General features: G+C 68.6%; 36 protein-coding genes and 8 pseudogenes. 18 read left to right on the top strand and 26 right to left on the bottom strand.

Going from position 1 to position 49,974, the window contains the following annotated elements; genetic code table 11:
- Window positions 1–712: 712 nt before the first annotated feature.
- The 7 genes and pseudogenes from ACFV2X_RS07865 to ACFV2X_RS07895 form a co-directional block, all read right to left on the bottom strand.
- Window positions 713–1,615, bottom strand: a pseudogene (locus tag ACFV2X_RS07865) (non-reducing end alpha-L-arabinofuranosidase family hydrolase); the annotation flags it as partial.
- A gap of 529 nt (window positions 1,616–2,144) precedes the next feature.
- A pseudogene (locus tag ACFV2X_RS07870) lies at window positions 2,145–2,492 on the bottom strand (xylosidase); the annotation flags it as partial.
- Window positions 2,493–2,932: 440 nt separating this feature from the next.
- The gene (locus ACFV2X_RS07875; protein WP_385612823.1) at window positions 2,933–3,166 is read right to left on the bottom strand and encodes a hypothetical protein; all 234 of its coding nucleotides are present in this window, start codon (window positions 3,164–3,166) and stop codon (window positions 2,933–2,935) included.
- Between the two features lie 73 nt (window positions 3,167–3,239).
- Window positions 3,240–4,844, bottom strand: coding sequence for an MFS transporter (locus ACFV2X_RS07880; protein ID WP_385612825.1), 1,605 nt, complete (start codon window positions 4,842–4,844; stop codon window positions 3,240–3,242).
- Between the two features lie 15 nt (window positions 4,845–4,859).
- Window positions 4,860–6,251, bottom strand: coding sequence for an alpha/beta hydrolase (locus ACFV2X_RS07885; protein WP_385612827.1), 1,392 nt, complete (start codon window positions 6,249–6,251; stop codon window positions 4,860–4,862).
- Between the two features lie 167 nt (window positions 6,252–6,418).
- Window positions 6,419–7,243: a PaaX family transcriptional regulator C-terminal domain-containing protein gene (locus tag ACFV2X_RS07890; RefSeq protein WP_385612830.1), complete on the bottom strand. Its 825-nt coding sequence runs from the start codon at window positions 7,241–7,243 to the stop codon at window positions 6,419–6,421.
- 97 nt (window positions 7,244–7,340) lie between these two features.
- A complete protein-coding gene (locus ACFV2X_RS07895; protein ID WP_385612833.1) occupies window positions 7,341–7,883 on the bottom strand; it encodes a MarR family winged helix-turn-helix transcriptional regulator in 543 nt (180 codons plus the stop codon).
- 130 nt (window positions 7,884–8,013) lie between these two features.
- Here ACFV2X_RS07895 and ACFV2X_RS07900 point away from each other — a divergent pair, with 130 nt between their 5' ends.
- From ACFV2X_RS07900 to ACFV2X_RS07915, 4 genes are read left to right on the top strand one after another with little or no spacing between them, the layout of a single operon-like run.
- Entirely contained in the window at window positions 8,014–8,931 is a 918-nt protein-coding gene (locus ACFV2X_RS07900) for an SDR family NAD(P)-dependent oxidoreductase (RefSeq protein WP_385612836.1), read from the top strand.
- Window positions 8,931–9,806 carry an amidohydrolase family protein gene (locus ACFV2X_RS07905; protein WP_385612839.1) on the top strand — a complete coding sequence of 292 codons (876 nt, stop codon included), beginning with the start codon at window positions 8,931–8,933 and terminating at the stop codon, window positions 9,804–9,806. Before ACFV2X_RS07900 ends, ACFV2X_RS07905 begins: the two co-directional genes overlap by 1 nt.
- 11 nt (window positions 9,807–9,817) lie before the next feature.
- The gene (locus ACFV2X_RS07910) at window positions 9,818–11,344 is read left to right on the top strand and encodes a long-chain fatty acid--CoA ligase (RefSeq protein ID WP_385612842.1); all 1,527 of its coding nucleotides are present in this window, start codon (window positions 9,818–9,820) and stop codon (window positions 11,342–11,344) included.
- Window positions 11,341–11,796, top strand: coding sequence for a MaoC family dehydratase (locus ACFV2X_RS07915; protein WP_385612845.1), 456 nt, complete (start codon window positions 11,341–11,343; stop codon window positions 11,794–11,796). Before ACFV2X_RS07910 ends, ACFV2X_RS07915 begins: the two co-directional genes overlap by 4 nt.
- Window positions 11,797–12,151: 355 nt before the next feature.
- On the opposite strand, the gene ACFV2X_RS07920 is transcribed toward ACFV2X_RS07915, so the two are convergent.
- The 5 genes and pseudogenes from ACFV2X_RS07920 to ACFV2X_RS07940 form a co-directional block, all read right to left on the bottom strand.
- The gene (locus ACFV2X_RS07920; protein ID WP_385612847.1) at window positions 12,152–13,180 is read right to left on the bottom strand and encodes an alpha/beta hydrolase; all 1,029 of its coding nucleotides are present in this window, start codon (window positions 13,178–13,180) and stop codon (window positions 12,152–12,154) included.
- A 14-nt stretch (window positions 13,181–13,194) separates the two neighbouring features.
- Window positions 13,195–13,545, bottom strand: a complete 351-nt coding sequence (locus ACFV2X_RS07925) for a hypothetical protein (protein WP_385612850.1) — start codon at window positions 13,543–13,545, stop codon at window positions 13,195–13,197.
- A gap of 14 nt (window positions 13,546–13,559) precedes the next feature.
- Window positions 13,560–14,060, bottom strand: coding sequence for a TetR/AcrR family transcriptional regulator (locus ACFV2X_RS07930; RefSeq protein WP_385612852.1), 501 nt, complete (start codon window positions 14,058–14,060; stop codon window positions 13,560–13,562).
- Window positions 14,061–14,093: 33 nt separating this feature from the next.
- Window positions 14,094–14,648 carry a hypothetical protein gene (locus ACFV2X_RS07935; RefSeq protein WP_385612854.1) on the bottom strand — a complete coding sequence of 185 codons (555 nt, stop codon included), beginning with the start codon at window positions 14,646–14,648 and terminating at the stop codon, window positions 14,094–14,096.
- A gap of 90 nt (window positions 14,649–14,738) precedes the next feature.
- Window positions 14,739–14,967 (bottom strand): annotated as a pseudogene (locus tag ACFV2X_RS07940) (hypothetical protein); the annotation flags it as partial.
- 125 nt (window positions 14,968–15,092) lie between these two features.
- Here ACFV2X_RS07940 and ACFV2X_RS07945 point away from each other — a divergent pair.
- Window positions 15,093–15,698: an SMI1/KNR4 family protein gene (locus tag ACFV2X_RS07945; RefSeq protein ID WP_385612857.1), complete on the top strand. Its 606-nt coding sequence runs from the start codon at window positions 15,093–15,095 to the stop codon at window positions 15,696–15,698.
- A gap of 62 nt (window positions 15,699–15,760) precedes the next feature.
- Here ACFV2X_RS07945 and ACFV2X_RS07950 read toward each other — a convergent pair whose 3' ends face one another.
- The 3 genes and pseudogenes from ACFV2X_RS07950 to ACFV2X_RS07960 form a co-directional block, all read right to left on the bottom strand.
- Complete coding sequence (locus ACFV2X_RS07950) at window positions 15,761–16,285, bottom strand: hypothetical protein (protein WP_385612859.1); 525 nt, start codon at window positions 16,283–16,285, stop codon at window positions 15,761–15,763.
- A gap of 78 nt (window positions 16,286–16,363) precedes the next feature.
- Window positions 16,364–16,667 (bottom strand): annotated as a pseudogene (locus ACFV2X_RS07955) (transposase); the annotation flags it as partial.
- 273 nt (window positions 16,668–16,940) lie between these two features.
- Complete coding sequence (locus ACFV2X_RS07960; protein ID WP_385612938.1) at window positions 16,941–17,474, bottom strand: hypothetical protein; 534 nt, start codon at window positions 17,472–17,474, stop codon at window positions 16,941–16,943.
- On the opposite strand from ACFV2X_RS07960, the gene ACFV2X_RS07965 reads away from it, so the two are divergent.
- Complete coding sequence (locus tag ACFV2X_RS07965) at window positions 17,406–17,786, top strand: integrase core domain-containing protein (RefSeq protein WP_385612935.1); 381 nt, start codon at window positions 17,406–17,408, stop codon at window positions 17,784–17,786. The two genes, ACFV2X_RS07960 and ACFV2X_RS07965, sit on opposite strands and share 69 nt — an antisense overlap.
- Before the next feature lie 218 nt (window positions 17,787–18,004).
- Window positions 18,005–18,532 carry an NUDIX hydrolase family protein gene (locus tag ACFV2X_RS07970; RefSeq protein WP_358647682.1) on the top strand — a complete coding sequence of 176 codons (528 nt, stop codon included), beginning with the start codon at window positions 18,005–18,007 and terminating at the stop codon, window positions 18,530–18,532.
- Between the two features lie 543 nt (window positions 18,533–19,075).
- Here the strand turns inward: ACFV2X_RS07970 and ACFV2X_RS07975 are convergent.
- From ACFV2X_RS07975 to ACFV2X_RS08010, 8 genes and pseudogenes are all read right to left on the bottom strand, one after another.
- Window positions 19,076–19,694, bottom strand: a pseudogene (locus ACFV2X_RS07975) (integrase); the annotation flags it as partial.
- A 135-nt stretch (window positions 19,695–19,829) separates the two neighbouring features.
- Entirely contained in the window at window positions 19,830–22,199 is a 2,370-nt protein-coding gene (locus tag ACFV2X_RS07980) for a glycoside hydrolase N-terminal domain-containing protein (protein WP_385612862.1), read from the bottom strand.
- A 110-nt stretch (window positions 22,200–22,309) separates the two neighbouring features.
- Entirely contained in the window at window positions 22,310–23,188 is an 879-nt protein-coding gene (locus tag ACFV2X_RS07985) for a carbohydrate ABC transporter permease (RefSeq protein WP_385612864.1), read from the bottom strand.
- 1 nt (window position 23,189) lies between these two features.
- Window positions 23,190–24,194 (bottom strand): carbohydrate ABC transporter permease, encoded by a 1,005-nt coding sequence (locus ACFV2X_RS07990; protein WP_385612866.1) that lies wholly within the window; start codon window positions 24,192–24,194, stop codon window positions 23,190–23,192.
- Window positions 24,191–25,426 carry an extracellular solute-binding protein gene (locus ACFV2X_RS07995; protein ID WP_385612869.1) on the bottom strand — a complete coding sequence of 412 codons (1,236 nt, stop codon included), beginning with the start codon at window positions 25,424–25,426 and terminating at the stop codon, window positions 24,191–24,193. The genes ACFV2X_RS07990 and ACFV2X_RS07995 overlap by 4 nt, the downstream gene beginning before the upstream one ends.
- 70 nt (window positions 25,427–25,496) lie before the next feature.
- Complete coding sequence (locus ACFV2X_RS08000; protein WP_385612871.1) at window positions 25,497–27,980, bottom strand: glycoside hydrolase family 2 TIM barrel-domain containing protein; 2,484 nt, start codon at window positions 27,978–27,980, stop codon at window positions 25,497–25,499.
- Between the two features lie 327 nt (window positions 27,981–28,307).
- Window positions 28,308–29,303, bottom strand: a complete 996-nt coding sequence (locus tag ACFV2X_RS08005; protein ID WP_385612874.1) for a LacI family DNA-binding transcriptional regulator — start codon at window positions 29,301–29,303, stop codon at window positions 28,308–28,310.
- Window positions 29,304–29,402: 99 nt separating this feature from the next.
- Window positions 29,403–32,175, bottom strand: a pseudogene (locus ACFV2X_RS08010) (glycoside hydrolase family 3 C-terminal domain-containing protein).
- Window positions 32,176–32,399: 224 nt separating this feature from the next.
- On the opposite strand from ACFV2X_RS08010, the gene ACFV2X_RS08015 reads away from it, so the two are divergent.
- From ACFV2X_RS08015 to ACFV2X_RS08025, 3 genes and pseudogenes are all read left to right on the top strand, one after another.
- A complete protein-coding gene (locus ACFV2X_RS08015; RefSeq protein ID WP_385612876.1) occupies window positions 32,400–34,385 on the top strand; it encodes a beta-galactosidase in 1,986 nt (661 codons plus the stop codon).
- Window positions 34,386–34,551: 166 nt separating this feature from the next.
- Window positions 34,552–36,051: a glycoside hydrolase family 43 protein gene (locus ACFV2X_RS08020; protein WP_385612879.1), complete on the top strand. Its 1,500-nt coding sequence runs from the start codon at window positions 34,552–34,554 to the stop codon at window positions 36,049–36,051.
- 105 nt (window positions 36,052–36,156) lie between these two features.
- Window positions 36,157–37,912, top strand: a pseudogene (locus ACFV2X_RS08025) (cellulase family glycosylhydrolase).
- Window positions 37,913–37,981: 69 nt separating this feature from the next.
- On the opposite strand, the gene ACFV2X_RS08030 reads toward ACFV2X_RS08025, so the two are convergent.
- The 3 genes and pseudogenes from ACFV2X_RS08030 to ACFV2X_RS08040 form a co-directional block, all read right to left on the bottom strand.
- Window positions 37,982–38,959, bottom strand: a complete 978-nt coding sequence (locus ACFV2X_RS08030; protein WP_385612882.1) for a LacI family DNA-binding transcriptional regulator — start codon at window positions 38,957–38,959, stop codon at window positions 37,982–37,984.
- A gap of 211 nt (window positions 38,960–39,170) precedes the next feature.
- The gene (locus ACFV2X_RS08035; protein WP_385612885.1) at window positions 39,171–39,863 is read right to left on the bottom strand and encodes a FadR/GntR family transcriptional regulator; all 693 of its coding nucleotides are present in this window, start codon (window positions 39,861–39,863) and stop codon (window positions 39,171–39,173) included.
- A 280-nt stretch (window positions 39,864–40,143) separates the two neighbouring features.
- Window positions 40,144–41,382 (bottom strand): annotated as a pseudogene (locus ACFV2X_RS08040) (alpha-L-fucosidase); the annotation flags it as partial.
- 666 nt (window positions 41,383–42,048) lie between these two features.
- Between ACFV2X_RS08040 and ACFV2X_RS08045 the strand changes: the two are divergent.
- The 8 genes from ACFV2X_RS08045 to ACFV2X_RS08080 form a co-directional block, all read left to right on the top strand.
- On the top strand, window positions 42,049–43,383 hold the full coding sequence (locus tag ACFV2X_RS08045) for an L-fuconate dehydratase (RefSeq protein WP_385612888.1): 1,335 nt from the start codon (window positions 42,049–42,051) through the stop codon (window positions 43,381–43,383).
- Entirely contained in the window at window positions 43,376–44,278 is a 903-nt protein-coding gene (locus tag ACFV2X_RS08050; protein ID WP_385612891.1) for an amidohydrolase family protein, read from the top strand. The genes ACFV2X_RS08045 and ACFV2X_RS08050 overlap by 8 nt, the downstream gene beginning before the upstream one ends.
- Window positions 44,269–44,706 (top strand): RbsD/FucU domain-containing protein, encoded by a 438-nt coding sequence (locus ACFV2X_RS08055; RefSeq protein ID WP_385612894.1) that lies wholly within the window; start codon window positions 44,269–44,271, stop codon window positions 44,704–44,706. The genes ACFV2X_RS08050 and ACFV2X_RS08055 overlap by 10 nt, the downstream gene beginning before the upstream one ends.
- Entirely contained in the window at window positions 44,703–45,746 is a 1,044-nt protein-coding gene (locus tag ACFV2X_RS08060; protein ID WP_385612896.1) for a zinc-binding dehydrogenase, read from the top strand. The genes ACFV2X_RS08055 and ACFV2X_RS08060 overlap by 4 nt, the downstream gene beginning before the upstream one ends.
- Entirely contained in the window at window positions 45,743–46,504 is a 762-nt protein-coding gene (locus ACFV2X_RS08065; protein ID WP_385612899.1) for an SDR family oxidoreductase, read from the top strand. The genes ACFV2X_RS08060 and ACFV2X_RS08065 overlap by 4 nt, the downstream gene beginning before the upstream one ends.
- 54 nt (window positions 46,505–46,558) lie before the next feature.
- On the top strand, window positions 46,559–47,545 hold the full coding sequence (locus ACFV2X_RS08070) for an aldo/keto reductase (protein ID WP_385612901.1): 987 nt from the start codon (window positions 46,559–46,561) through the stop codon (window positions 47,543–47,545).
- 404 nt (window positions 47,546–47,949) lie between these two features.
- A complete protein-coding gene (locus ACFV2X_RS08075; protein WP_385612903.1) occupies window positions 47,950–48,996 on the top strand; it encodes a LacI family DNA-binding transcriptional regulator in 1,047 nt (348 codons plus the stop codon).
- A 460-nt stretch (window positions 48,997–49,456) separates the two neighbouring features.
- On the top strand, window positions 49,457–49,974 hold a 518-nt coding region (locus tag ACFV2X_RS08080), incomplete at its 3' end, for an endo-1,4-beta-xylanase (protein ID WP_385612906.1).

The following is a 49,974-nucleotide window of genomic DNA, read 5'->3' on the forward strand; positions in this document are numbered from 1 at the left end:
TGGCCACACTCCGTGAGAGGTCATCTCGAAACCGAGTGTGGGGTTGGGGGTTCCGTACGGGTGTGCTGTTCAGGTGATTGTGGCCGCGCGAAGGCATGAGGACAGGGCCTCTCGGTAGCACAGAGGGTGTCTACGCCACTGCTCACCGGGAGGCCCTGTTGCCGCGGTTGTATCGGTCTGCCGTGAAAGAGTCCATTCCGGACACGCGGACGTGCGACCGCTTCGCCCACACGTACGGCAACGCAGGCGCAGCATGGCGAACGCATTCGCCACGCCCAAGTAGGCCAGTCGCAGCAGCACGGTCGATCCTCTTGCCGCAGTGAGCTCCACCCTCACGAGAGCGCCCGCTCGGGCGACTTCTCCGGTCGACCTCCCGTACACCGCGCGCACCACCTCCCACCAGGACGGATGACATTTCGGCAAGCACAGCGCCGAGGAGGGCGAGGGCGACACGGACCGGCGACCCGGATGACACTTACGGAACTCACGGCACATCACGGCCGGCAAGCGGTATCCCCGGTGGCGTCGCAGTGCTTCGGTCCGTACCCACGATGAAAGTTCACAAAGGAGAGGAACCCCAGCCGGCGCAGGCTTGGGGTTCCTCGAGGCGGTGAGTATCGGGCGGTCAGCAGGTGGAAGTTGCCCACGCCGTAAACCGCTCGTCTACGCGCCGGGAGACCGCACACATCGCGGTCACAGCGGATCAGGCAGGTTAGCGCTGCAGGGTAAGGACACCCGGCCGCCAGGGCAGTTGGTCGTAGGGACCGCCCGCGGAGGGGGACTTGCCCTGGTAGAGGAACTGCAGGTTGCAGGGGTCGACGGTCATGGTCTGGTCGGAGTTGTTGCGGACCAGGTCACCGTGGCTGATGTCGTTGGTCCAGGTGGCACCGCTGTTGGCCTTGCCCGCGAAGGGGTTGCTTTCGCTGCTGGCCTGCGGGGTCCACGAACCGCTCAGGCTGGAGGCCGTGAACGAGCGGAAGTAGCGCCCATTCGCACCCATCGCCTCAACGATCATGAGGTACTGGTTCTGGTCCTGAAGCTTGTAGACCTGCACGCCCTCGAACAGGTTGTTCGTCGAGTCGCTCATGATCGTCGTGTACGACGAGCCGAAGTTGCCCGGGAAGTTCCCGATCGGCATGCTCGCTCGGTAGATCTTGCCGTTGTCACCAGCGAAGAACAGGTACATGTTCTGGCCGTCACCGATCAGGGTCTGGTCGATCGGGCCGGTGCCGGAGCCGGAGATGCTACCGGTGAACAGCGGCTGCGGCGAGGACCAGCCGTTGGGGTTGGTGGGGTCGCTCGACGTCCGGTAGATGAAGGGCCACGCACCCCACTGGTACGCCAACACCCAGATGTTCTTAGGCGCGAAGTAGAACAGCGTGGGCGCCACCGCGGCCTGGCTCATCCCGGTCTGGCCGGCCGACCCCATGTCCGACCAGTTCGTGAAGGGACTGAACCTCATCGAGCCGTAAGACGATCCCGACACGTTCGACGCGTAGACCAGGTGCTTGCCGTTGTACACCACGTTGGTGAAGTCCTTCAGCGAGACCCACCCGTTCGCCGGCTGCGCCAACACGCCCGTCGACGTCCACCGGTACGTCGAGGGAAGAGAACAGGCGCTGGTAGCTGCCTGAGCCGGGTTGGCGACGAGCGTCGCCGCCAACGAGGCCAGGGCCGCAACCGCGGCTGCGAGCACCGCAGGCAGACGTTTGCGGCTGACATTTCCTCTGCGCATGAGGACCTCTTGATTTTTGAGTAAGCGGTTCCGGTTGGCCCCGTCAGAGGCTGTCCGGACTGTCGATGTGGTTGCGGTTCGTAGCGGTCGGTGGGCACCGGACCGACTCCTTGCGGCTTCCCGGTGCTGCAGGACCTTCTGACACACCGGTGGCGCCCTGCGCCTTCGGGCCGCTGCGAAACGCACCGGCCCGTGTCGGACGCTGATCGTCGTGGTGCAAGCCCGCCACGCGGTGACCCTCACGTACTCCGCGAGCCGTTCGAGGGCTGATCGAGACCGGGGCCCGCGCGGGACCGCATGGATTGCATCGTTCATGACATTCCTTGAGCGAGACGGAGCTGAGGAGTAGAACGGCTCAACGGCATGCCGTGCCCCACCTGAAGAGGGCATCGATGGAGGCTTGGACAGCGTCGGGTGAGCCCGTCGCGGTCCCGGGCGCCATCAGGACGGTCGCGTCCCGCCGTGCCGCGCCGGGGCGGATGTCCGCGCTGACGCTCAGCCAGATGCAGCTGCCCGGAACGGTCCGCGCTCGTGAGCTCGTGGCCAGTGCCGGTGGTGTTCCAGTCGCTGGCCACGGTCAGCCCGCTGACCATCACCACCCGCATGGCTCCGCCCCGGCGTTTGACACCGATCCACGCGGAGGAGTCACGCAGCGGCGCGAGTCCGGCCCGGTCACCTCCCGCATCGCGGAGTGGTCGAGCTGGACCGTGACGGTGGAGGCGAGGCCCTGGATGCGGCCGGTGGCGGCCCCCAGCGCACGACGATGGGAGAGTTGATGAAGCCATGACATCTGCATGAGCGGCATGCTCCTTGCGGCTCGGCCGTTTCGGTGGGCGTGACGGAGGTGCCCTGCTGTGCGGGTGGAGCGGCTCTGCATGTTCGCGATATCGAACAAGGGTCGAAGTGTCGAGCACTCTGGATGGTAGGAGACCGGTGAGCGGCGTCAATACCTCTCGCAAGATTCGCGAGCAACGCCGAAATATTTCGCAGGACTTTATGGATGAACGCCGCAGGTCAAGCCAACCGAATGGCCGGGCTGGGCGGATGGACAGCCCTTTGGTGCCAGAGCGAAGCCGGCCTCGTGGATAGTGTTGACATGGCCGGTCGCCTCCCCAGTCCCGCACTGCGCGGGTCGTTGATTCGTATGGTGTGATCGGCGCGGGGGGTGTGCGGGTGCCGATAAATTATCCGTGCAGGTCATGCCGCTGCTGGTACTCGACTGCCGGCCCGCAGCAGCCCCCGCTTGTTGCACTGCGCGAGGATGGCGTCCAGGACCTGCCTGTTCCAGGCTGTGTGCTTGCCGAGAATGTCATCCGCCCTGGTCGGAGTCCTGTACCGGGACCGGCGGTCGTCGGCCTCGCCGCTCGGGTAGGCGCTCTCGCGTAGTCGGTGGTTCACGCAGAAGCGCAGGGTCTCGATGCGTATGCCCAAGGCCCGCTCCAACGCGGGGAAGACACCGTCGAGTCCCGGCCGCCGAGCGGTCTCGGGACTCGGGGAACAGGTCTCATCCCGTGGTGAGTATGGTCTGTTGCGTACCGCCCTCCGCTTGCGGCGCGCTCTTCTGTGTCGTGCGCCCCCGCAGTGCCGCCACCACCAGCAGAGCCGAGAACAGGGCGGCCGAGCCGCACACCACGAATCCGATCGCGTAGCCGTGGCCGAGGGCATCGAGGGCGTACGCGCGGGCCGCGCCCGGCGGGGAGGTGGCGGGGACAGAGTTCAGAGCGAGGGGACCGCCTTCCGTCAGCACGTCGTGCGCCGCCGCCTTCGACTCCGCGCTCAGAGACGAGGAGGTGGCCAGTGACGAGGTCACCCGGGACGCCGCCTGGCTCAGGGCGACCGCGCCGATGACCGCGGGTCCGAGGGTGAAGCCGAAGTCGCGCAGCAGGTTGGTGGACGCGCTGGCCATGCCCGCGAGCGGCAGTGGCACCGTGTTGACGGCGGTCGCGGTGATGGACGACACCGTGAAGGCGAAGCCGATGCCGACCAGGCCGAGTGGCAGAATCAGCGAGGTCAGGTGCCGGTCGCCGACATCGAGCCCGGCGGCCAGGAAGTCGCCCACGGCGATCAGCGCCAGACCGGAGGTGAGCAGCGCCCGTGCGGGCAGCCGGTGCAGCAGCCGCGAGGTCAGCGGGGTGAGCACCGGGGTAATGCCGTTGAGCAGCAGGAACGCGAAGGCGGTGCGCATGGGGCTCTGGTGCTGGATGGGGCCGAGCCGGATGCTCGCCGCGTAGGCGGTGCCCAGGAAACTGAACATGCCCACCACCGCGACGACCGACGCGACCGCGAAGGAACGGTTACGGAACAGGTCGAGGCGCAGGAGGGGCGAGCGGGCCCGGCTCTCGGCGGCCACGAACAGGCCAAGGAACACCACGGCGATCACGAATGCCACGACCACGGGAGTCGATCCCCAGCCGTCGGTCGGCCCCTGGATGACGGCGTACAGCAGGGCGAACAGACCGACGCCGATAATGATCTGGCCGGCGATGTCCAGCGAACGGCCCTGTGAGGCACGGGAGTTCACGGCGAGCCACAGGCTCACCGCAGCGCTGACCGCGGCGAGCGCGGCCACCACGACGAACGCCGAGCGCCACGAGCCGTAGGTGCCGGTGATACCGCCGAGCAGCGGCGCGAGGAAGCCGCCCGCGGACAGGCTGGAGGCCCAGAGGGCGATGACGCGGGCGCGCTGGGCACCGGTGTGTGTGCCGGCCGCGATCATGGCGAGCGAGGTGGGGAAGAGCGCGGCGGCGCCGAGACCGGCCAGCGCCTGCCCCGCCCACAGTTGATGGATGCCGGAGGCGCTCGCGGCGACGACCTCGCCCGCGCACAGCAGTCCGGCGCCGCCGACGAGGAGCTGTTTGCGGCCGAAGAGGTCGCCCAGCACGCCGAAGGAGAGTTCGAGGACGGCCACGGGCAGCAGGAACGCGTCCGAGATCCAGGTGAGTTGGGCGCCGACAGGGTGGAGGTGTTCCTGGAACAGGCCGTTGAGGGTGGCCGGTATCGCGAGGCCGATCTGGGCGAGGCAGACGGCGAGACAGCCGGCGACGAGCGTGCCGAGCGCAAGACGGGGGGCAGAGGATGCGGAGGGAGAAGAGGCGGGTGCGTCGGACATGAGAGGGTCCCAACGTCAGTGGCGGGCGGTGTTCTCCGGGCGGTCGCGGCCTACCGTCAGATGTGCCGGGCGGTACGGGACGTACGCCGCCCCGTCCAGACCGAGCGCGGTGGCGGACCGCTGGAGCGCGGCCGCGGTCGCGGCGTCACCCCAGTGGCCGGTGGTCACGCGGTGTTCGAGCGCGTGCAGGGCGGCCACCGTCTCGGCCGTGGTGAACGTGCAGTGGCCCTGCCGTTCGACGTAGGCCTGACGCAGCATCGCGCCGTTCCGGGCCCTGCGCACTCGGTCGCCGAACTGCCGTTCCTGCTCGACGGGTACGAGGTTGTCGGCGATCGTGTGCACGTCCAGCAGCGGCACGCCGAGGCCCTGACCAGCGGACGAGGTGCGCTGCGCGGTTCGGACCGCGGCGGGGTCGGCGGCGATCGAGGCGCCTTGGGCCAGGGACATCAGGTCGACGCGCAGGTCCAGTCCGGCCGTCCGGTACAGCGCGCGGACCCGCGGGGCATGGACGGAACCGGCGAGCAGTCGGGTGTAGTCGACGCCCTGGTTCCAGGAGTTGTTGCCGCCGACGGACTGCTCGATGGCGTACCGGCCGCCCTCGACGAACGACAGGATGCCCTGCGCGAACCACGTGTACTGCTGCTCCTCCTGGCCTGCCCAGTCGGTCGGGGCGGGCCGGTCCTTCCCGGGCGCCCAGGCGGGCAGGTTGAGGAAAGCCGCGGCCAGCGCGACCCGGGCGCGGCCCTGCGGGGTGGTCTGCGCGGCGGTGACGGCGTCGGTGAGCTTCTTCGCGGTAGCGGCCGCGTCGTCGGCGGAGCCGAAACGGACCAGGCGGACGTCCTGCCCCGGCAGGAGCAGCCGGGCGATGGTGTACTCGGCGTCGAGCTGGTAGTTGTCCAGGTCGGTGCCGCCCGCGACCAGACCGCACAGGCCGAGCGCGCCGTCGACGCGGCCGGCACCGTCGCGGGCGATCTGCGCGTTGACGAGCCCACCCATGGACTGGCCAACGGCCAGGGTGCGCCGCGGTGTGCCGATCTTCGCGGTGACGGCGTCGAGCGTGGCGAACTGGTCGCGTTCGGCGCTGTTCATGGCCCACATCGAGCCACGGGGGTCGTACGACGACCCGGCCATCGCATAGCCCTCGGTGAGCAACTCGGTGCGTACGGCGTCAGAGGGGGCGTCCGTGGCGACGGTAGGGCCGAAGCCGTGACTGAACAGCAGCAGGGTGCCGTTCCAGTCGTCGGGGACGTCCGCGATCCAGGTGGCGCCGTCGGAGAGGGTGCCGGTGAGGTGGGTGGTGGCCGCCGGGTCCGCCTGGGCAGTCGGCGAGGGGAAGGGGGCAATGGCGGCGGACGCCAGTGTGGCCAGGGCGGCCAGGGCGATACGCAGACGTGTGCGGGAAGACATGGAGGTGGCTCCTTGTGGGCGGCTGCGGAGCGGGGAACCCGGGAAATGCTCAGTGCACTGAACGAAGGCGTGGGGAATGTAGGGCTGTTTTCTTACCACCGTCAAGACTGTGCACAATTTCGCTCGAGACGGGAGCCGCACCGTGGTGTGACATCCGCGAAAAACGGCTACGCCGGAACGGTCTCGATCAGCCGACTCACCGCGTCCCGGACGGGCATCTCCAACAGGGCGTGGACCGCGCGGAACGTCTCCTCCGCCCCGGCGGCGGGCCAGTCCGCCGGCAGGTGCCGCACAGGCAACCGGGGGTCACTGCGGATGACCTGGAGCCACTCGGTGGTCAACCGGAGGCGCAGCGCGAGGGCGTCCTCTCCCGCCAGGTCCACGCCACCCGAGGCGTACGGCCGCCAGAACGCGTCGAAGTCCCGGTAGCGTGCGCACAGGCCGCCCAGATCCCAGGTATCATTGATCATTTCGGCGATGTTCATGCTGGCGTCCCCGCGGGCGCGGAAGACCTTCACGTGCGCGGCCAGGCCCAGTTCGGCCACGATCCCGGAGACGTCGATCTCGCCTGGCGCGATCCACAGTCCGCTGAACAGCGTGCCGAAGCCCGCCCAGGTCAGCTGGGAGCGCAGATCGTGCCGCCGGCGTTGCCACGACTCCGGGAGCGAAAAGCCGAGCAGGGTCCAGGTGCCGTCCCATTCCCGGTTGACCGCGCCCGTCTTCCAGATGCGCCGCTCGCCATCACGGAGGATCGCCTCCGAGCGATCGGTGAGGCCGACGTAGGTCCGTCGGCCCTCGCGCCGACGACTCAGCAGACCGCGGCCGACCATGCGGGTGAGGGTGGACCGGGTGGCCTGCTCTCCGACTCCCGCGCGCCGGAACACCTCGATGACGCTCCCCGTGTACACGCATACCCCGCGGCCCAGTACTTCGTCACCGAGGAAACTGAGCAGGAGGGACTGGGGGCGCAGGGCTGGATCGGTCACACGCATACATTACGAGGCCGCCACCCAGGCACATGCGGCAAGCGGCACCCGGTCGGGTGCGGGCCGGGCCGCGGTTACCGCCGGACACCCGGCGGGGGAGGCATCAGTCGAGCCTGTTCCCGGCAACGCGCGCCAGGAGCGCGTGCAGCGTCTCCCGCTCGGCGGGGGCGAGCGGGGTGAGCAGTTCGTCAGTCACACGCTGACCTGCCTGACCGGTGTCACGGAGGAACACGCGGCCGCCCTCGGTGAGGATGACGATGCGGCTGCGGCGGTCGTCGGGTGCGGGGCGGCGCTCGGCGAAGCCCAGCTTCTCCAGGTCGTCCACCAGGCCGACGATCGCGCTCGGGTCGTAACCGAGCCGGGCGCTGAGCTCTCGCTGCAACGCGCCGTCACAGGTGGCAAGGAAGCGCAGCACGGCGTAGTGCCGCAGCCGCAGCCCCGACTCCTGGAGGAACGCGTTGAACAACTGACCGGAGCGCAGACCCAGGCGGTACAGCAGATAGCCCGTGTCCGCGTGCAACGCCCGCATCCACGGTTCGTCCGCGTCGATGGGGGGCGGGTTGTCGATGTGCTCGCGGGCGATGGCGGGCTCCCTGGTCTCGGTTCCGGGGCGCCGATCTCGGCTCCCCAGCGGGGTTGGTCTCATGTGTGGAGTCCAGCATGACGCACCCGGAGGTGACCAACAACTATTGACGGCGACAATTATTGCTCTTAACTTCGACCTCGAGCCGCATCCCGGCGCCGCACAGGCGCACCCCATGCGAAGGGACCCGCTCGTGCCCACCATCGATCTGACCGGCAAGGCCGCGGTCGTCACCGGCAGCGGACGGGGCCTCGGCCTCGCCTACGCACACGCCCTCGCCGCCCACGGCGCGTCCGTGGTCGTCAACGACGTCGACGAAGCCGTGGCCGAACAGGCCGTCAAGTCCATCACCGAGGCCGGCGGCAGCGCCGTGGCCGAGGTGGTCCCGGTCGGCGCCGCCGAGGCCGCCGACCGTCTCGTGAGCCGTGCCGTCGAGGAGTTCGGCCGGCTCGACGTCCTGGTCAGCAACGCAGGCATCCTGCGCGACAAGGTGCTGTGGAAGATGACCGACGAGGACTTCGACGCGGTCATCACCACCCATCTCCGAGCCACCTTCACCTGCGCCCGCGCCGCCGTCGTACGCATGCGCGAGCAGGGCGAAGGCGGCACACTCGTCCTCGTCGGCTCCCCAGCCGGGCAGCGCGGCAACTTCGGCCAGACCAACTACGCCGCCGCCAAGGCCGGAATCGCCGCCATGGCCCGCACCTGGTCCATGGAACTGTCCCGCGCGAACATCACCGTCAACACGATCGTGCCGGTCGCCGCCACCGCGATGACCGAGACCATTCCCGCCTTCGCCCCGTATGTCGAGGCCCTGAGGAAGGGCGAACCGCTGCCGGACTTCCTGCGCAAGAGGGAGGGATTCGGCACCCCGGAGGACTGCGCCGCCCTCGTCCCCTTCCTGGCCTCCGACGCCGCCCGCGGCATCACCGGCCAGTGCATCGGCATCGGCGGCGACAAGGTGGCGCTCTGGTCGCATCCGCAGGAGATCCGGACCGCCTACGCCGACGGCGGCTGGACCTCCGACGCCCTCGCCGACGCCTGGCCCACATCGGTCGGCGCTGAACCGCAGACGGTGGGCATCCCTGCGCCGCGGATCCCGGAGGCGTGATGGACCTTCAGAATCTGGTCGCCATTGACGTCCACACCCACGCAGAGGTGTCTTCCAAGGGCCATTCCTCCCTGGACGACGACCTGCACGACGCCTCATCCGCCTACTTCGGGATCGAGGGCAACCGGAAGCCCACGTTGGAGGAGACGGCCGCCTATTACCGCCGGCGCCGGATGGCCGCTGTCATCTTCACGGTGGACGCCGAGTCCGCGACCGGCACCGAGCCCATCCCGAACGAGGAGGTCGCCGAGGCCGCCGCCGCCAACGCGGACGTCCTCATCCCTTTCGCCTCCATCGATCCCTTCCGGGGGAAGGCGGGCGTGAAGCAGGCCCGGCGGCTGGTCGAGCAGTACGGGGTAAAGGGCTTCAAGTTCCATCCCAGCATCCAGGGCTTCTTCCCCAACGACCGCTCGGTGGCGTACGGCCTGTACGAGGTGATCGAGGAGACCGGCACCGTCGCGCTCTTCCACACCGGCCAGACCGGCATCGGCGCCGGTGTTCCCGGCGGAGGCGGCATCCGCCTGAAATACTCCAACCCGCTCCATGTGGACGACGTGGCCGCCGACTTCCCGAAGCTGAAGATCGTCTTGGCGCACCCGTCATTCCCCTGGCAGGACGAGGCCCTGGCGGTGGCGACCCACAAGCCAGGCGTGTACATCGACCTGTCCGGCTGGTCGCCGAAGTACTTCCCGCCACAGCTCGTGCAGTACGCCAACACGCTGCTGAAGGACAAGGTCCTGTTCGGTTCGGACTTCCCGGTGCTCACCCCGGACCGATGGCTGACCGACTTCGAGAAGCTCTCCATCAAAGACACGGTCAAGCCGAAGATCCTCAAGGAAAACGCAGCCCGCCTGCTCGGGCTGGCACAACCGTAAAAGGTGGTCAGATGCGCAACGAGGGACTGGGGTCGTGGCCCGCACGCCGGGCCCGCAAGACCCCACACCGCACAGCCCTGATCCACGGCGAGCAGTCGACCGACTACCGCACCCTGCACACACGCGCCACCCGCCTCGCCCACGCCCTGCGCGCCCGAGGCATCGAACGCGGCGACCGCATCGCCCACCTCAGCCCCAACCACCCCGCCTATCTCGAGACCCTGTTCGCCGCCGGCATCCTCGGCGCCGTCTTCGTCCCCCTCAATACCCGCCTCGCCGGACCCGAGATCGCCTACCAACTCGCCGACTCCGGCGCCAAGGCCCTCGTCCACGGCCCCGCACACGCCGGACTCGTCGCCGGACTGCCGGCCGGCACCGACGTACGGACCTACGTCGAGATCGGCGACGCATACGAACAAGCCCTGGCAGCCGCCTCGGCTGAGCCGATCGACGAACCGGTCACCCCCGACGACACCTGCCTCATCATGTACACCTCGGGGACGACCGGCCATCCCAAGGGCGCGATGCTCACCCACTCCAACGTCACCTGGAACGCCGTCAACGTCCTGGTCGACCACGACCTGATCGCCGACGAACGGGCCCTGGTCTCCGCCCCGTTGTTCCACACCGCCAGCCTGAACATGCTGACTTTGCCAGTACTGCTCAAGGGCGGTACCTGCGTCCTGACGGAGGCCTTCGACCCGGGCGCGACCCTCGGCCTGATCGAACGGCACGGCATCACCTTCATGTTCGGAGTGCCGACGATGTTCGACCAAGTGGCCCGGCACCCCCGCTGGACGAACGCCGACCTGTCCTCGCTCCGCATCCTCACCTGCGGCGGATCACCGGTGCCGACCCCGCTCATCGCCACCTACCAGAAGCGCGGGCTCACCTTCCTCCAGGGCTACGGCATGACCGAGGCCGCGCCCGGCGCCCTCTTCCTGGACGCCGAACACGCCGCCGACAAAGCGGGCTCGGCGGGCGTACCGCACTTCTTCAGCGACGTACGGGTCGTACGGCCCGACCTCACCCCGGTCGACGTCGGCGAGACCGGCGAAGTGGTGGTACACGGACCACACGTCATGTCCGGCTACTGGGGGCTGCCCGAGGAGACGGAGGCCGCCGTCACGGACGGCTGGTTCCGCAGCGGGGACGCGGCCCGGGTCGACGAAGACGGTTATGTGTACATCGTCGACCGGATCAAGGACATGATCATCTCTGGCGGCGAGAACATCTATCCCGCCGAGATCGAGGATCTCCTCCTCGCCCACCCGGGCATCGCCGAGTGCGCGGTCATCGGTGTCCCGGACGACGAATGGGGCGAGGTACCCCGGGCGGTCGTCGTCCCGGCAGCGGACACCGAACTCGACCCGGACGAGGTGCTGACGTCACTGTCCGGGCGGCTCGCCAAGTACAAGATCCCCAAGTCGGTGGTGGTCGGGGACAAACTCCCGCGCACCGCCTCCGGAAAAATCCTCAAGTCCCGCGTGCGTCAGCGCTACGGCACCCCAGCCCCTGAACAGGAAGCCGGCTCATGAGCATCACCGTCAACGGTTTGGACGAACTGAAGAAGCTCGCCGACAGCGACCTCGGCACCAGCGAGTGGATCGAGGTCACGCAGGATCGCATCGACACCTTCGCCGACGCCACCGGCGATCACCAGTGGATCCACACCGACCCGGAGCGAGCGGCTCAGGGCCCCTTCGGCTCGCCGATCGCGCACGGCTACCTCACCTTGTCCCTGTTCATCCCCCTCTTCACCCAACTGCTGGACGTACAGGGTGTGACCACCAAGGTCAACTACGGGCTGAACAAGGTGCGTTTCCCCGCGCCGGTGAAGGTCGGATCCCGCATTCGGCTCGTCGCCCGGCTCACCTCGGTCGAGGACGTACCCGGCGGCGTCCAGATCACCGTCGACGGCAGGATCGAGGTGGACGGCGGCACGAAGCCCGCGGCCGTCGTGCAGAGTCTGTCCCGCTTCTACATCTGACCTGCGGCAATCGGTGGGTGCCGCAGCTCGGGCGTCCGGGGTGGGCCACCGCGCTCACCTTGTGGTCGTCCTTCCCTCGCCTCGGACCGACCGCTTGGCAGTGGAGCTCGATCGGCACCGAGTCGAGAACGCTTGGGCTTTTCTCTGCTGTGGTGCCCCTGGCCAGGGACACCGTGGCGGCGCCGCCTCAGCCGTGGAGCGCGAACGGATGCCGGGCGAGCGGGGTGACGGTGATGTCCATATACGGAAAGAGCGGCAGCCTGGGGCGGCCGCCCCCTCGCCGGCGCAGCCTGACTCGATCCGGCGAGCCTGTGCAGTCGGAGCACTGGAAGTCGGGGGACGTCCTCGGTCGGCATCAGTGTCGAGCGAACCGGCGCAGGGCGTCGAGTACGGGCGGCGCGAGCGTGTTCGGGTGGTCGGCGTCGTGCAGCAGATGGTCCACTCCCGGCAGCGTCACTCGGCCCGGTCCACCCGCATGCGCGTGACGCAGGGCGGTCGTCAGGGCGTTCGTTGTGACACAGGGGACCTGGGCGTCGCTCGTGCCGCATGTCAGCAGCACCTTGCTTCCCGGCCGGAGTGCGGCGGCGACATCTGGTGGGTAGACGGCGTCATCGCTTAGCACGAACCGGGCGTTGGGGCCTTGGAACGCCTCGAAGAGCTGGGCGATCGCGGGGGGCAGGTCGGTGGTGTCGACCGGTCGGTGTTCGCGCAGGGAGGTGACGGCGGCGTCGATGGCCGCGTTGACGGTGCGTTGCTGCTCCGGTGTGAACTGGCCCTGCCTGGTTGCTTCGGCGATCTGGGCCTTGAGTTGGAGCGCCACCAGGTCCAGCATGCGGATCGCCTGCGGTTGCAGAAGCGCCAGGCCGGCCGGGCGCGGGCGGACGGTGCCGCCCAGCAGCAGTCCCGTCATCGCGCCCTCGCTGTGCCCGAGGATCAGCAGCGCGTGCGGGTTGGTCTCCGGCTGATCGCGCAACCACTCGTAGGCGGTCCGTGCCTGGCGGACGAATGCCGGGTAGTCGAGTTCTTCCGGGTGGTCCCGGTAGGCGCCGAGCCCGGTGCGGCCGGTGCCGTACTTGTCGAACCGCAGCGTGGCGATTTTGTCCCTGTCGAGCGCGTCGGCCAACTGTGCCAGGGTGTCCGGTGCGGACCCGGGCGGTTGGTTGCCGTCGCGGTCGGTGAGTCCGCTGCCGGGCAGCAGAAGTGCCGCCCGCAGCCGTTGCCCGGCACGATGCTCGGGAACGTGCAGGGTGCCGTACACGGTCGTACCGTCGGCCGTGAAGACGACCTCGCGGTCGGCGGCAGGCACGAGACCGGGCGTCGCCGCGGCCGGGGTGGCGGTGACGACGGCCAGGGCCATCACAGCCGCTGCCAAGTGTCGAAACATTGGCCTACCTCTTTTCAGACAAGGGCCTTCTCGACCAGAGCAACAGTCGCGCGAGGGTCGTCGACCTGGAGAACCAGGCGTGCGTACCTCTCGTCGGCGAGTTCGACCACGACAGCCTTCGACGGATCCCTGACGTCCCAGAAGACCTTTTCACCATCCTGATGGAATGTGCCCGCGGTGATCACACCGGGTACGCGGGAGCCCGGCGCGCGGATTCCCTTGGGTTCGGTGGCGATACCGGGGTCGGCGGTCGCGCCACGGACGTTGGCCAGCGGGATGGTCAGACTGCCTTTGAAGGACCAGAGCTTGTCGAGACCCTCGATCACGACGACGAGGTCGTCGCCGTCGATACGTATCAGTGCCATGTGGGGTTCCCTTTTCAGGTGAGAGGAATGAGGTGTTGGGTCAGCGCGTTGACGGCGTTGTCGGGGTTGCCACGCAGGAGGATGCCCAGCGCAGCGGCGGTGAGGGCAGTGGCCATGTCGGCGGGAACGCCGAGCGCGTCGGCGATCGACTGGTCGATGGCTGACAGTGCGGCCGTCACCTCGGAGGCGACCTCCTCGTCGACCGGTGCGCGTTCGATCGCTGCGAGTAGAAGCAGACCAAGGTCGGCCGAGGTGATGAGTCGCAGCGCGGCCGCGGCGTCCGATTCCCCGGCCAGGGCGTCGAGCAACGGGCGGACGTCGTCGGCGAGGTGGCGGCGCAGAGCGATCAGGTAGAGGCCGCGCTTGCTGCCGAACGTCTTGTACAGGCTGTTGCGGTGCACGCCGAGGTGGGTGACGAGGTCGTCAACGGACACACCGTCATACGCACGTCCGCCGAACAAGTCCACGGCGGCACGCACTGCTTCGTCCTCGTCGAATGCTCTTGGCCTGCCCATGGCCACTACGGTAGACAGTTGAGGAACGGTCAGTCAAGAACAATCGTTCCTCAATCGCCGATCCCCTTCGAGGCCCGGTCTTCCAGAAGTTGCGGGACAGTCTCGACACCCGCCTCTACGGAAAGGCCGCCGCGCAGGGGAGTTACCGACGCCGGCGGACGGTCGCCTTCGACGGGTGCAGCAGCCTGCTCGTCCCCAGCCATGAACGGAACTGGTCCTGGCTCGGCCGCCCCGCCAGCCGGCTCGGTGAAGCCGGATACCCCCGACTGATGCTGATGGCACTGTGCGAGACCGGCACCCGCGGCGCCAGTTGTTTTCGGGAGCTGGGGCCGGTGACGCGCCCACCAGCTTGCGAAGGAAGCGATCGACCTGGCCCTCCAGCGGTGGCCAGTGCTGGTCGGGCTGGTTGACCCGCATGGATACCGCGCCGTGCTCGGCGGCGCGTGGGTCGAGGACCACCGTGGAGGCGTCGTCCGGGCGAGCCAGGCCGTCGTCGATGCACCTTTGGACCGCGGCTGTGATCGTACGTCCGAGCTCTTCCTTGAAGTCCATGTCCGGGCGCTGATTGAGGGTGCTGTCGTGCAGCACCTTGTAGAGCCCCGGGTGGTCATGTGCCAGGCCCCGAGTGCGAGGGTTCGGGCGCGCAGTTGGGCGTGAAGGGTGTCTTTGGACCGTGTCCTACGTGGTGAGGCGGACGAGTCGTTCGTAACAGCAAAGAGCGGCGGCGAGTCCGAGGAAGGCCAGGTAGTTGAGGGAACCGGGCGAGCATCGGCTTCAGTGCGAGGGCGTCGTGGGTGTTGGCCGCGGAGAGTCCGACCCGTAGGGGCAGTCCGTCCGCCTCTGGCAGGACGTGCATCTTGGAGCCGGGCTTACCCCGGTCCACGGGACACGGTCCAAAAGCTGTACCGGAAGCTTCTCCCGCTCACCGAACAGCAGACCCGCGCCGAACGTGACGCCGCGGCCGATGGGAGGACGAGGGCGGCTACTGCACTGGCACGAGTGGCCGCGCCAGGTGTCTGGCACTATGGCCGCATGAACAACACGAATGCTGCCAACGAGGCTGCTGAGACTGCTGTGTTGACCACTCCGCAGGCGTGGCGCGAATTCCTGGGGCGGTATGACGAGCGGTACATGAACAACCACGCTTCCGACCAGGAACTTGTTGATTTGTTGGAGGAAGACGAGTTGGAGGTACTGGAGGAAGAAGGGCGGCTTGAGCGATGGCTGGGGGAAGAGCCGGCGTCGGAGGTGGCCGTGGTGGCGGCGGAAGAGCGGCTCGGGGTGCGGTTTCCGCCCAGCCTCCGTGGGTTCCTACTGGCCAGCGATGGCTGGACACGCGTGAGTGGGTGGGTGGATCTCGTATACCCGTGCGGGCGCATCGGCTGGATGCGGGACAGTGATACCGGTGCGCGCTTGATCCAAATCTACAGCGAGAACGCCGATAACGACGACTACGTCCAGTTGTTCAGGCGATCCGTCGAGGTCGCCGCGGGCGAGGACGTCTGGTTGCTCGACCCGACCGATGTCGGGCCGGATGGTGAATGGACCGCCTGTCTGTTCACACCGAAGTACGGGGATGTGCAGGAGTTCCCGAGCTTCTCCGACCTGTTCCACGACGGGTACGAGGACATGGACTAGGCTTGTGATTTAACGTCGCTTGGTACTCGGCCAGCTGGGTGGTGTGATCCATCGGCGCGTTGTCAGCCTTGGGCGGTCACCCCGAGATCATGGCGCATCGCGGTCCTCATGGCCCGGAGCATGTCCCAGATCTCTGCCTGAGCCTGGACGGCGGTGGCCACCGTCTCCCCAGGTTCGGGCTCTTGTCGCTCAAGGCGTTTGACCTGGCCATAGACCTTGTTCAGGGCCTGATTGACTTCACTCGCGCGTGCGAGCACCTCGTCGGGGGCGATCATCTGTGCTTCGGAGTATCTGGCGCGATGGGCTCCTTTTGCCTCGTCGAGTGCCTCGCTGTCGGTCTCCTCGACACTGCGTTCTCGCATGACGTGCAGATGGCGGTTGAGCGCTGTGGTGAACTGACGTGCATCCCGGTTGAGTTCCATGTAACAAGTGCGTCGGAGGAGCAGGTTCTCGCGAACCTCCTCTTGGCCCCGAAGCAGCTCTATCTCGCGACGTTTTGCCCGTTCGGAGGCGCGTTGGGTGAGGAACGATCCCCCCAGTGTTCCGGCCACACCTGCCACCGCGATGATCACAGAGCCAAGATCCACAGATCCTCCTCGAAGCCGCTTGCAGTCACATCACCCACTGCTCGCTGCCTCACTGTCAAGCGCCGGACCGCTGGTGCGTCAGGGTTTGGTGCCCTTCTTGTGGTGGGCGGGACGGCTGTAGACCTCGCCGGTGGCGAGGACGCGGCCCAGGTCGTGACGGGTGGCCGGGCGGTGGTTTTTCGAGCCCCCGTGGCCTTCCCGGCTCGGGCCGAGAGGGTTTCGGCGCACCGGCCGGAGAGCCGGTCTTCGTCCACAGGTTCCGGAACCCCCGGCGGACCCGAGCGGGCGTGAGCTTGTTCGGCTCGGTCGGCTTCTCCCAGGGCCTGCGCAGGTCGACGGCGAGCGGACGGGCGAGCCTGAGCTGGGTGTGGGCGGCGATCACCCAATGCCGCGAAGTCAGGGGCCCGACGACGGTGTCAAGTGGGCGTGAAATGCTATGGGGCGTCTGCCATCCAGGGGATCGACCAAGATCTTCCCGAAAGCAGAGTCCCTGTGGTTCAGTCTGTCACGGGCGGCGCCAGCGATGTGTTCGCCCCCGGCCATCTCGGTGAGTTGACCCTGCGGGGTTCCGGAACTCGGCCCGGCGCGATGACCAGCGGTAATGAGTGGAGTAGCACTCGCCGGGAAGGACTCGGACTGTGCCGCTACGTCTGCTCTATTTGATCTTCATCCGGCTGCTCGGCTGACGCGTGCCGACCGCGCGTACCTCGCCGCGCTCATCCGACAGCTGCCGCGGCGACTGCGACGCCACCGTCTGGTCACACCTGACACGATTCTGCGGTGGCACTGCCGACTGGTAACGAAGAAGTGGCCGCACCCGAACCGAACCGGCCGCCCGCCGATCGACCAGGCGATCGCCACGCTCATCGAACAACCCGCCCGAACACTCGCCGTCGACGCAGTCCACGTGGACTGCGCCGTCACCCTGCGGCGGCTGTATGTGCTCTTTGCGATGGAAGTCGGCACCCGGTACGTACACGTCCTCGGAGTGACCGGCCATCCGGACGGCCCCTGGACCACGCAACGGGCCCGCCATCTCCTGATGGACCTCGGCCACCGCGCATCCGAGTTCGACTTCCTCATCCGCGACCGGGCCAGCCAGTTCAGCAGGTCGTTCGACATGGTCCTCGCCAGCGCGGGCATCAAAGTCGTAAAGATCCCTCCGCGGTGCCTCCAAGCGAATGCGCACGCGGAGAGGTTCGTACGCACTGTCCGTTCAGAGGTCACCGACCGGATCCTCATCTTCGGCCGACGCCACCTACGCGCCATGCTGAACGAGTACATCCAGCACTACAACGGACGAACCCCACCGCAGACAACAACTCCACCCGCCACGGCCCGACCACCCCATCGCCGATCCTTCCCACGAGCGGATCAAGCGCCGACAGCGCCTCGGCGGCCTCATCAACGAATACGAACGAGCGGCGTAGAAACGCAGGTCATCACACGTGGCCGTGTTGTGGAACCCCGCAGGCAGCCGCACCACGAGCTCCCCGAATGAACGCGCGGTCGAACGTGTCGTCGGCGGCAGCGGACGCGAAGCCTCGACCACGTCCTGATCATGAATGAGTCCCACGCCCACCACGTCCTTGCAGCCGCACCAACGAGTACACCTATGCGGCATAACGGCACCCACAGGCCCATGCGGATCGCAGGCGCCCTGGAGCGGCGCGCGCGCACAAAAGGGCGCGGCGAAAGTACGATCATGCAATGGCTGACATGACCGAAACCACACCCGGTTGGCTGAGTCCCGACAACCTCGAACAGGCACGCGCGCAGATGCCGATCCTGTATGTCGAGGCCGTGCCCGTGCGAGTCGACGACAGCGGCGAAGTCACCAGCATCGGACTACTGCTCCGCATCGGACCGGACGGCACGGTCAGCCGCACCCTCGTCTCGGGCCGGGTGCTGCACCACGAACGGGTCCGGGACGCCCTCCTGCGCCACCTGGAGAAGGACCTCGGACCGGTGGCACTGCCCCGTGTCCCGGCCTCGCTGCAACCCTTCACGGTCGCCGAGTACTTCCCGACACAAGGGATCACACCGTTCCACGATCCCCGCCAGCACGCGGTGGCCCTTGCCTACATCGTCCCGGTGACCGGTGACTGCCGCCCCCGCCAGGACGCCCTGGACCTGGTCTGGTTCAGCCCGCAAGAGGCCGCGTCGCCACTGGTACAGAACGAGATGCCAGGCGGCCAGGGAGTCCTGCTCAAACAGGCACTCGCCCACGTGGGCTGCCTGTCCTGACGGGGACGCCTACCGCAGACGCTCACCCTGTGCGACTCCGTCGCCCGATTCGGCCGGCTGGTGCGACCGGTAGGCCGCTGGCGCTGAATGCTCAGGTCACGCTGATCGAATCGGGCCTCACCGCGAATCAGACGACAGAGTCCTATAGAGAGTGAGAAACGCCACCACCGGGTGAGCAGTCCGGAGACCCTCCTCCGATGCCGCTGCAGTAGCTGGCGCAACCTCGCGCGCGTCAGCTACTGCCTGCAAGGGGAGCTCGACCACCGGCGTCTGCGGTGGGGATGACCCGAAGAAGGCTTGGAAGATGAGATCGAACTCGCAGTCAGTCGTCTCCTTGAAGACGGACAGAGCACGGAAGTCATCTGCGGTGGTGTGGCTCTCGCGGAACCTGCGGGCCCGAACGTTCTTGTTGTTCGACTCGTTCGTCTCCAGCGGTGGATGGTATGCCTCGATCGCCCCGTGCTCCCAGACGTAGATGTCCTCTTGCCGCTGAGCACGACGTCGATCCCTGCGTGGTCGGGGAATGTCCCGTCCCGGGGTGAAGAGGTTCCTCGCCGCTTGCGCTACCCAGGAGGCGATCGGATGCGCCGTGGCGCCCAGGACGCGGATCCGGCGACTGCCACTCCATGAAGTCACAGGCCAGCAGGGCGTCAGCTTGGCTGGGAAGGAAGGTGGCCCAGGTACTGGAGTTCCGCTCGGGCGCCGGGTCGATGCCGGCCTCCTTCAAGATCTCCCATACAGTGGACGCGCCCACCTTCACCCCCAGCACAAGCAGCTCGGCGTGCAGGCGCCGGTACCCCCAGCTCGGGTTCTCCTTCGCCAGGCGCAGCACCAGGACGCGGATCGAGCGCACCGTGCGCGGCCGTCCCGGGCATTCGGGTTGGCAGGACGCGGCATGGCGGCGCGCGACGAGGTCGCGGTGCCAACGCAGTACCGTGTCGGGGCGGACGAGCAGCCGTAACCGTCGCAGGACGTGCAGCGGCAGCCGGTGCAGCAGCGCCGCCGGGTACGCTCGATCGCTGGGCATGGACCGGAGGTTGTCCTTGCCGAGTTGGCGTTTCAGCACGGTGATCTGATGGCGCAGGGCGAGGATCTCTGCGTCCTTGTCCCGGTCGGTCATCGGCAGCAGGCGAAGCATCGCGACCGGCAAGGGCAAGGTCATGCCGCCGACCCAGGTAGCTGATCATTCCGAGCGAGAAACCGGTCTCCTCAGCGAGCTCGCGGCAGGTGCGTCCAGCGGCCCGTTTGGCGCGGAGCCACTGGAGGAGCGGGCCAACGCGACCGCGTTGGGGAAGCTTCAGCTCCGGCCCCCTTGGCTCACGAGCCGGTAGTACGAAGCGGCACGTCCGTCCCACGTGAGGCGACGGCGTCCGGGCACCGCACATGGTGTGTCGAAGGCATTGACCGGATCACCCGCCACGTCCGTGACGGTGAGGTCGCCCCCGGTGGCAGGGATCTCCACGACGACGGGCCCCGAGGAACCCGTGCGAATCGTGGCGGTGGTCAGTTCTCCCGCGTCCCAGTCCACATCGACGGTCAGTCCGCCGCGACAGCGGATACCGGCCAGGTGACCGCTCCGCCAGCCACGCGGGAGCGTCTTCAGCAGGCTGACGGCTCCCTCGTGACTCTGCACCAGCAGTTCCAAGATGCCCGCGACGGCGCCGAGATTGCCGTCGATCTGGAAGATGTAGCCGCCCGGCCACTCCGAGTGCGGGTGCAGGTCCAGAAGGGACCACGACGTCAGTTCGTTCAGCAGGACGTCGAGCGAACGCTCGGCCAGCCCGGTGTCCCTCAGTCGCGCGGCAAGGCACAGGATCCACGCCTGGCTCCAGCCGGTGTATCCGCTGCCGTGCTGGAGCCTGGTCGCGAGAGCCTTCCTGGCTGCCGCGAACATCTCGGGAGTGCCACCCTCGGTGATACGCGTCCCGGGGTGGATGCCGTAGAGGTGGGACAGGTGGCGGTGGCCGGGCTCCGAACCAGGCCGCTCGTCCTTCCACTCGAGCAGTTCACCGCTCGCGCCGATGCCGGGCAGACGCAGGACACCCAGCGCGTGTCGGGCGCGGGAAAGCAGCCCGTCGTCGTCACCACGTCCGAAGCGTTCGGCCAAGATGACGTACCGGGAGAGCACCTCATGGACCAGTTCCTGATCCATCGTCGTTCCTTCGGAAACCGCGGCCCCCCGTGGCGCCGGGGGAAGGGCGAAGCGGTGCTCGGGTGACGTGGAGGGGCTCGTGACGAGCGAGCCGTCGTCGTCGGGTACGAGCATGTCGAGCGCGAACAGGGCGGCCGAGCGGTGCACACGCAGGGCGGACCCCGCGCCGAAGTCATCGTTTCCGCCGTACTCGTAGTGGTCCCACACGTGCGCGGCCAGCCAGTACAGGCCCGTCGGCCAGGTGGCCCACTGGGTATCGCCCTTGACGGGTGTGGAGAACCGCCAGATGTCGGTGTTGTGGTGGACCACCGCGCCCGCGGCGCCGTAGTACCGCGCGGCGGTATCCGTGCCGCTCTCGGCGAGGTCGCCGGCGAGCGTGAGCATCGGGCCGTGCACGTCCTGTAGGGCCGTGCTCTCGGCGGCCCAGTAGTTCATCTCGACGTTGATGTTGGTGGTGTAGTTAGCGCTCCAGCCGGGGCGGACGTCGATGTTCCAGATTCCCTGGAGATTGGCGGCCTGAGTGCCCGGGCGGGAGCTGGAGATCAGCAGGTAGCGGCCGAAGTGGAAGAGGAGTTCCGCCCGTGCCGGGTCGCCGTGCTCCGCGGCGGGTGAGGCCGACAGGTCGAGGTCGACGCGGTCGAAGTAGCTCCGGTAGTCCTGGACATGACGCTGGACGAGCTGTTCGGCCGTACGGGTCAGGGCTCGGGTCACGGGCTCTTCCGCCGAGCGTGCGAGGGCGGCGAGGTCAGCGCCTGGCCGCCGGTCGTAGCCGCGGAACCCGCTGGCGGCTGCAACGACCAGGCGTAGTTCCTGCGGTCCGGTGCTCTCCACCGCCACCGCCACCGCGAAGCCGGTGCCGGCGGCCACGGTGCCGGCCTCGTCCGGTTCGTCGCCGCCGTAGACAACCGCGGGTTCCTGGTCGATGTAGTTGGGCAGCACACGCGCCGGCACCCGGCCCGTGGCCACGAGCAGGCCCGGTCGCGGGGTGGCGGTGGTGACCGGGTGGGGGGAGACGAAGGTGGGCAGGACAGGGTGCGAGGCGGCGCCGGGCCCGGTCACCGTGACCACGAGCACGTTGTCGGGGGCCGAGACGAAGCTCGACATCTCGACCTCCGCCCCTGCGGGCCCGTAGCCGGTGGTGGCCACCGCGTCGGCCAGGTTCAGCCGACGGTGGTATCCAGTGGCGTCCGACGTGTCGGCGTAGTGCCATTCGAGCCATCCGAGGGGCTGGTAGGACTCGGTCCAGCCAGGTCCCATCATGGCCTGTGCCAGCTTCTCGGCCCGGACGTTGTCCTCGGCCCGGATGGCCTCGCGCAGTTGCGGGAGCAGGTCGGCCGGTGACCCGGTGTCCTCAGCGGTCATCGGGCCGCCCGACCACAGGCTGTCGAGGTTCAGGTCGATGCGCTCGGTTCCCACGGCTCCGCGCAGTGTCCCGCCCAGTGATCCGTTGCCGATCAGAAAACTGTCGTGGAACGCCGTCGCCGGCTCGGTCAGTTGGATGGTGTGACGTCGCAATTGTGTCGTTCTTTCTCGGTGACGGTGTCCGGTGGCGACCCTCCGTTACGCGACCGCCCAGGTGCCACGTACGGCGGGTGCATGAGCACTGGAGGTCACGCGGCCCACGCCTACTTGACGGCGCCGGCGACCATGTTGCGGAAGATCCACTTCCGGACGAACAGGAAGAGCACGATGAGCGGAATGGCACCGATCAGCGTGCCCGCCGTGACGACGCTGTAGTCGATGTTGCCGTAGGCCCCCTTCAGCTGCGCGAGGGCGACGGGCACGGTGTACTTCTGCGGATCGTTCAGAACCAGCAACGGCCAGAGATAGTCGTTCCAGCTCCACATGAAGGTGAAGATCCCGAACGAGGCTATGGCGGGCCGCATGGCGGGCAGCGCGACGTGCCAGTACATGCGGAGCAGGCCACAGCCGTCCAGTCTCGCCGCCTCGATCAGCTCGTACGGGATCGCGGAGACCGCATACTGGCGCATCCAGAAAAGCCCGAAGGCCGAAGCGGCGCCCGGCACGATCAACGGCAGGAAGGTGTTGATCCAGCCGAGGTGCGAGTAGATCTGGAGGGAGGGCGCCAGACTCACGCCCGTCGGGAAGACGAGTGTCGCCAGCACGCATCCGAACAGCTTGTCACGGCCGGGGAAACGCATTCTGGCGAACACGAACCCGCCGAGCGAGCACAGGAAGCCCGTCAGGACGACCGCACTCAGTGCGACGACCAGCGAGTTGACGAACGTGGCGCCCAGTGGGACGGCGTCGGACACCTTACCCAGATTCTCGAAGAGCCTCGTTCCCGGGATCAGCCGGGGCGGGAATTTGAAGACCTCACCACTGGAGCTCGTCGCCATGATGAGCAGCCAGTAGAAGGGAAACAGGCTGACCAGGGCGGCGCACAGCAGCAGGAGGTGCTTGCCGACCTGTGGTCGGCGTCCGCCGCCGCGTTTCCGCACCGGGTATGTGCCACGGTCCGTTTCCTGCACATCGGCGCTCATGTCAGATCACCTCCTTGTGTCCGGTGATGCGCCGCATGAGCAGAGTGCCCAGCGAGGCCAGTGTGACGAGGGCGAACACGGCCCAGCCGATCGCGCTGGCGTAGCCCAGATCTGCGCCCACGCTCGCGCTCTGGGACTGTCCGAGGTACTGGTACTGCAACAGCATCATGGTCATCCCGGGTACTGACGTGCCGCTGACGTCCAGGATCTGGGGTTCGGTGAAGATCTGGAGGCCGCCGACGATGCCGGTCAGGAGTGCGAACACGATGGTGGGGCGCATCATCGGCAGGGTGATCGACCACAGCTTCCGCGGGCCCCCCGCCCCGTCGAGCTCCGCCGCCTCGTACAGTTCGGGGGGAATCGTGGCCATGCCCGCCATGAAGAAGATGACCAGATAGCCGAAGCCACGCCAGATGATCATCAGAGCGATCACCGTGTTGGCGCCCCAGGTGCTCGCCATCCAGTCCACCGAAGGCAGACCGACAGCAACCAGCAGCCGGTTGATCATCCCGAAGTTGCCGCCGAACAGGGACTGGAACACGATCGCGATCACGACGATCGACGTGACCTGGGGCAGGAAGTAGACCGTCTGGTAGACACCGCGGAAGCGCAGCCGGTCGCTGCTCAGCACGAAGGCCGCGACCAGTGCCGCCACCACCATCGGCGCCTGGGACATGGCGAAGATTTCGATCGTGGTGACCAGCGACTGCCAGAACTGGGAGTCCTCGAGCAGCCGGTGGAACTGCTCGAATCCGACGTAGTGCATCGTCCCGATGCCGTCCCACGTGTGCAAGCTGAGATAGGCCGCGATGCCGAGCGGAAACACTCCGAACACCGCGAAGAGCACGAAGAACGGGGAGATGGCGAGATAGCTGGCCAGATAGGACCGCCAGCGCCGGGGCCGGGACGGGCCGGGAGCGGGCCGGGGCCCGTCCGTCGTCGGCCGGCGGGCAGTCGGTCGCGCCGGGACCGACGCGCCCATGCTCGTGTCCACCACCTTCGTCACCGCTTCAGTTCCTTGGCGATCCGGTCCTGTGCGGACTTCCAGGCTTCGTCAGCGGACGCCTTGCCCTGTGCCACCGACTTGAGTGCGTCTGCGAGGGCGCCCTCCACGACCCCGTCCTGCGATGTGACCGGGACCGTCGGCGACTCCTGGGCGACCTTCGCGAACACCACACCCGTCGGCTGACCGCCGTAGAACGGCTGCGGTGCTTTCAGCTCCGGGCTCTTGTAAGCAGCGACGGCCGAGGGGAACAGGCCGTCGTTGAAGCCCGACGCCTGGTTGGCCGGGGACATCATCCACTTGATGACCTTGTACGCGTCTTTCTGGTGCTTGCTGGAGCTGAGGATCGACATGTACGAGCCCCCCTTGCTGCCGGGGCCGCCGGGCGGGTTGGCCACCCGCCATACCCCCTTGGGGCTGCCCGCGGTCTCCAGCAGCGGACCCTCGTACACCGGGGCGACGAAGCCGCCGAGAGCGTTCTGCGCGACCGAGCTGTTCCAGTCCGTGCTGTATGGCGCCGCCTTGGTGCACAGGCCGTCGGAGAGCAGCTTGGCGGAGTAGTCGAACGCCTTGCGGGTCGAGGCGTTGTCCCCCAGGTACTTGCCGGAGGTGTCGAAGCTGCCCTGCCCCTTCTGCTCGAGTTGCAGGTAGTAGACCTGGTTGGCGTCGTCACACGCCTTGAAGCCGGCCTTCTTCGCCTTCTCGGCCATGGTGCGGTAGCCGTCCCAGGTGGAGGCCATCTTGGAGACCGCGGCCGGGTCGGTGGGCAGGCCGGCCTTGCGGAACAGGTCGCTGCGGTAGAACAGCCCCTGCGGCCCCGTGTCGATCGGGTACCCGATCACCCGACCGTCGGGGAGGGTGCCGTTGGTCCACTTCCAGGTGACGTAGTCCTTCTTCGGATCCGCGCCCATGGTCTTCAGGTCGACGAACTTGGTCGAGATGTCGGCGTAGGAACTGATGTGGTTGCCGATGACCACCACGTCCGGCAGTCCGGAGCCGGTCTGCAGGGTGGTCTTCAGCTTGGTTTCCAGGTTGGGCGTCGGGATCAACTTGATCTTCAGACCGGGGAACTTCTTCTGCACCGCCAGCGACGCCTTGGGCACGGAGCCCGGTGCGTACCAGACGGTGAGACCGTCGCTCGCCGAGGAACCACCGCCGCAGGCGGTCAGGGCCAGCGCCATGGCCATCACGGTGGCCGAGGCGGCGACCCGCGGCAGGACTCTTCCGTTCTTCATTGAACTGGCCTTTCTTATACATGTATCGCATGTGCTGGTCGTGATCGGATGCTCCGAGGGCAGGTCTCGCTCAGTGACCGTGCACCCGGATGTTGATCACTTCGATGGGCGCCTGCGGAAAGGTCACCCTGACCGCGCGGGCCTGCGTGTTGTCGGGTTCCAGCCGCACGGTGGTGGACCCGGTGGTGCCGGCGGCCAGCGGCACGAGGTCCCGGCCGCCGTCGGAGAGTTCGACGACGTACGGCACCTGGGGCCCGGTACCGAACTCGACCTGGATCGTGGTGATCGACCACAGTCCTTCGAGGTCGACCGACAGCCAGGCACCCGGATCGTCCGTGGCGCTGATCCATCCGTGGTCGACGCTGTGGTCGGTGACAAGACGGGCGGGACGGTCCGGCCGGGCCCCGCTGCTGAAGACGGGTCGCATCTCGGAGAGCTGGGGGGGCCTGAGGGCTTCGGGCAAGTGGACCCGTGACGGTGGGCCGGGGGCGAAGTTACGGTGTTGTCCCGTCCACGGCTCGGGGCCGACCGCCTCGACGGTGATCTCGCTCGGGGCAAGCCCTTCCGCGGAAGCCCGCAGCCGGTTGGGGCCTGCGTGGTACGAGCGGAACTCGATGGCGCCCCGGCCGTCGAGCAGCCCCTTGTTGTCCGGGTTGAGCTCGATCGACGTACCAGTGGGGAAGATACCGCCGCCCTGTACGACCTCGAGCCGCACGGGGCGCTCGTCCGCCACCACTCGGCCCGTGTCATCGACGATCTCCACGACGAGCTGCACATCGTCGGTGCCGTCGGTGAGCACCATGGTGCGGTCGGCGGTCAGCCTCAGCGCGGTGGCCGTGCCCGGCTCGGGCCACGCGGGCGGCGCGATCCCTCTCAACTGATGGCGATACCAGTACCAGGACCGCAGGGGAAGGCGGTAGTAGTCGACGAACCCCATCCGCCCCATGTCGGGCACGACGCTGCCGTGGTGGAAACCGCACCACAGCACGACTCCGGAGCGCCACGCATATGCGTTCTCGCTGCCGTGGCGGAAGCGGTGGGTGTAGCTGCCGGGCCGGTCCTCGACGACGCTGCCGTACTCGGAGACGATGTTCGGCCAGGGCGGGTTGAGGTACAGCTCAGCGCCGTCGCCGTTGTATCCCGCCAGGTCACCCAGCTCGTCGAAGTCCCGGCGCTGTGCGCCGCCGACCGCTACGGGACGTGTCGGATCGAGTTCGTGGGCGAGGTCCACCAGACGCCGGGTCAGTTTCTTCGCTGCCGGGATCACATGCTCGTCGCTGAAGAAGACCTCGTTGCCGGTGCTCCAGGCCACGATGCTCGGGTGATTGCGGTTCACCCTGATCATCTCCGCCATGGCACGCAGGCAGCTGTCCTCGAACTCGTCCTGGTCCGCCTCGTCCGGCGGATAGGCGCTGGCGTTCCAGAAGCCCTCGGAGTTAGTTCCGCCGATGCCCCAGAAGGGCGCTTCGGACCAGAAGAGGACACCGAGTCGATCGCACTCGGTCGCGAACTGGTCGTGGTGGGGGTAGTGGGAGCCCCGGATGAAGTTCATCCCGGCTTCCTTGATGAGTGCGACATCCCGGCGCATCCCGGAGTGGGTGACGGCGTCGCTCCATCCGGCGCGGTCCTGGTGGACATTGGCGCCGTGGATCGCGAACCGCTCCCCGTTGAGGTGAAAGCCGTCGGTCGCAGTGAACTCGAAGGTGCGGATGCCGAACTGGGTACCCGTGCGGTGGCATTCGGCGCCCTCGCTCGTCCGCAGCGTCTGCTCGAGTGTGTAGAGGTACGGGGAGTCCGGGTGCCACAGGCGTACGTCTTCCACGGCCAGACGCTGCCGGTGCACCGTGGTCGAGCGGGGCGGGAGGTTCACCGATGCGACCGCCTCGACGGGTCGGGTACCGGGACCGGTCACCTCCGCGGCCAGCAGTCCGTCGAACGGCGCGTCGGTCTCGTTCACCAGCTCGGTGGTGACCTCCACGGCCGCGCCGTCGGTACCGACGCCGAGCGTCACCACTCCCGTGCCGTACCAGGCGATCCGCGTCCGCTCGGCGATGATCAGGGAGACGTCGCGATAGATGCCGCCGTTGAAGACGTGCTCTCCCGCCCTGGGCGCCAGCCGTGGGTTCCACTCGTTGCTCACGCGGACCGCGAGCTGGTTCGTCCCCGGGCGCACGGCCTCGGAGACATCCACGATGAAGGCCGTGTAACCGCCCAGATGGCGGTCCACCGGCACACCGTTCACCGTGATCTCGGCATCCTGGAAGACACCGTGGAACTCCAGCGCGACGTACTTGCCGGTCTCCTCTTCGGCGAGTTCGAAGGTGCGGCGGTACACGCCGCGGCCGGCGTAGAAGCCGGTCTCCATGAAGTACGGGATCCCGAACGAGTGGGGCAGCCCCACGTCGTACCAGTCGCTGTCGTCGAATGCCTCCAGCGTCGCGTCCTCGGGATCTCCGTAGGTGAACTTCCAGTTCCTGTTGATCAGTTCCTTGCGGTTCACGCTGCGGTCCTTCCACGTCAGCGGCGCGGCCCAGGCCGCCGAAATCCGGTCCATGAGTTCTTTGGAATGTATTGATGAATTGACGAGTCATTCGAATCGAGCAGACTCCGCCGGCTGCATCTCACATCGGGCCGTGAACCTTCACGGCCGCAGCGTGCAGCACACGCTAAGGAGGCTGATCTCGGCTGTCAAGGTTGCCGGCACGTTAAAATTCAACACCGGTTCGCCGGCCGGATCACATGCCAAAATCCCCGTTCACGGCCGTAGAACGGGGTTTGCCGAATCAATTTGTAATGGCAGAGCATTAAACGCCGCTCGCGTATCCTGCCCGCGGCGGCTGTTCACTCAACTATTTGTTTCAGCGATGTATTCGAGGTGGCTTCACGCCGATTCCCGCCACAGCAGGCGCGGCATGACGGTGCGGTGCAACGACTCGGTGTGGGTGAAATTGCCCGCCGCAAGGGTGTCGGCGATATCGAGAGCACTCGTGACAAGTGCCTCGCGGTCGAGTGAGATGGTGCTGACCGTCGGATGCACTGCCTCGCCGAGCGTCAGGCCGTCGACACCCAGGATCCTCATACGCCCAGGGATCTCGACGCCCAGCGCCTGGGCGGCTTGGATGGCACCGATGGCCATCATGTCGTTGAAGACGAGGACGCCGTCGACATCCGGATACTGGGCCATGAGCGCGCGGAAGGCATCGCCGCCGCCGGCCATCGACTCCTCCCCCGCAACGACCGCGGGTTCCGGGGCGCCGAAGGCGAATTCCTCGAAGAACCACCGGCGCGGCGTCGGCGAGTAGGTGGGTGACGCACGCAGGGAATAGGACGAGTCGATCATGCCCACCCGGCGAACGCCCTTGGCTTCGAGCGCGGCCATCGCCTGACGGACGCCCGCACGCAGGTCGATCTCGACGGAGTGAAAACCAGGACGCGAACAGCTGTCATCGAGCAGGATCGCCGGAATACCCTGCACGGCCGCGGCCAGTTCGTCGCCGGACTGCCTGAAATGCCCGACGAACAGGTCGACGTGTCCGGCCAGCATCTCGACGGCGGCGGTCTCGTCCCCGGACTCCCCCGAGGCCATCATCACCTGCCAGCCGCGCTCGGCGGCGGCCGCGAGAAAGGCGCCCGCGATCTCCGTGTAGTACGGATTACTGAAGGAACCGACCAGCAGACCGGCAACACGGGGCCGCTGTCGGCCGACCAGGTTGCGCGCGAACCGGTTGGGCCGGTAACCCAGCTGGGCACTGACCTCGAGAACACGTCGTTTGGTGGCCTCGCTGATGTCGCCCAGGTCGTTGTGGGCGCGTGTGACCGTCTGCCGGGACACACCCGCAGCCATGGCGACGTCGTTGATCGTGACCCGCCTCGCCATGCTCACCTCCTGGTTCGTCCGTGAACGTTCACGGCAGCCTGTCGGTTGACGACCGTAGGCCCGACGTGAGGGCCTGTCAAGACCTGCGGTCCACTCCCCTCACGTGGCGGGGCCGTCGGGCGCGGTGAAGCGGAAGGAAGCAAGTCGGAAGTCGCCGCGCAGGGTGAGGCACAGATCGTGGTGGCCGTCGCCCCGCGCCGCCATCGCGGCGGTCACGGTCGTCCAGGTGTGGCGGCCGCCGGTGACCGGTACGGCGAACTCCGCAAGGAGTTGGCCTCCCGCCCGCACCTCCAGTCGCGCCTCACCCGGTCCGGTGGCCTCGCGCGCGACCTCGGCTTCGAAGTGCGAAGCACCGGTCAGGTCCGCGGAGCGGAACAGCAGGGTGGCGGGGCGAGCGGGTTCTGCTGGGGTGACGGCATCGCCCGTGGCACGGGTGGCGTCGACCAGAGTGATGTCCGCGTAGTCGTCGAAGTCGACGGCCGACGTACGTCGACCCACCAGTTCGCGCGGCGTGGGGCAGTACCGCTGACGGCGAGCGGCGCGCTGAGGACGATGTCCTCGGCCGAGCGGGCGATGAGCACCTCGTAGCGGCCGGGATCGGCGGTGAAGGCGCCCGCGGCGACATCCCAGTGCGCCAGTCGTTCGGCAGACAGGTCGAAGGTCACCTCCCGGCTCTCCCCCGAGCGGAGCCGCACCTTGCGGAAGTCCGCGAGCCGGAGCCGGGGTGCTTCGTAGCGGGCGTCGACCGCTCGGACGTAGAGCTGGACCACCTCGCTCCCGGAGCGCGTGCCCGTGTTGGTCAGGGTCACCGAGACGTGCACCGCGCCGTCCTGGGCCATGGCGGGCGTGGACAGCCGCAGGTCACGGCAGGTGAAGTCGGTGTACGACAGGCCGTGTCCGAAGGGATAGAGGGGTGCTGTCCGGTGGTACTGGTACGTCCAGCCCGCCTTGATGATGTCGTAGTCGAGCGGGTGCGGCAGTGCGTCGCCGCCCCCGGTACCAGGTCTGTGGCAGCCGGCCGGCGGGCTCGGCTTCGCCGAGCAGGACGGCGGCCAGGGCGCGGCCCGTTTCCTGTCCGCCATGGGAGGTCCACAGCACGGCCGGCAGGTGGGTGTCGGCCCAGTCGACGGCGTAGGGGTAACTGCTCATGACGACCAGCGCGGTCTCCGGGCGGACGGCGGCGACCGCGCGCAGCAGCGTTTCCTGTGTCCGGGGCAGGCCGGTTCCGGTACGGTCCTCGGTCTCACGGCCGTTGATCATCGGGTGGTTGCCGAGGACGACGATCGCCACGTCGGCCTCCTTCGCGGCGGCCCGTGCCTCGGCCGCAGCGTCGCGCAGCAGCTCGCGCTGCCACCGCTCGGCCATCTCGGGGGTATCGGCGGTGACGCGCACCCGGCCGTCGGTGGGATCGAGGGTGGCGTAGCGGCCGGTGAAGACGTTGCGCAGCAGGACGGTGTCGTTGTCGCCGCCCGGGTCCGGTTCCAGACGGAAAGTTTCCTTGATGAACCAGGTCTTGAGCACCGTCCGGTCCGCGGCGAGTGAGGCGTCGTCCTGGAGACTGAGGTAGCGGCCGGTGTCGGCGCCCGGCACACAGGCCACCTCGCCGCGGTCTTGTCCGAGCGCGGTGCGCAGGCCGGCCACGACGCCGACCTGGTACGGCAGGGTGCCGCTGTACCAGTCCTCGTACAAGGTGTCGGCGTGTGGCCCGATGACGGCGATCCGCGGTGCGCGGTTCGGATTCAGGGGCAGCAGCCCATCGTTCTTGAGCAGCACCACGGACTCGGTCGCGGCACGCAGGGCGAGGGCACGGTGCTCGGGGCTGTCGATCACCTCCGGGCCGATTCCGGCGTACGGGTCCAGGTCGGGGTCGAACTCGCCCAGGCGGAACCGCAGTTGCAGCTGACGGCGCACCGCCCGGTTCACGTCCTCCTCTTCGATCAGCCCGCGCTCCAGCGCCTCGCGCAGTCGGCCGATCACGGTGGCGCTGTCCTCGCGGTGGTCGGTGAAACTGTCGATGCCGGCTTTCAGCGCGGCGGCATGGGATGCCGCGTGGTCCTCAAAGTAGTGCTCCATTTCCACCAGGTTGGAGGGCGCTTGCTCGTCGCTGACCACGAACAGCTCGTGGCCGGTGGTCCGGGCCCAGGTCCGCAGCTCCGTCTCGATGAGCGGGCTGACGTGGCAGGGGCGGCCGTTGACGAGGTTGTAGGCGGCCATCGCACCGGTGGCCGCGCCGGAGGCGATGATCGGGCGGAAGGCGGCCAGGTCGTACTCGTGCAGCACGCGGGGGCGCAGGCCGGAGGAGGTGACGCAGCGATCCGTCTCGTTGTTGTAGGCGAGGAAGTGCTTGAGCACCGGGGCGACGCGCAGGTAGACGGGATGGTCGCCGGCCAGGCCCTGGCAGTAGGCGGTGGCGAGGCGCGCGGTGTGCAGCGGGTCCTCGGAGTAACCCTCTTCGTTGCGGCCCCACCTCGGATCGCGCAGCAGGTTCACCACCGGCGCCCAGGTCTGCAGGCCGTTGGTGCCGGACCCGGTCGAGGTCGGCCGGTGTCGGTGGAAGGCGCGCACTTCGACCGACACCGCCTCGGCGACGGCACGCACCAGATCCTCGTCCCATGCGGCTCCCAGCCCCACCGCCTGCGGAAAGACGGTCGCCACTCCCAGCCAGGCCACCCCGCGCAGCGCTTCCGTTCCGGTGCGGAAGGAACGAGGCGATGCCCAGGCGCGGGACGGCCGGGACGTACTGATGCAGCATCGCGACCCGCTCGTCCAGTGTGAGCCGGTCCAGCAGGTCGCCGACGCGCTCCCCGAGCGGAAGCGCGGGATCACGGAACGGCAGCCGGGCGGCAGCGGCGGAAAGGGAGGGAGATCCCACGAGTCAGGCCCCTCAACAGAAGGATGCGGATGGCGGGCTGAAGGTCGGATTGTCGAAGCGCATCGACGCTGCCACCGCCCGCGACGGGCTGTCAATGTACCTGCAGAAAGAAACTTTCTTCCAGCTAAGCCTATTGTTTCGCGCGAAACCTGTCCGTTAGTTTTCGTCTGTCCATGTGAAGCGCTTCGACGCTCTCGCCCTCTCCCGCCACCGGAGCAGCAACCGTGACCACCGGCAGCATCACCGACCGCCTGGGCGGCCTCGCCTTCGGTGGGGACTACAACCCCGAGCAGTGGGACGAGCCCGTCTGGAAGGAGGACGACACACTCATGCGCAAGGCCAGGGTCAACCTGGTCACCGTGGGCGTTTTCTCCTGGGCCCTGCTCGAACCGGAGGAGGGCCGCTACGACTTCGCCTGGCTCGACGCCCACATCGAACGCCTGCACGCGAACGGCGTGGCCGTCGACATCGCCACCCCGACCGCCTCCCCGCCGCCCTGGTTCACACTCACCCACCCCGACGCACTGCCGGTGACCCCCGACGGCACCCGCCTCACCCACGGCAGCCGCGACACCTACTGCCTGGCCGCGCCCGCCTACCGCGGCGCCGCCCGCCGGATCGCCTCCGCCCTGGCCGAACGGTACGGCCACCACCCCGCCCTCGCGCTGTGGCACGTGCACAACGAGTACGCCACCCTCTGCTACTGCGAGTACGCCGCGGCGGCCTTCCGGGAATGGCTGCGCGCGCGCCACGGCTCGTTGGACGCCCTCAACGAGGCGTGGGGAACAGCCTTCTGGAGCCAGCGCTACACCTCCTGGGAGCAGGTGCTGCCACCACGCGCGACGCAGTGGCACAAGAACCCGGGCCAGACCCTGGACTTCCGCCGTTTCTGGTCCGACGAGACAATCGCCGCCTTCCGCGAGCAGCGCGACGCCATCCGCGAGCACAGCGACCGGCCGGTGACGACCAACCTGATGCTGCCCGCCTACCAGAACGTGGACCTGTGGGCCCTGGCCCGCGAACTCGACGTGGTCTCCTCCGATCACTACCCAGGGGCACCCGGTCTGGACGCCGCCGCCGACGTCGCCTTCCACGCCGACCGCACCCGCTCCCTGGCCGGCGGTCGCCCGTGGCTGCTGATGGAACAGGGCACCAACACCGTCTACGACGGTGACCGGGTGCTCGGCAAGGAGCCCGGGGAGATCCTGCGCCACACCCTCGGCCACATCGCGCGCGGTTCGGAGGGCGCCCTCTTCTTCCAGTGGCGGCAGTCCCGGGCCGGCGCCGAGACATGGCACTCGGCGATGGTCCCGCACGCGGGGCCCGACAGCCGTATCTTCCGGGAGGTCACACAGGTCGGCGAGGCGGTCGCCCGGCTCGGCGAACTGGCGGGCTCGACGGTCGACGGGTCCGCGGCCGTCCTGCACGACTCGGACGCCTGGTGGGCGTTGAGCGTCGACGGCCTGCCCTCCGCCGGACTCGGTTACCACAAGGAGCTGAGCCGAGCACACCGGGCGCTGTGGGACGCCGGCGTCACGGTCGACTTCGCCCATCCCGAGCACGAGTTGAACCGCTACGCGCTCATCATCGCCCCGGCCCTGTTCCTCCTCTCCGACGCGGGCGCCGAGAACCTGCGCCGCTACGTCGCGGGCGGCGGGACGCTCCTCGTCCAGCACGCGAACGGATGCGTCGACGACCGCATGCAGGCCCGGCTCGGCGGCTATCCCGCCGGGCCGCTGCAGGACGCCCTGGGCATCCGTGTCGAGGAGCACCGACCGCTGCGGGCGGATGAACGGATCGCCCTGTCGGACGGGTCGTCGGGCACGGTCTGGAGCGAGTCCCTGCACACCAAGGGCGCCGAGACGCTCGCCGCCTACACCCGCGGCATGCTGGCCGGCAGCCCGGCGCTGACCCGGCACCGATTCGGAACCGGACAGGGCTGGTATCTCTCCACTCGCCTCGACGACGCCGACTACGGCGCTCTGGTCCGCCGGCTGCTCGACGAGGCCGGTGCCGGCTCGGAAGCGCCGGGTCTGCCGGGCGGTGTGGAAGCCGTCACCCGGCACGCGCCTGACGGCCGCCGCTGGGACGTTCTGATCAACCATGGCGCGGACGCCGTGCCCCTGCCGGAGCCCGTGCGCGACCTGCTCACCGACACCACGGCCCAAGAGCTGCCACCCGGTGGTTGCGCAGTGCTGCGCAGGCCATGACTCCGAGAGGCCACCCTGACCGGGGAACCGCACACGATCCGCTGGGGTCACGATGGACCGCGGCTCCGGATCAGCCGCCCGAAGGCGCCCCCTCCGGACGGCACCTCCGCCTGAGACACCCGCCCCGCCTCTGTGGGCACCCGACACCTCGAAAGGACCTGGTGGCTTGTCAGACACCGGCCCCGTCAACCCCGTGATCCCCGGCTTCCACCCCGATCCCAGCATCTGCCGCGTCGGCGACGACTACTACCTCGTCTGCTCCAGCTTCGAGTACTTCCCCGGCGTGCCCGTCTTCCACAGCCGTGACCTGGTGCACTGGACGCAGATCGGCAACGCCCTGGACCGGCCGAGCCAGCTGCGTCTGGCGGCCGACATGCCGTCCTCCGCCGGGATCTACGCCCCCACCCTGCGGTACCACGACGGACGCTTCTGGCTGATCGTCACCAATGTGAGCAAGGGCGGTGGCAACCTGGTCGTCACCGCCACGGACCCGGCCGGACCGTGGTCGGAGCCCGTCCGGCTCCCCGGCGTGCCCGGCATCGATCCCGACCTGGCCTGGGACGAGGACGGCACCTGCTGGTGCACCGTCGCCGGGATCGCACAGGTCCGCATCGACCCGCACACCGGCCGGACGTACGGACCACCGCAGAAGCTGTGGTCCGGCACACCCGGCGCCAAGGCGCCGGAGGCGCCGCATCTGTACCGGATCGGCGACTACTGGTACCTGCTCATCGCCGTCGGGGGCACCGAGCGCGGCCACGGCGTGTCGATCGCCCGCGGCCGTACGCCGAACGGCCCGTTCGAACCCTGCCCGGCCAACCCGATCCTCACCCACCGGAGCACCGACCATCCCGTGCAGAACACCGGGCACGCCGATCTGGTCCAGGCTCCCGACGGCACGTGGTGGATGGTGCTGCTCGGGGTACGGCCGGGCGGCGGCACGCCCGGCTGGCACGTACTCGGCCGGGAGACCTTTCTGGCGCCGGTGACCTGGGTGGACGGCTGGCCGGTCGTCGGCGAGGTCGCACTGGACCTGCCGGAGCTCCCTTGGCCCCTTGTCCCGGGCCCCGTCGAGGAGCAGCGGGACGACTTCGACCTGAGCGAACTGCGGCCGTTGTGGATCTCCGTGCGGGACCGTCCGGCAGAGCACTGCACCACCAGGGAGCGCCCCGGATGGCTGACGCTGCGCGCGCGGGGCGGCTCCCTGGACGAGCCCGACGTCGTCTTCACCGGCCGGCGCCAGCAGCACCTGTCGTGCCGGGCGCGCACCCTGGTCGATCCCTCGGAGGGACGCGGCGGCCTGGCCGTGCGGCTGGACGAGCGGCACCACTACGCCATCGAGGTGTCCGAGGGCGAGGTACGGGTGGTCGCGCGCGTCGGCTCCCTGCGCACGGTGGTGGCCGCACAGCCCGTACCCGACGGGCCGGTGGTCCTCGGCCTCATGATCGGCGACCCGCCGCCGCCGCACGACGCCCGCACCGGCCCCGACGCCGTCTCCTTCGGCGTCGAGCAGCCCGACGGCACCCTCAGCGTGCTCGCGACGCTCGACGGCCGCTACCTGTCGACCGAGGTCGCCGGCGGCTTCACCGGCCGCGTCATCGGCATGTACGCCGCGGCCGGCACCGTCCATTTCGACTGGTTCGACTACGAACCCATCAGCCGCTGAACCGGCACCACCCAATGGACCTGCACGGACAGGCAGGGCCGACTGTGGCGGCTGATCGCCACGGGTCGGATCACCATCCGCACGACCGACCGAAGGGAACGACACGTGAAGGACATACGGCAACCCGCGCACCACCGGAACCGGGGTCCCGGACGCCTGGCAGCCCTGCTGCTGGCGCTGCTCGTCATCCTGGGCTGTCCGGTGGCAGCGCGTCCGCCGCGCCCGACGGCACCAGGGAGCCATCGCGGTCGACGGTGAGGGTTCCGGCCGCCGCCAAGGACGCCGTGGCGGCGATGCAGCCCAGCTGGAACCTGGGCAACAGCCTGGACGCGATTCCGGACGAGACGTCCTGGGGCAACCCGAAGGTCACCAAGGACCTGTTCGACACCATCCGCGCGCAGGGCTTCCGCAGCGTCCGCATCCCGGTGACCTGGAACGACCACCAGTCCGCCACCGCCCCCTACACCATCGACGCCACGTACATGAGCCGCGTCAAGCAGGTGGTGGACTGGGCGCTGGCCGACGGCCTCTACGTCGTGCTCAACGTTCACCACGACTCGTGGCAGTGGATCTCGAAGATGCCCACCGACCACGACAAGGTGCTCGCCCGCTTCAACGCCACCTGGACCCAGATCTCCTCGACGTTCCGGGACGAGCCGCGCACCCTGCTCTTCGAGAGCGTCAACGAGCCGGTCTTCGACAACGCCACGGACGCGCAGAAGACCCAGCTCCTGAACGAGCTCAACACCTCCTTCCACAAGGTCGTCCGCTCCTCGGGCGGCGGGAACACCGACCGCCTGCTCGTCCTGCCCACGCAGGTCCGCACCCCGTCCCAGACCCTCATGGACGACCTGTCCACCACGATCGGCACACTGCACGACAGCAACCTCGTCGCCACCGTGCACTACTACAGCTGGTACCCGTTGAGCGTGAACATCGCGGGCGGCACCCGGTACGACGACAACGCCCAGAAGGACCTGACCGACGCCTTCGCCCGCATGCACGACACGTTCGTCGCCAAGGGCATCCCCGTCTACCTCGGCGAGTACGGTCGCTCGGATATCCAGACGACAACCACCCCTCCCGCATCGAGCGGGGCGAGGCACTGAAGTACTACGAGCATGTCGGGTACGCGGCACGCGCCGCCGGTGTCACCACCGCCCTGTGGGACCCCGGCTTCGCCTACCTGAACCGCTCCACCATGCAATGGCGCGACCCCGCCCTGTTCACCTGGATCAAGTCCAGCTGGACCACCCGCTCGGCCACGGCCTCCTTCGACAAGGTCTTCGTACGGAAGTCGAGCCCGATCGCCGCCCAGACACTCACCCTGAACCCGAACGGCACCACTTTCCAGGGCCTGTGGCAGGGCGACACCAAGCTGGTCGAGGGACGGGACTACTCCGTCTCCGGCAATCAGCTCACCCTCACGGCCGCCGCGCTGACCCGGCTGACCGGCAACCGGGACTACGGGGTCAACGCAACGCTCCAGGCCCGGTTCTCCGGCGGGCTGCCCTGGCAGATCGACATCATCACCTATGACCCTCCGGTGCTGTCCAACGCCTCCGGCACCACCGGCTCGTTCACCATCCCCACGCAGTACCGCGGTGACGTGCTGGCGACCATGGAGGCCAAGTACGCCGACGGCAGCAACGCCGGCCAGGCCACCTGGACTCCGTTCCAGGAGTTCAACGCGGCCTTCTCGCCGGACTACCCGGGCGGCAGGACCATCCTGACCTCCGACTTCCTGAACGCACTCCGCGACGGCGCACCGGTGACGCTGACGTTCCACTTCTGGAGCGGCGCCACCGTCACGTACCACGTCACCAAGTCCGGATCCTCGGTCACCGGCACGACGTCCTGACCGACCGGCCCCTCGCCCTGGTTGCCCGTTCCCCGGGCAGCCAGGGCACACCCGCGACGCCGCGCGACCTCACTCCTCCTTCGGCACAGCCGTGCTCTCCCGAACCGTGAGGGTCGTCGCGATCTCCAGTCCGAGCCGCGGCACATCGTCGCCGCGGCCGAGCGCCAGGGCCAGCTCGGTGGCGGCTGTCGCCATCTCGGCCAGCGGCTGATGGACGGTGGTCAGGGGAGGATCCGCACAGGCCACGGCCGGGACGTCGTCGTAGCCCACCACGCTGAGATCGTGCGGGATGCGCAAACCGAGCTCACGCGCGGCCCGGTAGACACCGAGCGCCTGCATGTCGTTCGCGGTGAACACCGAGGTGGGACGATCGGGGCGGGACAACAGCTCGCGCGCCGCGGTGTACCCGTGCTCGCGCGTGAGCTGGGTCTTCACCACCAGTTCGGGTGCCGTCGGCAGGCCGGCCTCCGAGAGGGCGGAGAAGTAACCGGACAGCCGGGCGCGGCAGTAGGGGTGGTCCGGCCCGCTGATCATGGCGATGCGCCGGTGTCCCAGGTCGATCAGATGCCGGGTCGCCGTCTGGCCGCCCCGCCAGTTCGTTGCACTGACGAACGGCACGTCGTCGGGCAGCTCGTCGATCGGGTCGAAGACGACGAACGGGATGCCCTTCGCCTTCAGCTGTTCCCGCTCCGCTTCGGAGAGCTGTGCCACCGACAGAACGCACTGGGGGCGCCGTCCGGCCGTGTCGTCGATCATCCCCGCTGACTCGTGGGTTCCGAACGCGGACACCAGCAGCCCAACCCGATTCCTGCGGGCCACGCGCTCGACACCGCGGATGATCTCCACGGACCACATGCTCTCCAGCTCGCGGAACACCAGCTCCACCAGATTGCTCCGGCTCTGGGGAGGCTTGCGGTAACCGTACTCAAGGATCAACTGCTCGACCCGGGCCCGGGTCTCGTCCGACACGCCGGACCTGCCGTTGAGGACCTTCGACACAGTGGGAACCGAGACACCCGCCGACTCGGCGATGTACGCGATCGTCACCGACGCGGGTCCCGCGCCACGCTCACTGTCGTCATCCGCCGAAGATCTTCCCGATCGGTTGTCCGGCACAATCGCCTTTCCCCATCGCCTCGCCTGCTCCCGCCGCCATTCTGACACTTCCCGTTGAGCGCTTGTGACGGCCAGGAACGCGCCATCGATGTCAGCGGTCAATGAGCTTCGGAGCCCACGGGCCCACGCGCAGCGCTCGCGGCTACGAGGCGCCGTCCCGGTCCAGGTGCTCGCGCAGCCACTGCTCGGTGGTGTTGACGTGCATGAGGGCGGTGGCCTGGGCAAGGGGAGCATCGCCGGCGGCCAGCGCGTGGTAGATCGCCTCGTGCTCGGCCAGCGTGCGGCCCGCGGCATCCTCGTCGACCAGTCCGCGCCAGACACGCGCGCGCAGCGTCCGGCTCGCGATGCCCTCCAGCAAAGTGGCGAGCGTCGCGTTGCCCGTGGCCGCGATCACCGCTCGGTGGAACGCGGCGTCGTGCTCGTTGAGCTCCTCGACGTCGTCGCGGGCCGCCTGCATCGCCTCCAGGTGTCGTGCCACCTCGGCGAGCCCCTCGGCCGAGATGCGGCCGGCGGCCAGGCCGGTGGCGACCGGCTCGAACAGTCGGCGGACCTCGGTGAGTTCCAGCAGAGTGTCGCCGCGCAGCAGTTCCACCGCGGATCCGATGCCGCTCAGCAGCAGTTCCGGTTCCAGGCTGGTCACGTACGTGCCGTCGCCGCGCCGGATCTCCAGCACCCGCGAGACGGCCAGCGCCTTGACCGCCTCCCGCATCAGATTGCGGGACAGCCCCAGCTCCGCGGCGAGCTGTTGTTCGGGCGGCAGCTTGGCACCCGGGGGAAGCTCGCCCGACTGGACGAGCTCCCTGATGCGGTCGATGGCCTTGTCGGTCAATGACATGCTGCGCTACCCCCTGCTCATCCCCGGGCGTCGGCAGCGTACCAATACATCCCATAGCCCAGGAAGGAGCGGAGTGATCGCATCATCAGGGTTCGGATCGGCTCCCCCCGTACCCGCAGGTGATCGCGTCTCGATCGCTTCCGCGCGCGAGAGGTACGGACACCATTTCCGCGACACCCTATAAATTCATCCCATGTCTCCTTGAGGGATCACCATGGCTGGACAAGCCGAGGACACCCGCTCACGGCCGCGTCCGTCCTGGTCACCGGGGTGTGAACGTCCACAGCAGGTTGGTGCTGCTTCCGTAGGTCCACTGTTTGGTGACCGAGCCCGAGCCGACGTTGCCGCCGCCGTCCAGAGCGAGGGCGTTGGTGACATTGGTGATCCGGAAGTGCGTCGCCGGGTTGAACTGGACCCTCAGCGAGGTGATCTGGTCGTTGTTGCCGGTGATCCGCAGGTGGCGCCGACGAGCGGCCGCAGGCCCGGGATCGTGCCGGAGAAGGCGAGCTTGAGGACGTAGGCGCCGGCGCTGTACGGGGCTGCGGACGGCAGGTGACCGTGAGACCGGAAGTGTTCTGGGTCGGCGCGGGCAGATCGATGTAGGTGCCGGCGGTGGAGCCGAGCAGGATGTCCTTCTGTGCCTGAGGGATGGTGCCGTCGGCCATCGGCGCGATGTTCAGCAGCATGTTCCCGTTCCTGCTGACCCGGTCGATGAACGAGTGCAGCATCTGCGGGATGGTGTAGTAGCCGATGCCCTGGGTGTAGCACCAGCTGCTGGAGATGCTGTCGTCGGTCAGCCAGTACGGGGTGGTGATGTCGGCCGGGCCGCCGCGCTCGTAGTCGAAGACCTCGCCCTTGCTGTTCATGCCGTCCTTGTACGTGGCGACGACCTCACGGCCCCAGCTGCCCGCCTGGTTGTAGTAGTACGACAGGAAGTTCAGGCGCTCGGTCTCGTCGACGGCGTCCAGCTTGAAGTCCTGCCACAGGATGTCGGGCTGGGCGCGGTCGATGACCTCCTTGAGCTTGTCGAACCAGAGCTGGTTCTCCGCGGCCGGCCCCAGTTGCCCGTAGAGCTTCTTGAGGCTGCTCTCCGTCTGGGCGGGGACGAGGGGTCGAAGTTCCCCCCGGCCGATTTCAGCTTCGGCGCGAACTTCACGAAGTTGCCCGCCGAGTCCCGCGCTCCGTTGATGAAGTGGTGATAGGGCCACACCGATGGCTGGCCGTAGGTCGCGGTGTGGTGTTGGTTGGCCCGGCTGCCGGCCTGGTACATGCTGCGCGGGTACCACTCGTTGTCAAAGGCGGGGACGCTGAAAGCGCCCCAGTGGAAGTAGATCCCGAACTTCGCGTCCCGGAACCACTCCGGGGCCGGCGGGTGCTGGTCGACCGAGTTCCAGTCGGGCGTGTACGTGCTGGGCGCCGCCTGGGCGCCGCCGACGCCTGCCACACCTCCACCGACGCCCGCCGCGGCCACGCAGGTGGCGCTGGCCAGGAACTGACGCCTGTTGATCGAGCTCGGCATGGACGCATCCCTGGGGCGGAGAGGAAGGGGGAATCAGGGGACAGCGATTGGCGTGGCTGCTTGTGCCTGGAGCGTCGCTTGTTATGCACGAAGGTCGGCCATGTCCCCTGGGATGTCAACGGGCGCGCAGGGATGAAAGGCATCACACGGCCAGTTGATTTGAGCGATTTACACCTTTAGACGCGTGTTTGTGACTGCTGAAACATGGCATGTCTGGCAGCTGCTTTGCGGCCGATTCCCCCACGGAGGAGGCAAGATTGATGGGATGCATCTTGCCTCCGACTCCCCGGGCTCTTATCTCAATTATGCCCTGAGCTGGCATTTCACGAGAGAGCGAGCGAGGGACTGGACAGTCCGGCAGGAGCACGCCTATAAATACATCCCATCTCTGCTGTGCGGCGATAGACAGATGTCGTCGAAGCGAAACATCTCCCGCTACGGGACCAGCGCGAGGAAGCATCGATGAGACTCAGAACCATCCTCTGCTCGGCCGTCTCCACCTGGTCCGCACTGGCGCTGCTCGGCGCATGTGGCAGCGGCTCCACCATCACGGGCGGCACGGTCCAGGAGTGAATCAGGCGGCCGTCGCCACCGGACACCGCCCGCCGCTCCCCCTTCCCTCGCGGGGAGTCGCGTTCCCATCTGCTTCTCACAGGAGTTGCTGTCATGCCCTCTGCCGTGTCCCCTCCCTCGGCATCAGCCCGTATCACCGCCCTCGACGTCCTGGACGTGCGGTTCCCGACATCCGAACATCTGGACGGGTCGGACGCGATGAACCCCGAACCCGACTACTCCGCCGCCTACGTCGTCCTGCGCACCGACGCCGGTGACGGGCTGGAGGGCCACGCCTTGGCCTTCACCACCGGACGCGGCAACGACGTGCAGGCCGCCGCCATCGCGGCCCTCGTCCCACATGTGGTCGGCCTGTCCGTGGCGGAGGTCTGCTCCGACCTGGGCGCGTTCTCCCGCTCCCTCGTGCACGATCCCCAACTCCGCTGGCTGGGACCCGAGAAGGGCGCCATGCACATGGCCACCGGCGCGGTGGTCAACGCCGCCTGGGACCTGGCGGCCAAGCGTGCGGGGAAGCCGGTGTGGCGTTTCCTCGGCGAGATGTCCCCCGAGGATCTGGTCGCGCAGGTCGACTTCCGCTGGCTCAGCGACGCGATCACCCCCGAGGAGGCCCTGGACATCCTGCGCCGCGCCGAACCCGGACGCGACGAGAGGATCGCCCGCCTGCTGGAACGCGGCTACCCGGCCTACACCACCACCCCCGGTTGGCTCGGCTACTCCGACGAGAAGCTGGCCCGCCTGGCCCGCGAGGCCGTCGCCGACGGCTTCACCCAGATCAAGCTGAAGGTGGGCGGGTCCCTGGAGGACGACGTACGGCGCATGCGCACCGCCCGCGAGACGGTCGGCGACGGTGTCCGTATCGCCGTGGACGCCAACCAGAGATGGGACGTCGCGCAGGCCATCGACTGGATGCGCGCTCTGGCGCCGTCCCAGCCGTACTGGATCGAGGAACCCACCTCCCCCGACGACATCCTCGGTCATGCCGCGGTCCGCAGGGCCGTGGGCCCCATCAAGGTCGCCACCGGCGAGCACATCGCCAACCGGGTCGTGTTCAAGCAGCTTCTCCAGGCCGGCGCGGTGGACATCGTGCAGATCGACGCGGCACGGGTCGGCGGGGTCAACGAGAACATCGCGATCCTGTTGCTCGCCGCGAAGTTCGGCGTGCCGGTGTGCCCCCACGCCGGCGGCGTCGGTCTGTGCGAGATGGTGCAGCACCTGTCGATGTTCGACTACGTCGCGGTCTCCGGCGCCCTGGAGGACCGGGTCATCGAGTACGTGGACCACCTCCACGAGCACTTCGTCGACCCGGTACGCATCGCCGACGGCCGCTACCTGGCGCCGGAGCTTCCCGGGCTGAGCGCGCAGATGCATCCCGAGTCGCTGAAGGAGTACGCGTACCCCGACGGCCCCGTCTGGACCGCCCGTGTCTGACGCCCTGGCCCTCGTCGACGCCCACCACCACGTGTGGAACCTGGACCTCCGGCCGCAGCCCTGGCTGGACGAGCCCGGGCACGAGCCGCTCCGCCGCAGCTTCAGCCCACGCGCCCTGCGCTCGGCCGCGACCCGGCCGATCGCCGGACGGCGGCTGACGAGCACGGTGGTCGTCCAGTGCATCACGTCCGTACCCGAGACACGCGACCTCCTCGCCCTGGCCGACAGCGACCCGCTGGTCGGCGCCGTCGTCGGCTGGGCGGACCTGACGTCCCCCGCCATCGGCGACGTACTCGACGAACTGCGCGCCCGGCCCGGAGGCGAGTACCTGCGGGCCCTGCGACACATCGTGCAGGACGAGTCCGATCCGGAGTGGCTGCAGCAACCGGCCGTGGAACGTGGCCTGCGGGCCGTGCAGGACAGCGGTCTCGGCTACGACGTGCTCATTCGCGACCACCAGTTCCCCCAGGCGATCCGGCTCGCGGAAAGGCTGCCGGAGCTGCCCCTCGTCCTGGACCATGCGGGCAAGCCGCCTCTCGCACGGCGGGAACTGACCGACTGGGCCCAGCAATTGCGCGGACTCGCCCGGCATCCCCAGGTCCGCTGCAAGGTGTCGGGGCTTGTCACGGAGGCCGACCACGAAAAGTGGACCATCGACGACATCCGCCCGGTGTGGGACGTCCTGCTCTCCGCCTTCGGCCCCGACCGGCTGATGTTCGGCTCCGACTGGCCGGTCTGTGTCCTCGCCGGCGGCTGGAACCGCTGGGCCGCCGCCGTCGAGGAACTCCTGGACGGCTGGTCGGCCACCGAGATCCACGCGGTGCTCGCCGGCACCGCGACGGCCTTCTACCACCTCACGCCCGCCCCGACGGAGGAGGCAACGCCGTGCTCCTGACGGAACTGCTGCGCCCCGCAATCCTCGAATCCCTGGCCGGAGCGGGCCACGGCGCCCGCGTCCTGCTCGCCGACGGCCACTACCCCGCCAGTACGGCCACCGGCGAGTGGGCGCGGACCGTGCACCTCAATCTACGGCCGGGCCTGCTGGACGTCACCACCGTGCTCGATGTCCTGCTGCGGGCGATCCCCGTCGAGTCGGCCCATGTCATGGTGGGGCCCGAGGGTGAACCGGAGCCGCCGGCCGTCGCCGAGTACCGCTCCCGCCTGGCGCCCGCCCCGGTGAAGGCACTGGGCCGGTTCGAGTTCTACGACGCCGCCCGCTCCCCCGACCTCGCGCTGACGATCGTCACCGCCGACATCCGTACCTACGCCAATCTGCTGCTGACCATCGGCGTCCGCGCTGAAGGGACCCTGACTCCACGATGACACTCGCAGTCCGCTACACGGCCGCCCGCACCCTGGACACGGGGCCGGCCGACACTCGCTCCCCCGGCCCCGGCGAGGTGGAACTGGCCCCCGCCTACGTCGGCATCTGTGGCACCGACCTGCACATCTTCCATGGCGACATGGACACCCGGGTCGCCACACCCGCGGTCCTCGGACACGAGATGTCCGGCCGCGTCGTACGCGTCGGACCGGACGTGGAGGGCTGGCAGCCCGGTGACGCGGTGACCGTGATGCCGCTGCGCTGGGACGGCACCTGCCCCGCATGCCGGACCGGCCACCAGCACATCTGCCAGAAACTCGACTTCATCGGCATCGACTCGCCCGGCGCGATGCAGCAGCGCTGGACGGTGCCCGCTTCGACGCTCGTACGCCTGCCGGAGTCCGTCTCACTGGACCGGGCCGCGCTCGTCGAACCCACCGCCGTCGCCGTGCACGACGTCGGCCGGGCCGAAGTCCGGGGCGGGGAGAAGGTCGTCGTGGTCGGCGGAGGGCCGGTGGGCGTTCTCATCGCGCTGGTCGCGCGCGCCGAAGGAGCCGACGTCCGCGTCGTCGAGCTGAGCGCCCATCGGCGGCGGCTCGCGGCCGACTTGGGCCTGCTCGCCTGGGACCCGGCCGCCGACGACGTGCCCGAGCTGGTGCGGCAGTGGACCGGCGATGCGGGCGCCGACGTCGCCTTCGAGGTCTCCGGCGCGGCAGGTGGCGTGGATACGGCCGTCGATGTCCTCGGGGTACGCGGTCGGCTGTGCCTGGTGGCCATCCACCCCCGTCCCCGCGAGGTGAACCTCCACCGCTTCTTCTGGCGCGAACTCACCCTCGTCGGAGCCCGGTTGTACGATCGCGCCGACTTCGAGAGGGCGGTCGCCCTGGTGGCGGACGGCACGATTTCCGCGGAGCGGCTGATCAGCAAGGTCGTGCCGCTCACCGAGGCGCCTGCCGCATTCGAGGCGCTGGAGGCCGGTGGCGATGTGATGAAGATCCTCGTGGACTGCACCGACGAGACGGAAGGAGCCGTCGTATGAGCGCGTTCGACCTGACGGGCCGACTGGCTGTCGTCACGGGAGCCCGCCGGGGCATCGGCCGGGCCATGGCCCGTGCTCTGGCCGAGGCCGGAGCGGACGTCATCGGCGTCAGCGCCAGCCTGGAGGAGTCCGGGAGCGAGGTGGAGAAGGATGTCCTCGCCACGGGACGCACCTTCGAGGCGATCCGCACGGACTTCGCCGACGCCGACGCCGTACGTGCCCTGGGCGCGGACCTCGCCGGACGGGCGCGGCCGGTGGACATCCTGGTCAACAACGCCGGCACCATCCGTCGCGCACCCGCGGCCGAACACACCGACACCGACTGGGACCTGGTGCTCCAGGTGAACCTCAACGCGCAGTTCGCCCTGAGCCGGGCGGTGGGCGCGGCGATGGTGGCCCGCGGCCAGGGGAAGATCATCTTCACCGCGTCGCTGCTCAGTTTCCAGGGCGGCATCACCGTCCCCGGCTACACCGTCGCCAAGCACGGCATCGCCGGCCTGACCAAGGCCCTGGCCAACGAGTGGGCACCGCACGGCGTGAACGTCAACGCTCTTGCCCCGGGCTACATCGCGACTGACAACACCCAGGCGCTGCAGGACGATCCGGTGCGCAGCAAGGCGATCCTGGACCGCATCCCTGCCGGGCGCTGGGGTACCGCCGACGACCTCGCGGGCGCCACCGTGTTCCTGGCCTCCGACGCGGCCGCCTATGTCCACGGCACCGTGCTTCCGGTCGACGGCGGATGGCTGGGACGGTGACCCCCGATCCGGCCTCGGCCGGTGTCCCCTTCGTAGGGCCTTCAGGAGCATGCTGTGCGAACCCGGAAGATCACGAAGACCACCGTCGACGTCACCGAACTGGGTTTCGGGGCCTCCGTCATCGGCAACCTCTACCGGGTCACACCGGCCCAGGACGCGGCAGCGGCCATCGAGGCGGCCTGGGACAGCGGCATCCGGTACTTCGACACCGCGCCGCACTACGGGCTCGGCCTCTCCGAGCAGCGCCTGGGGGCCGCCCTGCGCGATCATCCCCGCGAGCAGTACGTCGTCTCCTCCAAGGTGGGCAGGCTGCTGGTGCCCAACGAGCAGCCGCGGGGTGTCGACAGCGAGGGCTTCGTCGTCCGGGACGACCTGCGCCGCCAGTGGGACTTCAGCCGGGACGGCGTGCTCCGCTCCATCGATGCCACCTTGGAGCGTACGGGACTGGATCGCCTCGACGTCGTCTACGTGCACGATCCCGACGCCCACTGGCGGCAGGCCGCCGAGGAAGCCCTGCCCACCCTCGCGGATCTGCGCGACCAAGGGGTGATCGGCGCGATCGGCACCGGCATGAACCAGTCGGCCATGCTCGCCCGCTTCCTGCGCGAGACCGCGGCCGACGTGGTGATGCTGGCCGGACGTTACACGCTCCTCGACCAGTCGGCGCTGGACGACGTGCTGCCCGCCGCGCGGGAACACGGCAAGAGCGTGGTCGCCGTCGGCGTGTTCAACTCGGGTCTGCTTTCGCAGGATCGACCCGCACCGGGCATGAAGTACGACTACAAGGACGCCCCGCCGGACGTTGTCGCCCACGCTCTGGCCATCGCCGAGGTCTGCGAACATCACGGCACGACGTTGCCCGCCGCCGCGATCGCTTTCCCCTTCAGCCATCCCAGTACCGTCAATGTCACCCTGGGAATGAGGGACCGGGAACAGGTCAGCCGCAATGTGGAACTCCACCGTCGGGGCGTGCCCGAAGGCCTCTGGGACGATCTTCGCGCGCAGGGTCTGATCAGGCCGGACGTGCCCACGCCCGGGTGATCCTGCTGTTCACTCGGCTCCGGGGCTGAGCAGCCGCCGCCCTTGGGAGCCGTCGATCACGGGTTCACGGCGCCGGCCCTGGCGACCGTGGACCCGTTCAGGAGTGGTCGTCGGGGTACGGCAGCCCCAGGCGCGGCAGGAGTTCAGTCTCCGTCCGCTCCCGACCACTTGTGTTAACGGTCACATCACCGCATGATTGTGGCGTCGGAATCCGAAGTGTCAAGAGTTCGCGCAGCATGGATTTCTCCGGGCTTCTTCCGCCGGACCCGGCCCGGCGGCCGTGCGGATGATCACTGAGGACGAACCCACGCCCGAGTGACCGGTCACATAGGCGCACCGACAAGGAGCGAGGAGCCAGCCATGCCGAGCGGCTACCGCCGCCTTCCCGGAGTCGGCACAGCTTGATGTGTACGGCCCCTGACACCAGTGGCGCCCCCACCGTGACCATCCGCGATGTCGCGCGGGAAGCCGGCGTCTCCCACCAGACGGTCTCCCGCGTCATCAACGGCCACTCCGCCGTGGCCGATGCCACCCGTCACCGGGTCGAAGCCGCCATCGATTCGCTCGGATTCCGGCCCAACCACGCAGCCCGCGAACTCGCGGGCAAGGCCGCCCGCTCGCTGACCGTCCTCACCAGCGACACCAGCCTGTACGGGGCCGCCTCGACACTGCGCGGCATCGAAGAGGCCGCCCGAGCCGCCTCATTCACGGTCGCGGTCAGTGTGCTGGACCGACACGCCCATCCGGACCGGGCCGAGTTACGCGCCCGCCTCGCCCGGCCGAGCGAACCCGTCGTGGTCATCGCCTTCGACGCCCCAGGGGTGCATGCCCTGCGGCTGCTGCCCGCGGACACACTGGTGGTGGCCGCGGTAGAGCACCCCTCCGGCAGCGAGCCGGTTTCGTCTCGGCCGCAGGCCTGGCTGGACGACCGGCTCGCCGCCGCCCATGCCACCCGCCATCTGCTGGGCCTGGGCCACCGCACGGTGCACTACCTGGCGCTGCCTTCCTCGACCGCGGACGTGGCCCAGCGCACACAGGGCTGGCTGGACGCGCTGCGCGCGGCCGGTGCCCCGGAACCGCCCGTGCTGGAAGGCGGTTGGACGCCGCGTACCGGCTACCTCGCCGCGCGGGAGCTGGTCGCGGACCGGTCGGTGACCGCGGTGCTGTGCGGCAACGACGACGTGGCCGCCGGGGTGATGCGGGCGGCCCGCGAAGCCGGACGTCACATCCCCGACGACTTGAGCGTGGCCGGCTTCGACGACGTGCCCGTCGCGGCCTTCCTCGCCCCAGCGCTGACCACGGTCCGACTCGACTTCGAGGGGCTCGGCCGCACCTGCTTCGGACTGCTGCACCGGCTGCTCGACCCCGCGGCCCCCGCTCCCGACCCCTGCGACGAGCCCGCCCTGATCGTCCGCGAGAGCACCGGCCCATGGCGCGGGACCGGCGAATGAACGGCGGCGCGAGTGCCGTTCCGGCCACGTGAGCCAAGTGCCGGTCACACAAACAGCCTTCATCGGCCATCGGCGGGCTGGTTGACGCAAGGGGTGTTGACGTCCCACGGAGTCCGCCTATCATCCATGCTTGTCCGGCCTTCCGATTGCCGTTCGGTATCTCGAACGACAATGCGGGGTGGACAGGTTTGTGTCGGCCCCACAGACCACCGTTGACAGCCGTATCCGGTGAGGTTCCCCCTACGTCACCGTGCCGGAGTTCGAAGACGCGGGCGGCGACGCCCAGGGGAGCCATCCCCAGCCGACACAGGGAGCTCTTTCCCATACCCGCACCCGATCGGCGACGGCGGCCACCCGGCCGTCGGGGCCGCCAGCAGCCTTCCTCAACACAGGCATGACCGCACCACAGCCGTCGCTGGGAGCGCTCCCAATGAGAACGTCTCGACGTCCAAGGAGAACCATGACTGTTGTGAAGCCACCCGGCCGATACCGAACCCTCGCGTTAGGGCTGCTGGCCGCCGGCGTGATGGCGGTGGCCGGGACCGCCGCGCCCGCGTCCGCCACTGCCACCGCGTCTGACTCCGCCTCCATTCAGGCGTCCACCCTGGGCGCTCAGGCGGCCCAGTCCGGGCGGTACTTCGGGGCCGCCGTGGCCGCCGGCAGACTCGGCGACGGTACGTACTCGACCATCCTGAACCGCGAGTTCAACATGGTCACCCCCGAGAACGAGATGAAGTGGGACACCACCGAGCGCTCCCGCGGCTCGTTCAACTTCGGCCCGGCCGACCAGATCGTGAACCAGGCCACCTCGCACGGCCAGCGCGTACGCGGCCACACCCTGGTCTGGCACTCCCAGCTGCCCAGCTGGGTCAGCTCCATCGGCGACGCGAACACCCTGCGCAGCGTGATGAACAACCACATCAACGGCGTGATGGGCCACTACAAGGGCAAGGTCTACGCCTGGGACGTGGTCAACGA

The sequence above is a fragment of the Streptomyces sp. NPDC059679 genome, assembly GCF_042734105.1.
In the GTDB taxonomy this organism is placed as follows: Bacteria; Actinomycetota; Actinomycetes; order Streptomycetales; family Streptomycetaceae; genus Streptomyces.

What these genes read in the sequence shown, in the direction of transcription:
- ACFV2X_RS07880 (WP_385612825.1), bottom strand. Translation starts at nt 4,844, where the DNA reads ATGTCCGACGCACCCGCCTCTTCTCCCTCCGCATCCTCTGCCCCCCGT.
- ACFV2X_RS07885 (WP_385612827.1), bottom strand. Translation starts at nt 6,251, where the DNA reads ATGTCTTCCCGCACACGTCTGCGTATCGCCCTGGCCGCCCTGGCCACA.
- ACFV2X_RS07890 (WP_385612830.1), bottom strand. Translation starts at nt 7,243, where the DNA reads ATGCGTGTGACCGATCCAGCCCTGCGCCCCCAGTCCCTCCTGCTCAGT.
- ACFV2X_RS07895 (WP_385612833.1), bottom strand. Translation starts at nt 7,883, where the DNA reads ATGAGACCAACCCCGCTGGGGAGCCGAGATCGGCGCCCCGGAACCGAG.
- ACFV2X_RS07905 (WP_385612839.1), top strand. Translation starts at nt 8,931, where the DNA reads ATGGACCTTCAGAATCTGGTCGCCATTGACGTCCACACCCACGCAGAG.
- ACFV2X_RS07910 (WP_385612842.1), top strand. Translation starts at nt 9,818, where the DNA reads ATGCGCAACGAGGGACTGGGGTCGTGGCCCGCACGCCGGGCCCGCAAG.
- ACFV2X_RS07915 (WP_385612845.1), top strand. Translation starts at nt 11,341, where the DNA reads ATGAGCATCACCGTCAACGGTTTGGACGAACTGAAGAAGCTCGCCGAC.
- ACFV2X_RS07920 (WP_385612847.1), bottom strand. Translation starts at nt 13,180, where the DNA reads ATGTTTCGACACTTGGCAGCGGCTGTGATGGCCCTGGCCGTCGTCACC.
- ACFV2X_RS07925 (WP_385612850.1), bottom strand. Translation starts at nt 13,545, where the DNA reads ATGGCACTGATACGTATCGACGGCGACGACCTCGTCGTCGTGATCGAG.
- ACFV2X_RS07930 (WP_385612852.1), bottom strand. Translation starts at nt 14,060, where the DNA reads ATGGGCAGGCCAAGAGCATTCGACGAGGACGAAGCAGTGCGTGCCGCC.
- ACFV2X_RS07945 (WP_385612857.1), top strand. Translation starts at nt 15,093, where the DNA reads ATGAACAACACGAATGCTGCCAACGAGGCTGCTGAGACTGCTGTGTTG.
- ACFV2X_RS07965 (WP_385612935.1), top strand. Translation starts at nt 17,406, where the DNA reads ATGGTCCTCGCCAGCGCGGGCATCAAAGTCGTAAAGATCCCTCCGCGG.
- ACFV2X_RS07970 (WP_358647682.1), top strand. Translation starts at nt 18,005, where the DNA reads ATGACCGAAACCACACCCGGTTGGCTGAGTCCCGACAACCTCGAACAG.
- ACFV2X_RS07985 (WP_385612864.1), bottom strand. Translation starts at nt 23,188, where the DNA reads ATGAGCGCCGATGTGCAGGAAACGGACCGTGGCACATACCCGGTGCGG.
- ACFV2X_RS07995 (WP_385612869.1), bottom strand. Translation starts at nt 25,426, where the DNA reads ATGAAGAACGGAAGAGTCCTGCCGCGGGTCGCCGCCTCGGCCACCGTG.
- ACFV2X_RS08000 (WP_385612871.1), bottom strand. Translation starts at nt 27,980, where the DNA reads ATGGACCGGATTTCGGCGGCCTGGGCCGCGCCGCTGACGTGGAAGGAC.
- ACFV2X_RS08005 (WP_385612874.1), bottom strand. Translation starts at nt 29,303, where the DNA reads ATGGCGAGGCGGGTCACGATCAACGACGTCGCCATGGCTGCGGGTGTG.
- ACFV2X_RS08035 (WP_385612885.1), bottom strand. Translation starts at nt 39,863, where the DNA reads ATGTCATTGACCGACAAGGCCATCGACCGCATCAGGGAGCTCGTCCAG.
- ACFV2X_RS08045 (WP_385612888.1), top strand. Translation starts at nt 42,049, where the DNA reads ATGCCCTCTGCCGTGTCCCCTCCCTCGGCATCAGCCCGTATCACCGCC.
- ACFV2X_RS08060 (WP_385612896.1), top strand. Translation starts at nt 44,703, where the DNA reads ATGACACTCGCAGTCCGCTACACGGCCGCCCGCACCCTGGACACGGGG.
- ACFV2X_RS08065 (WP_385612899.1), top strand. Translation starts at nt 45,743, where the DNA reads ATGAGCGCGTTCGACCTGACGGGCCGACTGGCTGTCGTCACGGGAGCC.
- ACFV2X_RS08075 (WP_385612903.1), top strand. Translation starts at nt 47,950, where the DNA reads ATGTGTACGGCCCCTGACACCAGTGGCGCCCCCACCGTGACCATCCGC.